Genomic DNA, 57,671 nt, shown 5'->3' on the forward strand with positions numbered 1-57,671 from the left:
GCTGACTGATACTAATCGGTCGAGGGCTTGACCAGAAGGTTTAGGGAAAACGGTTGTGGCTTGGTTGTTCAGTATGTGGTTTTGAAGGTATATGTGAAAAATTAAAAATTATGCTTGCAAAAACTGGAAAGATGTAGTATAATAATCCAGTCAGCGTAATTTGTATTCCTCGATAGCTCAGTCGGTAGAGCAAACGGCTGTTAACCGTTGGGTCGTAGGTTCGAGTCCTACTCGGGGAGCTTAGTGGAAGTCATGGCGACTACTACTGAATATGGCCCCATGGTCAAGCGGTTAAGACATCGCCCTTTCACGGCGGTAACACGAGTTCGAATCTCGTTGGGGTCATTTGAACATCATGTTCAAGATATGCCGATGTGGCTCAATTGGCAGAGCAGCTGATTTGTAATCAGCAGGTTATCGGTTCGAGTCCGATCATCGGCTTTACTGCTCAAGCAGTAGATAATTTAAAAGATATAGTTCCGGACCTTTAGCTCAGTTGGTTAGAGCAACCGGCTCATAACCGGTCGGTCCTGGGTTCAAGTCCCCGAAGGTCCATTCTTCCTAGCTAAAGTTGTAAGAACTATATTAAAACATATGGCCCGGTGGCTCAGCTGGTTAGAGCGCCGCCCTGTCACGGCGGAGGTCGACGGTTCGAACCCGTTCCGGGTCGTTTGCATCTGATAAGATGCATTACAATTTAATGCAATTTGGGGTCTTAGCTCAGCTGGGAGAGCATCTGCCTTACAAGCAGAGGGTCATAGGTTCGAGCCCTATAGGCCCCATTTGTGTTTTGCGGGTGTGGTGGAATAGGCAGACACAAGGGACTTAAAATCCCTCGGACTTAACATCCGTGCCGGTTCAAGTCCGGCCACCCGCATTTTTATTCGGTCACACAGGAGAAGGTATCTTGTGCGGCTGTTTTTATATCCGCGGGCATGGCGGAATTGGCAGACGCGCCAGATTTAGGTTCTGGTGTCCAAGACGTGCAGGTTCAAGTCCTGTTGCCCGCATTAAGAAACGTTGTATTGTCATGATTCATGGCGATGCAGCGTTTTTTTCATGCGCTGGATTTCCGATTGTTTTGACCGAATTTACCATCAGTTTTGTGAATATAGGTTTATACGGCACAACTGAAATGACTACTGTCTTGTCATATGACAAAAAGAGTGCTATAATGCCTGATGTTGTGTGGAATATTTCAGAGGAATGAGCATTATGGAGGAACTCATGTCAATAACAGAAGAAATCAAGCATTTAAAAAAGGAAAAGAATGCAGTAATCCTGGCCCATTATTATGTTGCAGATGAGGTGCAGGAGATTGCGGATTATATTGGAGATTCTTACTATCTGAGCAAGGCAGCTCAGAAGACTGCTGCAGATATCATTGTATTTTGCGGAGTGAAATTTATGGGAGAAAGTGCTGCGATTTTGAACCCGGAAAAGAAGGTTCTGATGCCGGATCTGACGGCAGACTGTGCCATGGCCCATATGGTACAGCTGGAAAAAATCCGCGAGATGAGAGAAACATATGAGGATCTGGCGGTGGTCTGTTATATCAATTCCACGGCAGAAATTAAGACATATTCGGATGTGTGTGTAACCTCGGCCAATGCGGTGAAAATTGTAAGGAATCTGCCGAATCAGAATATTTTCTTTATTCCGGATGGAAATCTGGGAAGGTATGTGGCAGAACAGGTTCCGGAGAAGCATATCATTTTCAATGATGGTTATTGTCCCATCCATGCGGCTATGTCTGCTGAGGCCGTAAAAAGGGAAAAGGAAAAACATCCGGAAGCCAAATTTCTGGTTCATCCTGAGTGTACCGGGGATTTGCTGAAGCTGGCAGATTACATAGGAAGCACATCGGGGATCATTGATTTTGCAGCAGAGGATGATGGAAAGGAATACATTATCGGTACAGAATCAGGGGTATTGTATGAACTGAAAAAACAGAATCCGGATAAAACGTTTTATACGCTTACAGAAAATCAGATCTGCACAGATATGAAGCTGATTACGCCTGAAAAGGTTCTACAGGTTTTAAAGGAAGAAATCAATGAGGTTAAGGTTCCGGAGAAAGTGAGGATTCAGGCAGGAGCACCGCTGGAAAAAATGCTGATGCTGGCCCGATAATGTGAAATGAAGACAGATATTTTAATCGTAGGAAGCGGCTGTTCAGGTCTTTACTGTGCACTGAACCTTCCGGAAAGCAGACAGATTACGGTGATCACAAAGGCAGGAGCAGAGGAAAATGATTCCTATCTGGCTCAGGGTGGAATGTGTATGCTGAAGGATGAATCCGATTATCAGGGATTTTTTGATGATACAATGAAGGCAGGACATTATGAGAATGATGAAGCCTCCGTAGAGATTATGATTCGTTCCTCCAGGTCTGTAGTGGAGGATCTGCTGCAGTTTGGGGCAGATTTCCAAAAGGATGAGAATGGGGAGCTGGTGTTTACCAGAGAGGGAGCCCATTCAGAGAAACGGATCATATTTCACAAGGATGTGACAGGAAAAGAGATTACCAGCACACTTTTAGCCCAGGCAAAGAGACGATCCAACATTATGCTGCTGGAGCATACGTCTATGATCGATATTATTGAGGAAAATAATATATGCTATGGGGCTGTGGTTCAGAGACAGGATGGAAGCCTGGAAACCATTGAGGCGGATTACACGGTTATGGCAACAGGAGGGATCGGCGGATTGTACCGACATTCTACCAATTTCCGCCATCTGACAGGAGACGCACTTGCAGTCGCAGTCCGCCACAAGATTGCGCTTAAGGATATTTCTTATGTACAGATTCACCCGACCACACTGTACGCGGATGAGGAGAGAAGCTTCCTGATCTCTGAGTCTGTGCGGGGAGAAGGAGCGGTGCTGCGGGATAAAAACGGAGAGCGCTTTGTCAATGAACTTCTTCCAAGGGATCTGCTGACAAAAGCCATTTTAGAACAGATGGAAAAAGATGGAACAGAGTTTGTCTGGGAGGATCTGCGCACCATACCCGAAAATGAGCTGAATCGCCATTTCCCCAATATTGTTGAACATTGCAGGAAAATAGGCTATGATGTAACAAAGGAATGTATACCAGTAGTTCCGGCTCAGCACTATTTTATGGGAGGAATTAAAGTCAGCCATGAAAGCCGAACGTCCATGGAACAGCTTTATGCGGTAGGCGAGACTGCCTGTAACGGTGTCCATGGAAAAAATCGTCTGGCCAGCAATTCTCTTTTGGAAAGTCTTGTATTTGCAAAGCGGGCGGCTCTCGATATGACGGAGCATTTGGGAGAGGTAAAAAGAAACAGCTATCTGTTTGAAAGGCTGGATATAAGCCAGTATGAGGATTTTTCCGGATTATATAAAACGTATCATAAACTGGTGAAAAATGCGATTAAAGGAGAAGAAAGATGTACGATCGGGTAACTTTAAAATTAAATGTGGATCCATTGATCTTAAGCGCACTGCGTGAGGACATTACAAGCGAGGATGTGTCGGCAAACAGCATTATGAAAAAGCCTCAGGCCGGAGAGGTGGATCTGATCTGCAAGCAGGATGGGATTATCTGCGGCCTGCAGGTGTTTGAACGTGTATTTGCCCTTTTAGATGACAGCACAAGAGTTGAATTTTTTGCAGAGGATGGAGAGGAAGTAAAGAACGGCCAGCTGCTTGCAAAGGTTTACGGCGATATCCGCGTACTTTTGTGTGGGGAGCGCACGGCTCTCAATTATCTTCAGAGAATGAGCGGCATTGCCACATATACCCATTCAGTAGCAGCGTTATTAAAGGGGACTAAGACGAAGCTTCTGGATACAAGAAAGACAACACCGAATAACCGCATTTTTGAGAAATATTCTGTTCGTGTAGGCGGTGGAAATAACCACAGATATAATCTTTCCGACGGCGTATTGCTGAAGGACAACCATATCGGAGCAGCAGGAGGCGTGGCAGAGGCTGTGAAAATGGCAAAGGAGTACGCTCCCTTTGTGCGGAAAATTGAGGTAGAGGTAGAGACTCTGGACATGGTAAAGGAGGCCGTTGAGGCAGGTGCAGATATTATTATGCTGGATAACATGAGCCATGAACAGATGAAGGAAGCCATGGAATATATTGACGGGCGAGCTGAGGTGGAGGTGTCCGGAAATGTGACAAAAGAGAACATTTCACGCCTGACCGATCTTGGTGTGGATTATATTTCCAGCGGAGCATTGACGCATTCTGCACCGATTCTGGATATTTCACTGAAAAATCTTCACGCAGTCTAAAGAAGAGAGGGACAGGAATGAACGGTACAGAAAGACGGGAACAGATTCTGAGTATACTGAAAAACAGCGAAAAACCGGTTCCGGGCGTGGAACTGGCCAGAATCCTTCATGTGAGCCGTCAGGTAATTGTGCAGGATATGGCGCTTCTGCGTGCCAATGGAGTGGAAATCCTCTCTACGAACCGCGGATATGTGACGGCAGAGGAGCACAGCTGCAGCCGCGTATTTAAGGTGATCCATACGGAGAAGCAGGTTGAAGAGGAACTGAATCTGTATGTGGACTTTGGCGGGAAGGTAGAGGATGTATTCGTATACCACAAGGTTTACGGTGTCATCCGGGCAGATATGAATATCAAATCCAGAATGGATGTAAAGCGGTATCTGCAGGATATTTCTGAGGGAAAATCCACTCAGCTGATGAAGCTCACATCGAATTACCATTATCACACCATTTCTGCCGAGCGTGAGGAGATTCTGGATATGATACAGGAGGAGCTGGAAAAACGGGGGTTTCTGGCAAAGCTTCAGGATTATGAACCGGTGGATTTCTGGGGAACATCAGAAGAAGCTTAGTGTGAAATGTAAAAACTCAAAGTACTTGGGACTAGCCCACGGGCCTGTGGTTTGGTATAATATTCCTATGAATGAAAACACGGAGGAGTTACAGATGAAGGTTTTTGTTAAAAATGGAACGATTGTATCAGAAACGGGGCAGTATCAGGGCGATCTCTGCATAGAAAACGGAGTTATTTCACAGATTGGCACCCATTTAGAGCCGGCGTCGGAAGAAGAAGCCCAGGTGATTGACGCGGCGGGAAAATATGTGCTTCCCGGAGGCGTAGATGTTCATACCCATATGGACCTTTTAGCCGGATCCAGCCGGGCTGTGGATGATTTTTACGATGGCACCGTAGCTGCAGCCTGCGGAGGCACCACCTCTATTGTGGATCATATGGCCTTTGGGCCGGCCGGCTGCCCTCTTCATCATCAGCTGAATGAATATCACGGGCTGGCAGATCATAAGGCAGTGATCGACTATGGGTTTCACGGTACCTGCCAGCATGTGAATGAAGAGATCCTGAACGAGTTAGAGGACATGATGAAGGACGGCGTTCCCAGCGTAAAGGTATATCTGACCTATGATTTTAAGATTGATGACGACGGAGTGCTTCAGGTATTAAAGAAAATGAAGCAGCTGGGGGGCGTGACTGCATTTCACTGTGAAAACCATGCGGTTGTGCAGTTCTTAAGAGGAAAGCTGGTATCAGAGGGCAATACGGCACCCATTTACCACGCCAAGAGCCGCCCCAATCTGGCAGAGGCAGAGGCAGTGCGCCGGGTGCTTTATCTGGCAAAGCTGGCTGGAGATGCGCCGGTGTATATTGTCCACTTATCCTGTAAGGAAAGTCTGGAGGCAGTAAAAGAGGCCAGAGCAGAGGGACAGAAAAACATTTTTGTGGAGACCTGTACACAGTACCTGGTTCTGACAGAGGAGCGGTATCTGGATGAGGATGGATTAAAATATATAATGTCACCGCCTCTGCGCACAAAGGAGGACTGTGAAGCACTGTGGAAGGGCATTGCAGAGGGTGAGATCCAAGCAGTGGCTACGGATCACTGTCCGTTTAATTACGGAAAGGAAAAGCAGCTTGGAAAGGATGACTTTACCAAATGCCCCAATGGAGCGCCGGGAGTGGAAGAACGCATGATCCTTCTGTTTTCCGAGGGTGTTATGACGGGAAAGATCAGTCTGGAAAAGCTGGTGGAAATTGCCTGTACACAGCCTTCAAGAATCTACGGCCTGTATCCGAAAAAAGGCTGCCTGCAGCCCGGAGCGGATGGTGACCTGCTGATTTTAGACCCTTCAAAGGAATGGGTGCTGACTCACAGCCATATGCACAGTGCAGTGGACTATACTGCCTATGAAGGAATGAAGATAAGAGGTTCCATTGAACTGGTAATGCAGAGGGGAAATATAATTGTAAAAGATAACCATTTTTTGGGAAAACAGGGAGACGGCCATTTTATTTTCAGAAAACCGCTTTCGCTGTGTGAATAAGGAAAAACCGGGCGCTGCCGCCATGAAAGGATGGTCTGGCAGCGCTTTTGGCAATTTATTAGGGAGAAAAACGGCTGTTGTCTGAATTTAATATTTTCCAATATTCCTCTTTCATTTCACATGATTTTGTAGTAGTATAGTACACGGCACTATATCTAGTGGTTTTTCCAGATGAGAAAGGAATAAACCGGGGGTGCTTATTATTATGAGATAAAATGACAGATATAAGCGAGGGATCGGGATGAGTGTTGACGTTAAGACAAATGTGATTAAGAGAAATGGGGAAGAGGTAGACTTTAATTCCCAGAAGATCATAAATGCGGTTCACAAAGCAAACGAAGAGGTAGACCGGCTTCATCAGATGAATGACTATCAGATTATCGCCATTGCAGATAATATTGCAAATAAGGTGAATGAATCCACTCATGCAGTGAATGTAGAGGATATTCAGGATATGGTGGAAACCGGGATCATGGCCATGAGAGGCTATGAGGTGGCACAGAAGTATGTACGCTACCGCTATAAGAGAGAGCTGACCCGTAAGTCCAACACCACAGATAACGGGATCCTGTCCCTGTTAGACAATATCAATGAAGAGGTCAATCAGGAGAACTCCAATAAGAATCCGGTTATCAATTCCACTCAGAGAGATTATATGGCAGGAGAGGTGAGCAAGGATTTATCCCGCCGTGTGCTGCTGCCGGAGGAGATCGTGAGGGCCCATGAGGAGGGCATTATCCATTTCCATGATACGGATTATTTTGCACAGAGGGAGCACAACTGTGACCTTATCAATCTGGAGGATATGCTTCAGAACGGCACGGTTATCAGTGAAACACTGATCGAAAAGCCTCACAGCTTTTTTACGGCCTGCAATGTAACCACACAGATCGTTGCCCAGGTTGCCAGCAACCAGTACGGCGGCCAGTCCTTTACGCTGGCCCATCTGGCTCCCTTTGTGGATATCAGCCGTCAGAAGATCCGTAAAAATGTGATTGAGGAGCGCAAAGAGTGCGGAGAATCCTTAGATGAGGCAATTATCTCAAAGGTAACGGAGCGCAGGCTGAGAGATGAGGTACGCAGCGGAATCCAGACCATTCAGTACCAGCTCATTACCCTGATGACCTGTAATGGACAGGCTCCCTTTGTAACCGTATTTATGTATCTGGATGAGGTGCCTGAGGGACAGACAAGGGATGACCTCGCCATGATCATCGAAGAGGTTCTGGTACAGAGGATGCAGGGTGTGAAAAATGAAAAGGGCGTCTGGATTACGCCTGCATTCCCTAAGCTGATCTATGTGCTGGATGAGGATAACATTTCAGAGGAATCCAAATACTGGGGACTCACAGAGCTGGCTGCAAAATGTACAGCCAAGCGGATGGTTCCGGACTATATTTCTGCAAAGATCATGAAGGAATTAAAACAGGGGGATGTATACCCCTGCATGGGCTGCCGCTCCTTTTTGACGGTTGAGGATTCCCAGAGAAATGCAGATGGAAGCCACAAATACTACGGCCGTTTCAATCAGGGCGTAGTGACCATTAATCTGGTGGATGTAGCCTGTTCCAGCGAGGGCGATATGGATGAATTCTGGAAGATTCTGGATGAACGTCTGGAGCTGTGCCACAGAGCCCTCAGATGCCGTCATGAGCGCCTGCTGGGCACGATTTCCGATGTGGCGCCGATTCTCTGGCAGAACGGCGCTCTGGCCCGCCTGAAAAAGGGAGAAAAGATTGACCGTCTGCTCTTTGACGGCTATTCTACCATTTCTCTGGGCTATGCGGGCCTGTATGAAATGTGTATGAGGATGCTGGGCAAGTCCCATACCGATCCGGAGGCCAGACCCTTTGCACTGAAGGTAATGAAGCGTCTCAATGACAAGTGCAGGGAGTGGAAGGAGGCAGAGCATATCAGCTATTCCGTATACGGTACGCCTATGGAATCCACGACCTATAAGTTTTCCAAGTGCCTCCAGAAGCGTTTCGGAATCATTCCGGGCGTAACGGATAAAAATTATATTACAAACAGCTATCATGTCCATGTATCGGAGCAGATTGATGCATTCAGCAAGCTGAAATTTGAGGCAGAGTTCCAGAAGCTGTCGCCGGGCGGTGCGGTAAGCTATGTGGAAGTCCCAAATATGCAGAACAACATTCCGGCTGTTTTATCTGTGATGAAGTTTATTTATAATAATATCATGTATGCGGAGCTGAATACGAAGAGCGATTACTGCGAATGCTGCGGCTATGACGGAGAAATGGCAATCAAGGAGGATGAGTCCGGAAAGCTTATCTGGGAGTGCCCCAACTGCGGAAATCAGGATCAGAACCATATGTTTGTAGCCCGCAGAACCTGCGGTTATATCGGAACCCAGTTCTGGAACCAGGGACGGACTCAGGAGATCAGAGACAGGGTGCTTCATCTGTAAGCGTTTTTGGGCCGGTCCGAAAGGAGAGCAGGATGAATTACGGAAATATTAAGGAATGTGATATTGCAAACGGTCCAGGGGTCCGGGTCAGCCTCTTTGTATCCGGCTGCAGGCATCACTGTAAAGGCTGCTTTAATGCAGAAACCTGGGATTTTGGATACGGAAAACCGTTTACAGAGGAAACCGGCAGAGAGATTCTCAGGCTGCTGGAACCGTCCTATATCCAGGGTTTCACCGTTTTGGGCGGAGAACCTTTTGAGCCGGAGAACCAGCCGGCTGTGGCAGAGCTTTTAAAGCAGATCCGAATGGTATATCCGCAGAAGGATATCTGGTGCTACAGCGGTTATCTTTATGATTCAGATATGCAGCCGGGAGGCAGGGTATACACAGAACATACGCAGGAGATTTTTAAATGTCTGGATGTGCTGGTGGACGGTGAATTTGTGGAAGCAGAGAAGGATCTGACCCTGGTATTTCGGGGGAGCAGCAATCAGAGGCTTCTGAAGCTGAAAGACGGAATTGCCTGCGGAAACTGGCCATAAGTATGAAATTTTTATGAAATAACAGGGGTGCAGCCAAGGCTTTCTTGCATAATTCATCAAATTGAATTATAATGAAAATCAACCTGGCAGCGCCCCTGTATTGTAATCGGTGCTGTCTTTCTGGAAAGGAGAAGCAGTATGAAGAGATGTTTTGGAGTAATGGCAATGGCCGTTGTATTGAGCGCAGCTTTGGCAGTTCCGGCTTATGCGGGTACATGGAAATATGTAAATGACCAGTGGAAGTATCAGCGGGGTGCGAATAAGTTTGCCTACAATGAATGGATTCAGGATAAGGGAAAGTATTATTATCTGGACAATGACGGTTATGTGACAACGGGCTGGCAGCAGATAGAGGGCCAGTGGTATCATATGGACAGCACAGGAGCCATGGAAACCGGCTGGTTTAAAGACAGTGACAGCGGAAAATGGTACTATCTGTATCCAAGCGGTGTAATGGCGGTTAATACAGTAATTGATGGAAGAACCATTGGAACAGACGGAGTGTGGGTACCGGAGGAAGGGGCGGTAGAGCCCTCTGACAGCGCTGATCTGTCTACCCAGCAGTTGGTTCAAAATATGGAAGGAATTTCCACAAAGGGATATTCGATCCTCACATCGGCCAGAACCGGAGGCGGGGAGCGCTGGGATAATGCGGTCCGGCTGAAGGGAAAAGGAAGCCATGTAATCTGCAATACCAACGGCGAATATCGGCTTTTATACGGTTCCTTCGGCCCATCGTCTTCTCAGTTTGACAGCGGCCTTATGGCCAGAGTGACTGTTTATGGGGATAACGATCAGGTACTTTATACCTCTTCGGATATTCATCACAATGAGAAGGTAACCTACTTTGGAGTAGATGTCTCCGGACAGAACCAGATCAGAGTAGAGGTTTCCTTGTCAAAAGATAACGGGTATGATGATCCTGTGATTCTGTTTAATGGGCTGGCTTTATACAAATAGAAACATAAGATAATAAACTGCCGCAGTCAGAAGGCGATTCTTCAGGCATATGTCCTGGATGCGCGTTCTGGCTGCGGCAGTTTTCAGTTTATAGATTTATTTTTCGGCCTTTTTAACAGAGATAACAGTTCCGGTAAACGCATCAACCTCACTTAATTCTCCGGTGTAGGTAACAGTAACCGTGTCACCGTTTTTTACATCAGAGAGCCCTTCAGGCGTTGCGTCAAAGGACAGGACAAAGGATGTGCCCTCGCTGTCGGTTATGTTAAACATAAAATCCTTGATTTCATCAATGGTGCCTGTAATGGATGAGGTCTTGACATCCGTATCAGCGGAGGAGGCTTCAGCAGAAGGGGTGTCTGCGGACTCGGAAACTTGTGTGGAAACGGTTTCTTCTGCGGAAGAAACCGGCTGAGAAGAGGGCTGGGCCCCGCATCCGGTTGCCAAAATAAGGGAAACGGCTGCTGCTGCGAATAAATTTCTTTTTTTCATAATAAACCTCCATAAGTATATGCAATATATTTTTCAGTACATATGCTTAGACGGGAGGCGGGGTGAGAAAGTTGCAGAGAGAAAGTTATTTTTTTATTGTGCATTTTAAACAAAAAAGTGAAAATGTAATGTGAGGGGGGAAGATGGAAAAAACCATATAAAATATAAATTATATGCTCGATTGGAAATTTTAGAACATTAAAAAAATTGTGATAATATACAAAAAATAATGAAATAATGAATGGATATTGACATGAATGATAATGGGTGTTACAATCGTAACAACTTAATAAATAAAACATTTAACGTTGATGAGCTCAAAAAGCCAGCCGTTTCGGTTGGCTTTTTTGTTTTTTGTGCACAAAGCGTTGAGTGTAGAATTTATCAGATTCAGAAAAGTGTCTGCCGGCAAATCACTTTTTTGAATAAAATGTTTTCGAAAACAAAGCGCAACCAGAAAAATGTAGATTCTGCAGATGCAGAGGAAAGAGGAAATGAACTTATGAAAAAAGAGCTTATTTACCAGCATATTGATCACACATTATTGAAGGCGGTTTCTTCCTGGGAAGATATTCATAAATTATGTGAAGAGGCAGTTGCGCATGGAATGGCATCTGTCTGTATTCCGCCATCCTATATCAAGAGAGTACATGAGGTATATGGTGATAAGCTGAATATCTGTACAGTAATTGGTTTCCCCCTGGGATACAATACCACAGAAGTGAAACGGTCAGAAGTGGAGCAGGCAATTGCAGAGGGAGCCAAAGAAGTAGACATGGTTGTAAATCTGGGAGATGTAAAAAATGGAGATTTTGACCGTGTAACAGAAGAAATTGCTACTCTGAAACGTGCAGCAGGAGACAAGATCTTAAAGGTAATTATTGAAACCTGTTATCTGACAGAAGAAGAAAAGATTCGTCTTTGCAGGTGTGTGGCAGACGGAGGAGCAGATTATATCAAGACATCTACCGGATTTGGTACTGCAGGAGCAAAGATTGAAGATATCCGTCTTTTTAAAGAGAATCTTCCAAAAGATAAGGATGTAAAGATGAAGGCAGCCGGAGGCGTGAGAACCAGAGAAGATCTGGAACTGTTTTTAGAAGAGGGATGCGAGCGGATTGGAACCAGTTCTGCAATTAAGATACTGGAAGACGGCGAAAATAATAACGGGGCTTACTAATTAGAGTTCAGATTGAGAAAGGAGAAGGATCATGAAAAAAACGATGAAAAAAATAGGTGCAGCATTATTAGCAGCGATGATGGTTATGTCAGTAACAGGATGTTCTCAGGGCGGTAATACAGCAGGTACTTCAGCTGCAGGAGAAGGTGCTTCCGGTGCGGGTGCTGAGATTGCGATGATCGCAGATGGCGGAAGCATTGATGACCAGGGATTTAACCAGGGAACATATGAAGGCGTAAAACAGTATGGTGAGGAAAAAGGAATTTCTTACAAATATTATAAACCGGTAGAAAAGACAACAGATGCATATTTGTCAGCCATGGAATTGGCAATCGAAGGCGGAGCAAAAATTATTGTAGCACCCGGCTTTCGGTTTACGGAGGCAATGTATGTAGCGCAGGATACATGGCCGGATCTTAAATTTGTTCTTCTGGATGGAGTTCCTTCCAGCAATGGAGATACAAAGATTGGTGAAAATACAGTAGGTATTCAGTATGCAGAGGAACAGGCCGGTTTTCTGGCCGGCTATGCAGCGGTTGTAGAAGGGTACAAAAAACTTGGCTTTATGGGAGGCGTTGCAACTCCGGCAGTTGTACGTTACGGATACGGTTTTATCCAGGGAGCTGAGGCTGCTGCAAAGGAAATGGGTGTAAGTGATGTACAGATGAATTACTATTATACAGGTACATTTGATGCTACTCCAGAAACTCAGACACTGGCAGCAACCTGGTATCAGAATGGAACAGAGATTATTTTTGCATGTGGATCCGGTGTTGGTCAGTCTGTTATGGCAGCAGCTGATGCTTCTGCATCCGGCAAGTCTATTGGCGTAGATATTGACTGGGCAGGAGAATCTGAGACAGTTGTTACTTCTGCTATGAAATCTTTAAGCGGTACAGTATATCAGATGCTGGAGAAGTTCTACAGCGACAGTTTCCCGGGCGGAGAGAACATTATGATGGACGCATCCAACAAGGGTGTGGAACTTCCGATGGAAACCTCCAGATTTGAAACGTTTGATCAGGCTAAGTATGATGAGGTTTATGGAAAACTGGCAGATGGCACATTTAAGCCGCTCCGCGATGTAAATGAAGAGGGAACTTCCTATACACTGGATCAGATTTCTGACGGAACAATCGAGGTAACCGAAGTAAAATAAAGAGTATTCAGCTAGTGGGATGCCGGGAGAATGAATATGGAATATGTAATTGAAATGTTGGGAATCCGAAAGGAATTCCCCGGAATTGTTGCAAATGATAATGTAACACTTCAGCTAAAACGTGGTGAAATTCATGCATTACTGGGAGAGAACGGTGCAGGAAAATCAACATTGATGAGCGTACTGTTTGGTATGTATCAGCCAGAAGCCGGTGAGATACGCAAGAATGGACAGGTTGTACATATAAAGAATCCCAACGACGCAAATAAGCTGGGAATTGGTATGGTTCATCAGCATTTTAAGCTGGTTCATAACTTTACGGTTCTGGAGAATGTAATTCTGGGTGTGGAAACCACCCAGAAGGGGCTTCTGAAAATGGATGAGGCCCGCAAAAAGGTAGTAAGCCTGTCGGAAAAATATGGGCTGAAGATTGATCCAGACGCATTGATTTCTGATATTACAGTAGGTATGCAGCAGAGAGTAGAGATTTTAAAGATGCTGTATCGTGATAATGAAATATTGATTTTTGATGAACCAACCGCTGTTCTGACTCCTCAGGAGATTGATGAACTGATCAAGGTTATGAAGAATCTGGCAGCAGAAGGCAAGTCGATCCTGTTTATTACCCATAAACTCAATGAGATAAAAGAGGCCGCTAACCGCTGTACAGTACTGCGAAAAGGAAGATATGTAGGTACGATTGACGTTGCTTCCACCACCAAAGAAGAAATGTCTGAAATGATGGTGGGAAGAAAAGTAAATTTACAGATTGATAAGGGAGACTATAATCCGGGTGAATGTGTGCTGGCTGTAGAAGACTTAAGCGTAAAGAATCATTTTACAGGAAAGCTGTCTGTCAATCATGTATCGTTTGATGTAAAGGCAGGAGAAATTGTCTGTATTGCAGGAATTGACGGAAACGGACAAAGTGAACTTGTATATGCTCTTACAGGACTGACACCGACTGAGAGCGGATCGATTCACTTGAAAGGTCAGGATTTTACTCACATGAGTATCAGAGAGCGCAATACTCATGGACTTGGACATATCCCGGAAGACCGTCATAAACACGGATTGGTTCTGGACTATGATCTGGCATATAATACGGTACTCCAGAGTTATTTTGAAAAAAAGTTCCAAAATCATGGTTTCTTAAAAGAGCGGGAGATTTACAGCTATGCAGACGGACTGATTCAGTCGTTTGATATCCGCTGCGGACAGGGAGGTAAGACCATCTCCAGAAGTATGTCCGGAGGCAATCAGCAGAAGATCATTATTGCAAGAGAGATTGACCGTAATCCGGATCTTTTAATCGCTGTGCAGCCTACAAGAGGTCTGGATGTAGGTGCGATCGAATACATCCATAAGCAGTTAGTCGCGCAGAAGAAGGCGGGAAAAGGGGTTCTTCTGGTATCCCTGGAACTGGATGAGGTTATGAGTATCAGTGACCGTATTCTGGTAATGTATGAAGGTGAGATCGTTGCCGATTTAAAACCGGAGGATGTAACGGTACAGGAACTGGGACTCTATATGGCAGGGTCCAAAAGGAGGGCATAGAACGTGAAAAGAAAATCTCTTCCATCCGGCGTTTCCAGTTTTCTGGCGTCTGTTATGGCAATTCTTCTGGGAATGCTTGTCGGATTGATTATTTTAGTAGCAAGTAATCCGGCACAGGCAGGTCAGGGCTTTACAGCAATTCTTCTGGGCGGTCTGTCAAACTTAAAGAACATGGGGCAGGTACTGTACTATGCAACACCTTTGATCATGACAGGTTTATCTGTGGGATTTGCCAGTAAGACCGGACTTTTCAATATCGGAGCATCCGGTCAGTTTATCGTCGGGGCATTCGCGGCAGTGTTTGTAGGTGTGCGTTTTACATTTTTACCGGGTGCTCTTCACTGGATCGTAGCTCTTTTAGCAGCGATTCTGGCTGGTGCTTTATGGGGAATGGTTCCTGGTATTTTAAAAGCAACAAGAAACGTAAATGTGGTAATTGGATGTATCATGATGAATTATATTGGAATGTATTCTGTGAATGCTCTGGTGAGTGCGTTCATTTATGATCCGCTGCAGAGTCAGTCTCTTCCGGTAGACGCAGATGCAATTCTTCCAAAGATGGGAATGGATATGATCTTCCGCTATAATAACCGTCCATCCAGTGCTAATGCGGGAATTCTGATTGCAATTCTGTCAGGTGTTGCAATTTGGGTCATCCTCCAAAAGACTGTGTTTGGTTATGAATTGAAAGCCTGCGGCTATAACAGTGAAGCAGGCCGTTATGCAGGTATGAATGAAAAGAAAAATGTGATTTCTTCTATGGCAATTGCAGGTGCTCTGGCTGGTCTGGGCGGCGGTTTGCTTTACCTTGCAGGTTCCGGAAACGGAATTCAGGTAGTAGATACGCTGGCAGCAGAAGGCTTTAACGGTATTCCGGTAGCGCTGCTTGCTATGAATAATCCAATCGGTATTATCTTCTCCGGTATTTTTATCGCATACTTAAAGGTGGGCGGAGATCAGATGCAGCTGTATAATTTCGTTCCTGAGGTTATCGATATTATTATTTCTGTAATTATCTATTTCAGTGCATTTGCGTTGGTATTCAGGGGTGTAGTCAGCAAGGTATTCTCGGGGAAAAAGACGGATACGGCAGATAAGACGGCGTGAAAGGAGAAGTGACATGAGTTTATTATATTTTTTGGTTCAACAAATGATGCTTTTTTCCATCCCGCTGCTGATCGTTGCACTGGGAGGAATGTTCTGTGAGCGAAGCGGTGTTATCAACATTGCTCTGGAGGGCATCATGGTGCTGGGCGGATTTGCCGGGATTCTGTTTATCAATCTGTTTCAAGGTGTACTTCCCGGACAGCCGATTTTGCTGATTGCACTGCTGATTTCTATGGTGACCGGAATGGTGGTATCTCTGGTTCATGCATATGCCTCTGTAAATATGAAGGCAAATCAGAGTATCAGCGGTACAGCAATCAATATGTTCGCTCCGGCATTTGCTATTTTTGTTGCCAGAGTAATCCGCAATGTGCAGCAGATTCCGTTTGAGAATCAGTTCCGAATTGAAAAAATACCGGTTTTGGGAGATATTCCGGTGATAGGAGGAATGTTTTTCCAGAATGCCTATATTACTACTTATCTGGGAATTCTGATTCTGGTGGTTTCCTGTGTAGTTCTGTATAAAACAAGATTTGGACTTCGTCTGCGTTCCTGTGGTGAACATCCGCAGGCAGCAGCATCTGTGGGAATCAGCGTTTATAAAATGCGTTATATGGGTGTACTGATTTCAGGCGCGTTAGCTGGTATTGGCGGACTGGTATACATCATTCCTACTTCTACCAGTTTCAATGCATCTGTATCAGGATATGGATTCCTGGCCCTGGCTGTTTTGATCTTCGGTCAGTGGAAACCTGGAAAGATCCTTTTAGCAGCTCTGTTTTTTGGTATCATGAAGACCATATCTTCTGCATACTCAGGAATTCCGATTCTTGCAGATTTTGGCATTCCAAGCAGTATTTATAAAATGATTCCATATTTGGCAACCCTGATTGTTCTGGCACTTAATACGAAGGGATCCCAGGCGCCAAAGGCATCCGGTGTTCCTTATGATAAAGGTGCGAGATAACACAGACTGTATTTATATGAACAGGAGGATAATAATATGCCGTTTTTAAATGAGGAAGGAAAACAGTATCATATAAATTGTAAGGAAGGGGATGTGGGTCGTTATGTGCTGCTTCCTGGAGATCCATTCCGTACGGATGTGATCGCATCTATGTTTGATGATGCAAAACTGGTGGCTCACAACAGGGAGTGTAAAACCTGGACTGGAACATTGAACGGAGAAAAGGTATCTGTTACTTCTACTGGTATGGGCAGCCCGTCTACAGCAATCGTAGTAGAAGAACTGATTCGTTGCGGTGCAGATACGTTTATTCGCGTGGGAACTTCCGGGCGTGTGTGTCCCGCCTCCCAGGATATGTCTTTAAATGGTGTGATCAACACTGCAGCAGTACGGGATGAAGGGACAACGATTTCTTACGTTCCTCTGGCTTATCCGGCAGTGGCTGACCGTCATGTAGTAGATGCACTGGCCAGAGCAGCTAAAAAGCTGGGTTATAATTTTGCAGAGGGTATTACCCATTCGAAAGATGCATTTTATGCGGAGATTGAGCCGGATAATATGCCCAACAGCGACTATGTAAAATCCCGCTGGCAGGCGTGGGAACGCTCGAATGTAATGTGTTCTGAGATGGAGGCTGCTGCGATTTTCATCGTTTCTTCCATCAGAAACTGCCGTGCATCTGCCGTTATGGCGTACAAGAAAGTAAACCTCCAGGCTGCGATGGAAACAGCAATTGAGGGTCTGCGGATTTTAATTGAAGAAGACAAGAAGCTGGGGAGGTAACGATGGAACGGTTGCTGATTAAAAATATTCGGTACCTTTATTGTATGGATGAAGAGGATACATTTCTGGAGAATGCAGACATTTATATAGAAGGAAATGTGATCAAAAAAATCGGGACGAAGCTGGATGTGCCTGCTGATGGGGTAAAAGTGATAGACGGAACTGGGAAGCTGGCACTTCCTGGATTTATCAATACCCATCATCATTTTTATCAGAATATTACCAGAAATATTCCGATCATGCAGAAGGGAAATCTTTTGGGCTGGCTTCTTTACTCATACGGAGCATGGGAAAATATGGAAGAAGAGGACGTAAAGGCGGCAGCACGTCTGGCTACAGCAGAGCTCCTGATGACAGGATGTACCACATCTATGGACTTTATGTATTTCTTCCCCCATGGAAAACATGATTTAATGGATGCAGAATTTGAGGCCGTAAAAGAGCTGGGACTGCGGTTTCACGGATTCCGTGGCTGTATGCCTGTAATGGAGGGAAACCTGCCTGCAGAAATGAAGGAACGGCTGGGGATTGATGCCGGGAGTCTGGTGGAGTCCTATGATGATATTCTGGATTCATGTGACAGAACATTTCAAAAATACCATGATGACAGCCGTTTTTCCATGAGCCGCGTAGGCGTAGGCCCTACTACTGTGGTATTTGAGAATCCGGAATTTATGAAAGAATTGAAGAAGATGGCAGATAATCGCGGCGGTTTGTGTCATACTCATCTTCATCCAAGACCAGATGAGATCAAAAAGTGTGGAGAGCTGTATAATTGCAGACCTCATCAGTGGTTGGAGAAAATCGGCTGGATCGATAAAAATGTATCTTTTGCCCATATCAGCCGTCATAATGCAGAAGAACTGGATATTGTAGCGAGAAACGGCGCGTCTGTGACCCAGTCGCCGTCCTGTCATATGAGACTGGGATACCCGATTGCTCCGGCACTGGAAGCGAGAGACCGGGGGATTCCCGTAAGTATCGGTGTAGACGGCGGAGCCAGCAACGACAGCGGAGATATGCTGGGAGAGCTGAGAACCATGCTTTATGTTCACCGGATTGACGGCGGACATCCAGGCTATGGACCGGAGCGGTGGATCAATGCAAAAGAAGTATTTGAGATGGCAACGGTAAACGGTGCAAAATGTCTGAACAGGGATGACATTGGTATGCTGAAAGAGGGAATGGCAGCCGATCTTGTACTGTTTTCCATGATACAGCCGGGGTATGCCGGAGCATTGACAGATCCAAGGGGAGCACTGCTGTACTGTGGAAATAATCATCTGGCAGACACAACCATCGTGAATGGAAATGTGTTAATCGAGAATGGCATATTCCTGGCAGGAGATTTAAATCAGATTGTAGAGGATGCCAATCGTTCAACAGCAAGGATATTAAAGCTTGTGAAGGATAAGACAGGCATTGACTATCGTATGGAGGCGTAGGCATCATGGAGACAGGCAGAAACAGAACAGAGACAGTGCGGTTTCCTAAGCGGATTGGTATGATCGTTCCTTCCTCTAATACTGTAGTAGAACCAATATGCAGCCGTATTTTTTTCGGTATGGAGGATGTAGTTACCGTTCATTATTCCAGACTGGAGGTCGTAAATGTTTCTCTGGATGATAACTCTACCAGACAATTTGCTGTGGATACGATGCTTCGGGCAGCCGATCAGCTTGCTCAGGCCAAGGTAGATGCGATTATCTGGAACGGAACGGCAGGAAGCTGGCTGGGAATTGAGCGTGACAGAGAGATGTGCCAGAAGATTGAAGAAAAAACCAAGATTCCCATGAGCACAGCGTCTTTGGGGCTGGTAGGAAGTTATCAGGATTTTGATATAAAGCGTCTGCATCTTGTGACACCTTATATTAAAGAAATGAATGACGCAATTATTCGGGAGTATGAGAAGCTGGGGCTTACAGCAGCAGGAGTGACCGGCCTTGGAATCACGGAAAATACAGAGATAGGCAGTGTCACGAAGGAACAGCTGGAGACCCTGTGCTGCAGCACAGGCGCAGGCCATGGCGAGGGGATTGCAGTTGTCTGTACGAACCTGGCTGCTGCCTGGAGAGCGGACTTGATCGAAAAACGGTCAGGAGCGGTTGTGTTTGATTCCGTAACCGCAGCTGTTCGGGAGGCATTGAAGTTGTGTGGGTTAGAAAAATTGTCCTTCCAGGGATGGGGAAAGCTGCTGGACGTATAAGCTAAGATGGAGGAAACAACTATGGCATTAAATATGGAAACAAATTATTGTGGATTCCGCTGTGAAAATCCATTCATTCTGGCTTCTTCTCCCGTTAGTGCGACAGGAGAGATGATCTGCAGAGCATTTGAAGAAGGATGGGCTGGAGCAGTTACAAAAAGCATCTCTTTTCTTCAGGATGAGTTGAATTTAAGCTTGTCTCCCAGAATGCTTCCTATTTCTGCTTCCGGAGCAAAAGGCGTTACCGGCATGGGGAATATCGACTTTGTTATGGACAAGTGTGTAGACGCAGCATTTGCAGACTTTGCGAAAGTGAAGGAACGGTATCCGGAAAAGATGCTGATTATCAGTGTAAAGGCTCAATATGTAGAAGCGGATTGGAAAACGCTGGCCAGAAAGGCCCAGAATGCCGGAGCAGATGCGTTGGAGCTTTGTCTGTCCTGTATTGACAGCGAAGCAGGCGTGATGATCTGCCAGGAGAAAGAGCTGATGCAGCAGGTAATTCGCTGGGTAAAAGAAGAAGTTCAGATCCCGGTGATAGCCAAACTGTCAATTCATGTCAATGATATTGGAAAAATGGCTCTGTATGCGGCTGAAGCCGGAGCAGATGCAGTGACCGGAATCAATTCTATTCATGGAATCGGTCCTCTGAATCCGGAACGTATGGTACATATTCCGGATATAATAGGACAAAGTGCACCCATGGGATTGTCTGGAGCGTTCATTAAACCTATGGCTCAGCATTGTATTTATAAAATGGCTCTTGCTGCAAAAGAAAAGCCGTTTGGTATTTCAGCAGTTGGAGGAATCACAGATGGAAAGGATGCATTAGAGTATCTGTGTCTGGGCGCTGACACACTGCAGAGCGCAACAGCAGTTATGTATAAAGGCTATGGCATAATCAGGCAGATGATTTCTTATCTGGAAAAATTTATGATGGAAAAAGGATATCAGTCTCTGGATGAGTTCCGTGGATATTCTTTGAATCACATGGCTTCTGCGGCAAGAAATCTGTCTTTAAAGCAGCAGCTGGCAGCTTTAGTGGATCCAGATAAATGTATTGGGTGCGGGAAATGTGCTGTCTCCTGCAGTGACGGCGGAAAGCAGGCAATTCAGCTGGAGACCAGTCCAAGAAAAGCTTTGGTCTGCACGGAGAAATGTACGGGATGCGGACTTTGCCAAATCGTGTGTCCTACAGGTGCGATTCAGATGGTACCCACAGAGCGATAAGTGAAGGAAAAAGGAGAAAAATGGAATGAGGAAATTCAAGCGAATATTCTTGATCGTTATGGATTCTTTTGGTGCGGGAAATGCTCATGACGCAAAAGCATATGGAGATGAAGGCGCCGATACGATGGGACATATTGCAGAATATGTGGGCCAGTGGAACATTCCAAACCTTCAGAAGCTGGGACTTGCTAATCTCCATCCGCTGAAAGGAGTAGAGCCGGCTGTAAAACCGTTAGGCTACTACGCCTTGCTGAATGAAAAAAGCCGTGGAAAGGACACCATGACCGGACATTGGGAGATGATGGGAATTCAGACTGCAAAACCGTTTGTCACATTTTCAGAGACAGGGTTTCCAGAGGAACTGGTTAAAGAATTAGAACAGCGTACCGGTCATAAAGTGATTGGAAATAAGAATTCCAGTGGAACAGAGATTCTGGATGAACTGGCAGAAGAAGAGATTGCTACCGGTCATATGATCGTATATACTTCAGCTGATTCTGTGCTTCAGATTTGCGGAAATGAAGAAACATTTGATCTGGAAGAACTTTACCGCTGCTGTGAAATTGCCAGAGAAATTACACTTAAAGATGAGTGGAAGGTGGGCCGTGTGATAGCCAGGCCTTATGTGGGAAAGAAACGCGGAGAATTTAAGCGTACCAGTAATCGAAAGGATTATGCTTTAAAGCCTTCCGGAAAAACAGCTTTGGACGCATTGAAGGAGAATGGTCTGTCAGTGATTGCTGTGGGAAAGATCCATGATATTTTTGATGGAGAAGGAATCACACAAACGTATCATTCAGACAGCTCTGTTCATGGAATGCAGCAGACAGCGGATATTATGGAACATAGTGAATTTGAAGGATTATGTTTTGTGAATCTGGTAGATTTTGATGCAGTATGGGGGCATCGCAGAAACCCGGAAGGATATGCAAAAGAAGTGGAGCAGTTTGATGAAAAGCTGGGAGAATTGCTGGAACTGATGGGAGATGAGGATCTGCTGATGATTACGGCAGATCATGGAAATGACCCGACTTATCAGGGAACTGATCATACCAGAGAACAGGTACCGCTGCTTCTTTATGCAAAAGATCTGAAGGGTGCAGGAACATTAAATGAGGCAGATTCTTTTGCGGCAATAGGGGCTACGATTGCAGAAAATTTCAATGTAAGGATGCCGGATGGAACCATTGGAGAATCAATGCTGGATCAGATTCAATAGATCTATTTTGAAAGGTTTAGGAGTGAGTATATAAATGGATATGCTCACTCCTTTTTGTTATGATTTTTCATACATTTGGGACTAGCCGTCACATCAGTGTACTGATACAATACATTTAAGACAAAGACAGTAAAAAGAATGAAACGATCAGGAGTTTTGAAAGATGCAGTCAAACCACGAAATTGTAGTGCCAAATGAAGATTTACCCTTTAAGATGTTTTTATTTGAAGGGGAGAAGGGAAATTATTTCCGGGATAAACACTGGCATCGCTCCATTGAAATTTTTATGGTGTTTGAGGGTCATTTAAAATTCTATTTGAATGATTTGGAACAGGAGCTGAATCCAGGTGAGTTTGTTCTGGTGAATTCAAATGAGATACATGCCATTGATTCACCGGAGCCAAACAAAACAGTAGTGATACAGATTCCATTAAAAACATTTTCTGATTACTTTACCGGGGAGCAGTACATTCGATTTACACATGAAGCAAAAAAGCAGGATGTCCAGGTCGTGGATCTGATCCGGGAAATGTTTGCTGCATACGGGAAAAAAGAGACGGGATATGATATGCGGGTAAAAAGCGGATATTATATGCTGTTATATCTGCTTGTTTCTGTTTACCGTGAATTGGACGTAAAAGATGAATTGCTGAAACAAAACAGAAAATTAAATAAACTTACTCCCATTACGAATTATATGAAAGAACATTATCAGGAGGAGCTGTCATTGGAAGCGCTGGCTGAGGTGTTTGGATATACTCCTGCATATATTTCAAGAATGTTTCAAAAATATGCAGGCATCAATTATAAGGATTATCTGCAGGGAGTACGTGTAGAATATGCGTTTACGGAACTGAGCCGGACGGAGCATACGGTCAGTGAAGTGGCCTTTCACCATGGATTTCCAAGCAGCAGGGCTTTTGCAAAGGCATTTCAAAAGAAATACGGGATGCTTCCAAGCGAGTATCTGCGGAGAAAAACAGAATCGTCCCATTCATCGGAACAGATATAAAAAAGACAAAAAAGTGCAGTTGTATGGATAAATAAAAGGTCGATAAGATAAAAGGAAGCTGTTATCATGGTCTTAACAGAAAACATTCTAATAAGAAAGGAGACAATGATGCAGATTCAGAATATAAATGAGGAATCATTTAAAAAATACGGTAAAATTCTGACGGGATATCATGTAGACGGAATCCTGGCAGAAATGGAGCATACGCCTTTAACAAGAGAAGTCGTATATGTTCCGTCTGTGGAAGAAATGGAGGCTCTGCCTGATGCAGAGGAGATGAAAAACCGCGGATTTGGCGGCCTTCCAATTCAAATCGGATATTGCAATGGTGATAACAGAAAGCTGAATGGGCTGGAATATCATCGTTCTTCTGAAATTAATATTGCAGTAAACAACCTTGTTCTGCTCCTTGGACGGGAGCAGGATATTGAAGCAGACGATACATATGACACTTCTCGCGTGGAGGCTTTTTTTGTACCTGCAGGTACGGTGATTGAGGTTTATGCAACAACACTTCACTATGCGCCATGTACGGCAGAGGGTGAAAATGGTTTCCGATGTGTGGTTGTGCTGCCGAAAGGAACGAATACGGAGCTGGATTTTGCAGCAGGGACAGAGGGAGAGGACAGACTGCTTGCTGCCAAAAACAAATGGCTGATCGCACATGAGGAAGCTGGGATTGTAGGTGCATTCTGCGGCTTAAAGGGTGAAAATGTAACAGTTTAAAATAATAAGAAGGTGGGTACATACAATGAAAAATATGCCAGAATTGAAAATCGGAGTAGTAGCAGTAAGCAGAGATTGTTTTCCGGAGAGTCTATCTGTCAGCAGAAGAGAGGCTTTGATAAAAGCATACAGGGAAAAATATGGGGATAGGGATATTTATGAATGTCCCATTTGTATTGTGGAAAGTGAGATTCATATGGTGCAGGCGCTGGAAGATATCAAGGCTGCCGGCTGCAATGCGCTGGTTGTATATCTTGGAAATTTTGGACCTGAAATTTCTGAAACACTGCTTGCAAAGCATTTCGACGGACCGAAGATGTTTGTGGCTGCGGCAGAGGAGCGTGGGGACAACCTGATTCAGGGCCGCGGCGATGCTTACTGCGGAATGCTCAATGCAAGCTATAACCTGAAGCTGAGAAATATCAAAGCCTATATTCCGGAGTATCCCATTGGAACAGCTGAAGAATGTGCAGATATGATCGCAGAGTTCCGTCCGGTTGCAAAAGCAGTGATCGCATTGAATGATTTGAAAATTATCAGCTTCGGGCCGCGTCCATTAAATTTCCTTGCATGCAATGCGCCCATTCAGCAGCTTTACAATTTAGGAGTTGAAATTGAAGAAAATTCAGAGCTGGATCTGTTTGAGGCATTTAACAAGCATGCTGGAGATGAGCGGATCCCGGCGGTTGTGAAGGAAATGGAAGAGGAGCTTGGCGCCGGAAATAAGAAGCCGGAGATCCTTGAAAAGCTGGCACAGTATGAGCTTACCTTAAAGGACTGGATTGAGGAGCACAGAGGGTACCGCAAATATGTGGCAATTGCAGGAAAGTGCTGGCCGGCGTTCCAGACACAGTTTGGATTTGTGCCCTGCTATGTAAACAGCCGTCTGACCGCTCAGGGGATTCCGGTATCATGTGAGGTAGATATCTACGGTGCTTTGAGTGAATTGATCGGAACCGTTGTCAGCGAAGATGCGGTAACCCTCCTTGATATCAATAATAATGTGCCGGCAGATATGTATAAAGAAGAAATAGAAGGCAAATTCCCATATACTCATAAAGACACCTTTATGGGATTCCACTGTGGAAATACGCCGTCTGAAAAACTGTCCTTCTGTGAAATGAAATATCAGCTGATCATGGCACGTTCTCTTCCGGAAGAGGTGACACAGGGAACCTTAGAGGGAGATATCGCACCGGGAAATATTACATTCTTCCGTCTGCAGAGCACGGCTGACTGTAAGCTCAGAGCCTATATTGCACAGGGAGAGGTTCTTCCTGTTGCAACACGTTCCTTCGGCTCCATTGGTGTATTTGCAATTCCTGAAATGGGAAGATTTTACCGCCATGTGCTGATTGAAAAGAATTTCCCACATCATGGTGCAGTTGCATTTGGAAACCATGGAAAGGCTTTGTTTGAGGTATTTAAGTATATTGGGGTTCCTGTTGAGGAAATCGGTTATAACCAGCCTGCGGGAGTAAGATATCCTACAGAGAATCCGTGGAAATAAAGGGAGAGAAACATGTTATATATAGGCATTGACCTTGGTACATCAGCAGTGAAACTGCTGCTGATGGATCAGGGCGGAACCATTCATAAAATTGTATCAAAGGAATATCCCCTGTATTTTCCTCATCCCGGCTGGTCCGAGCAGAATCCTCAGGACTGGTTTGAAAAAACTATGGAGGGAATGAAAGAGCTGACAGCAGAGTGTGACAGAACACAGATTGCAGGAATCGGATTTGGCGGCCAGATGCACGGACTGGTGGTTCTGGACGAGATGGATCAGGTGATCCGCCCTGCGATTCTCTGGAATGACGGAAGAACAGCGAAGGAAACAGAGCATCTCAATGAAGTAATCGGAAAAGAAGCATTATCTAAATATACAGCAAATATCGCATTTGCAGGCTTTACCGCACCGAAGCTTCTCTGGATGAAAGCAAATGAGCCGGAAAATTTTTCCCGTATCAGCAAAATTATGCTGCCCAAGGATTATCTGGCATATATGCTTACGGGAATCCATTGTACGGATTATTCTGACGCTTCAGGGATGCTGCTTTTGGATGTGGAGCATAAATGCTGGTCCAGAGAAATGATGGATATTTGCGGAGTGAAAGAAGAACAGCTTCCGCAATTGTTTGAAAGCTATGAAGTGGTTGGTTTATTGAAGAAAGAAATTGCAGACAGGCTGGGGCTTACGGAAGCGGTGAGGGTCGTAGCAGGAGCCGGAGACAATGCAGCGGCTGCTGTGGGGACTGGAACCGTCGGAGAGGGAAAATGCAATATTTCACTTGGAACTTCCGGAACTATTTTCATTTCCAGTAAAAAATTCGGAGTGGATGAACACAATGCACTGCATTCCTTTGCTCATGCAGATGGAAGCTTCCATCTGATGGGATGTATGCTCAGCGCTGCTTCCTGCAATAAGTGGTGGATGGATGAAATTTTAAAGACAACAGAGTATGAAAGAGAGCAGGACAGTATTACAAAACTGGGTGAAAATCATGTTTACTATCTGCCCTATTTGATGGGAGAACGTTCGCCTCACAATGATCCCAAAGCAAGAGCCGCTTTTATCGGAATGACCATGGATACAGCAAGAGAGGACATGACGCAGGCTGTTTTGGAAGGTGTGGCATTTGGACTCAGAGATTCTCTGGAAGTGGCCAGAAGTCTGGGGATTCAGATTGAGCGTACCAAAATCTGCGGCGGCGGGGCAAAGAGTCTGCTGTGGAAGAAAATTATCGCGAATGTAATGAATCTGAAGGTCGATGTGATTGAAAGCGAAGAAGGCCCCGGATATGGGGGCGCTATGCTGGCAGCAGTCGGCTGCGGGGAATTTGAAACGGTGGAAGAAGCGGCAGAGAAGCTGGTGAAGATTGTTGATACCGTTGAGCCGGAGACTGGGTTGGTGGAAAAATACGAAAAGCGGTATCAGGTATTTAAGCAGATTTATCCTGCAATGAAGGGATTGTTTCAGTTGGGGATGTAAAAAGGCCCGCGTTCCGTAAAGAGGGCGTGGAATATCAGGGAGTGAGCATAGGAAGGGGGATGCTCACTCCTTTTTATACTAAGAAGCTATATGAATTCAGGTTAGAAAAACTGCAGTTTTAAATTGGTATTCGGAAAGATATGCAAGTCCCCATTCCTTTTTTACTGTTGATTTTTAAATGTGCTTCCGGGCCGTATTTCATAACCAGACGGCTGTTTACATTAGTAAGACCAATGTTGTCGCTGTCGGGATTGTCTATTCTTTTATAGAGTGCTGTGATTGCCTGGCGGTCCATTCCCACACCTGTGTCAATGACGGAAACGATCAGATGATTTTTTCGTCTTACAATACGAAGCTTGATAAAACCTGAATCATCTAAGGGCTTGATGCCGTGGTACAGGCTGTTTTCAATCAGGGGCTGTAAAATCAGCCGCATTATGGGAAGATTTTCAAGGGTTTCTTCGTATTCATAGTACAAAATATATTTGTCTTCATAGCGGCAGCGTTGAATACTGTCATATTTTTTCAGATAGTCAATCTCATCTTTTAAAGTCACCATAGAATGTGGATTCTGGAGGGAATATTTGAGAATATCTGACAGGGCTTGGATCATCTGATTCATGGCTGTGGGTTGCCCGGTATATTCTAACGCCTTGAAATCCAGAGTTTGCAGGGTGTTAAAGAGAAAATGGGGATTGATCTGCAGCTGAAGTGCCTTCATCTCCGCCAATTTCTGTTTCTGATCCTTTAGGGCCAGCTGATTTTTTAGGAAGGTCTGGTTTAAGAACAGCTGGACAATGTTGTTGAGTACCAGATCATACTCATCTCTGAGAAAGTCAGGTTTTTCCTGGCGGAATACACCGCGCTCTGCATCAGAGAATAGATTTACAAAGTAGTCGATTTGCTGAAAATTTTTTCGTGTGATGGTAAAGGCAATCCATAGGGATACAAAAACCATTGCAGCCAGCACCATGAGCAACTGCAGCAGGAGCGGATAAAAATCGCGATAATAATTGGAGTAGCTGATACAGGCGGCAATATAGGTATCACAGTCTGCTGGTATCATTCGAGTATAGCAGGAACCATTGCTGAAAGGAAACCAGCCTTCAAAGGGGGACAGAGAAACAGAGGAGAGCTTATTTGCAAGAAGGCCGCGATCTTCATGGGTAAACTGTTTTGTTTTCCCTGCTTCTAGGAGAAAATTTCCATTCTGATCCAGGATAAAGAAAGAATCTAACTGGGAACTGGTGGTTATCAGTTGTTTGAGCTGTTCCTCATAAATATTGACCATTACTACGCCGCGAAACATATTTAATTTCTTGAAGTAGGTAAGTACAGGAATCGGTTCTGCATAGGAGTATTGGTGCATCTGTCTGCGTTCCAGCCATTGGTCTTTATCCGAAGAGTCATAGGAATCCTTCCAGCTTAAGTCGGAAAACCGGGATAATTTTACAATTCCTCCTGTGTCTGAGGTAAGAATAGAATCATAATCGTCCAGATAATAATATACGGAGGCAATATAAGGGGCATTGTTGGTGAGCGAGGTAAAATTGGAAAGGATGCTGTTGGTAAGAACTACATCCAGATAATTCGCTTTCTCATGAGAAAGGAAATTTCTCAGGGAAATAGAGAGCCTTGGATTGCGCGCCAGAATATCATACTGGGTAGCGGCAGTATCCATAACCAGAGAATAATTGTCCTTGGCCGCCTGAGCGGAGCGCTTTGCATTGGATTGAATCTCCTGTTTCTTTTCCTGAATGACAAAAAATAAAAAGAAAAGAAAAACCATTAAAAGAGGGAGCGTAATAATGGCAAAATAGTAAAAAAAACAGTTAATAAAATTGCGTTTTCTCATGGGAATCAATGTCCTTTATTTTTCGTTGCGTTTTTCTGTAACTCCGCTGCAGTTACGATATTGTGTAGGAGTCATTTTGAAATACTGGTGGAAGGCTCTGGAGAAATTCTTTGGATTATCATATCCTACTCTGTAAGCAATTTCATACTGCTTGAAATGGATGTCCTTTAACATATTGGCAGCATGTTCCATACGGCTTTTGAGAAGATAATCGGAGAAGCTAAGAGCCGAGTGATCTTTCATCAGCCGAGAAAGATAATTGGGGCTTAGAGATACCAGACGGGCCGCCTGCTCTAAGCTGGCAGTTTGGTATTCCTGATCCAGATAGCTGGTAACAGTGTTGATAATTTTTTCGTAGTAACTTAAATTTTCCTCTTCAGGTTGTGCCAGTCCTTTTTCCATGTCCAGAGTTTCCCGAATTCTGGTGAGGCAGTCAGAGAGATCCTCATATTTCACAGGCTTTAAAAGATAATCGGAAACCCCGTTTTTCATGGCTTGACGGGCATAGTTAAAATCCTGATAACCGCTGAAAAATACCATTTTTACGGGCTTTTTTGGCAGAAGCAACCGGGACAGCTCCAGACCATCCATAATGGGCATCCGTATATCGGAGAGAACCAGATCTACTGGATTTTCCATGGCGAAATCCAAGGCCTCTTTTCCATTAGAACAAACTGCAGCGATTTCAAATCCCAGCTGATTCCATGGGAAGAGATTGGCCAGTCCGCTTCGTATTTTCGCTTCGTCGTCTGCAATGATTACTTGGTACATAGATCGTGTCCTTTCTTAAACAAAATGTGTGTTTTGAAAACAAGCTTTTGAAGGAGCTGTATAGCCGAGGCATTGTGTAATTATATTATATAAAATCTTCACAGAAAAATCATCTGTAAAACATTTTTTGAACCATAGATCGTGGTTCAGGAAGAAAAATCATAGAAAATGATACCGATTAGGATGTTTGGTTAAACAGAGATACCTTTTGTTAAGCTTAGTTTCTTAACAGAAGTGTTTTTTTTATGTACAATAAAGGCAGTCAAATGAGGAAGAGACAAAATGTAAACAAAGCGTGAAAGCAAATATGGGAGGTATGGCAACATGAAACATGGAAAAAAGCTTACAGGTCTTGTGATGGCGGGGATAATGACGGCTGGTGTTCTTACAGGTTGTACCAATGAACCGTCGGCAAACACTGCTTCTGATACCAAAACGGAAGATCAGAGTGCGAAGAGTGAGACTGCTTCTCAAGAGCAGATTACACTGCGTTTTATGTGGTGGGGCGGCGATGAGAGAAATGAGGCAACGCTGGCAGTAATTGACCAGTACCAGAAGCTTCATCCCGAGATCAAAATTGAGGCTGAGATGAACTCAGATCAGGGTTACATTGATAAGGTTTCTACCATGCTGGCAAACGGTACTGCACCGGATATTATGCAGCAGAATGTGGATTCTTTGCCGGATTTTGTGTCAAGAGGTGATTTCTTTGTGGATTTTTATGAGTACAAGGATATTTTTGATACATCCGGTTTTGATAAAAACTTTATTGATCAGTTTGGTACATTTGATGGAAAGCTGTTAGCACTTCCAACCGGTATGTCTTGTCTGGCAACTGTGGCTAACACAGAGGCTGCGGATGTCTGTGGTGTGGATCTGTCAAAACAGATCACATGGGAGAGTATGTTAGAGGACGGCAAGAAGCTTCATGCAGAAAATCCAGAGTACTACTATATGAACGTAGATACCCATATTTTATGTGAGTATGTACTGCGGCCTTATCTTCGTCAGAAAACTGGAAATTCCTTTATTATCGACAGTGAAAAGAAGCTTGGATTTACAAGGGATGAACTCGTAGAGGCTCTTACATACATTAAGGATTGCTATGATTGGGGTGTATTTGAGCCTGCTGAGGACAGTGCTACATTTAAAGGACAGATTCATACGAATCCAAAATGGATGAATGGAAAGTTTGTATTCGGTTATGGTGCATCCTCTAACATTAATTTGCTGATGGATGCTATTTCTGAAGCGGAGTGTACGGTTGTGCAGATGCCAATGGCAGATGACCGCATTAATGATGGTTTCTTTGCAGATACGCCACAGTATATGACCGTAAATAAGAATTCGCCCCATGCAAAAGAGGCCGTGGAATTCTTAAACTACTTCTATAATAATGAAACTGCCCAGGAGACATTAAAGGATGTAAGAAGTATTCCGCCAACTACAACTGGCAGAAGCTTATGTGCAGGTAAGGGGCTGTTAGATGAGACTGTGGTAAAGGCTGTTGATTTGTCTGCAGGATTAAATGGAAAGAGTGACAAGGGGTATACCACAAGTGCCGAGGTTTACGCGATTCAGGAGGAAATAGTAGAAAGCATTGCTTACGGACAGAGCACTCCTGAAGAGGCAGCTGATAATGCCATTGAACTCTTAAATGATTATCTGAGTGCTTTGGATTAACAGTAAAAAGCAGCAACGGAAATATGAGATAAAAAGGATCTGCAGGCGGCTCGGGTATCATTCCCGGGCCGTTTCAGGGATAAGGAGGACAAGATGGCAAAAAAAGGCGCAAAGTCAGGATCCATGCACGGAGGCTGGACCAAACGGAATAAGATTGGATTCATGTATGTGAGTATCTGGATATTCGGATTTCTGTTATTCCAGCTGTATCCATTTATTTGCTCCCTGGTGTATTCATTTACAGATTATGATATTTTCAGCAAGCCGGAATTTGTGGGATTTGCTAATTATATAAAGCTTTTTACGAAAGATAAGGAATTTTGGAATTCACTAATTGTTACTTTGAAATATACGTTCATTACAGTACCTGGAAAGGTTGTACTTGCTCTGATCATTGCAGTAATCTTAAATAAAAATTTAAAGGGGATTAATTTTATTCGTACAGTATATTATATTCCGTCCCTGCTCAGCGGTTCCGTAGCTGTGGCAATTTTGTGGAAGGTGCTGTTTATGAACGATGGTTTTGTAAATAGTCTTCTGGGCTGTTTTAATATTGAACCAGTGAAATGGCTGGGGACACCAGATATGGCGTTAGTTACCATATGTATGCTGGAGATCTGGCAGTTCGGTTCCTCCATGGTATTGTTTCTTTCAGCCTTAAAACAGGTTCCGCAGTCACTTTACGAGGCTGCCAGAATTGATGGGGCATCCAAACCGAGAATGTTTTTCAAGATCACCCTCCCTATGATTACCTCCATCGCATTTTTCAATATTATTATGCAGCTGATTACTGCCCTGCAGAATTTCACCTCTGCTTTTGTAGTTACGAACGGAGGACCAAACAAAGGTACCTACGTTCTGGGTATGAAGTTGTATACAGATGCTTTTAAATATTTCAAGATGGGATATGCATGTGCCACTTCCTGGATTCTGTTCATTGTGATCCTGATCATGACGGCAGTGCTGTTTGCTACTTCAAAGAAGTGGGTTTATTATGATAATTAGGAGGAAGCCATGAGAGAGAAAAGAATAAAAAATGGGTTTACCTACACCTTTCTGGCTATCGGCGGTGTAGCTATGCTCTTTCCGGTTATATGGATGTTTTTTGCCTGTTTTAAGACAAACAATGAAATTTTTGGAAGTCTGCGCCTTCTGCCAGAGAGCTGGGTGATTGAAGCATTTGTGAAAGGATGGAAGACAACGGGAACTTATACCTATGCTCAGTATTTTATCAATACGTTTGCTTTGGTGGTTCCTACAACCTTTTTGACTTTGGTATCCTGTTCTATTGTGGCTTATGGTTTTGCACGTTTCGATTTTCCAGGAAACAAGGCGCTGTTTATGGTGCTGATAGCAACTCTGATGCTGCCAAATGCTGTTATTATCATTCCGCGCTATGCCTTGTTTAACAAGCTGGGCTGGCTGGATTCCTATATGACCTTTTATGCTCCCGCAGCAGTAGCATGCTATCCGTTTTTTGTGTTTATGATGGTGCAGTTTTTAAGAGGACTTCCCAGAGATCTGGATGAATCTGCTTATATTGACGGCTGTGGTCCTTTCCAGTGTTTTATGAAGATTCTTCTTCCATTGTTAAAGCCGGCCCTGTTTTCAGCAGGACTGTTCCAGTTCCTTTGGACATGGAATGATTTCTTCAATACCAATATTTATATTAATACTGTATCCAAGTTTCCACTGTCTCTGGCTCTTAGAGTCAGCATTGACGTAACATCCAATATTCAGTGGAACCAGGTTATGGCCATGGCGCTGGTATCTGTAATTCCGTTGATCATTCTGTTTTTTGCAGCCCAGAAGTATTTTGTAGAGGGAATTGCTACTTCTGGTCTGAAAGGGTAAAGGAGGAAATTGAATATGCAGCAATATCAGAATCCAATTTTATATGCTGATTATTCTGATCCGGATGTAATTCGGGTCGGAGAAGACTATTATATGGTGTCATCTTCATTTACCTACCTTCCAGGAGTGCCTTTGCTGCATTCAAAGGATCTGGTACATTGGGAGCTGATTAACCATTGTGTTTCCTCACTTCCTTTTGAAAAATATGATTTTCCTTCTCATGGATCAGGTACATGGGCATCTTCGATCCGGTACCATGAGGGAACTTTCTTCGTATTCATTCCTTTAGTAGATGAGGGCATTCTGGTAGCCCGTTCCAGAGATCCCTATGGGGAATTTGAACTGAATCTTCTGTGTAAGTCTAAGGGATGGATCGATCCATGTCCGTTCTGGGATGAAGATGGGAAGGCATATATGGTTTTTGCCTATGCTAAAAGCCGTTGTGGAATGAAACACCGCCTCTCTATGGTGGAAATAGATCCCAACTGCCGTGGTTTGCTTTCTGAACCAAAACTGATTTTCGACGGAGAACAGATAGCTCCTACCACAGAGGGGCCGAAGATGTATAAAAAAAATGGATATTATTATATTCTTATGCCTTCCGGCGGAGTGGAAGATGGATGGCAGTCTTGCCTTCGTTCTCGTTCCGTTTATGGACCGTATGAGTACAAAATTGTAATGCATCAGGGAAATTCAGCAGTTAATGGCCCTCATCAGGGCGGATGGGTTACTTCCTCAGATGGACGAGACTGGTTTATTCATTTTCAGGATGTGATCGAACTGGGACGCATCGTTCATCTTCAGCCTATGTGTTTTGCAGATGGATGGCCGTTCATTGGTCAGGATCAAAATGGGGATGGAATTGGGGAACCAGTGGAAAGCTGGTATATGCCAGAAGAGGATATGCCGTCATATGCCATTGCCCAGTCGGATGATTTTGAGGAAAAACATCTGGGACTTCAATGGCAGTGGCAGGCTAATCCAAACAGTGCTTACTATTCACTGACGGACCGACCAGGTTATTTAAGGCTTTTTTGCTGGAAAAATCCGGAGCGGGAGAATTATTTGTGGTACGCGCCCAATGTGTTGACTCAGATCCCACAGAAAAAAGAGCTGACCATGACAGTTAAGATGGAGCTTACAGGGAAAGAAGCGGGAGACTTCGGTGGGATAGGAGTGGAAGGACATATCTATGGATATGCCGGACTCTACAGCACAGGAGAGAAGATGGAGATTCGCTGTTATAGGGGAATTGTTACAGAAAAAATGTTCCATGGAGAGGCAGAAGAGAGGCTTGTGTTCTCCAGTAAACTGGAAGGAAATGTATTATGGCTTTCCATGAGTTTATCAGACGATAAAACCTACAAATTTTCGTATTCCACGGATGGTGTGCATTTTACACAGATTCAAGAGAAATTTCCGCTGAGCCGGGCTACCTGGACGGGGGCAAAGCTTTGCCTGTGGTCCTGTTCCAAAGAAAATAAGAACTCAGAGGGATATTGTGATTATGAGTATGTGACGATTGTCTGATATATGAATTTCAAAAACTGGAAACTGAAAGTTTGCTGTGTTTTGCGGCGGTTTTCATTGATTGGTTTTATTTGAGCAGCTTCGGTTATAATGTTACCTTATCAGGAACAACGTTATAACCGAAGCTGCAGTTTTTTAGTATTTTGTAGTACTCATGTTTTTTTGCAGCATTTTCTTTGATGCAGAGTCTGGCTGAGAAATGGTAAGCGTTGTATTTATGAAAACAGGGATTTAAACCAATATGAAAAACCAGAATATTGAAATATTGCAATCTTTTATAGGGAATGGTAAGATATATTTAAAATAGATGCAGGCAAATGAAAATTAGCGAAAGGGTAATCAAAAAAATAAGAGCTTTCGATGACAAAAATCATCGAAAACCCTTGATTTTAAAGGAAAAATCGGAGTAACAGGATTTGAACCTGCGACCTCTCGGCCCCCAGCCGAGCGCGCTACCAAGCTACGCCATACTCCGTGTCGAACGAACTATTGTAGTATAGCATATATTTTTCATTTTGAAAAGTATTTTTACGAAAAAATATGTTTTTTATGAAATACATTGCTGGATAAAACTGGCTTAGGACAGGAAAGGACAGAGAAAATGGACAGAATGAGAAAACGGATCGTTAGTTTTGATCTGGATATGACCCTTTTGGATCATAAGACATGGAAAATTACAGAAAGCGCTCTTAAGGCGCTGGAAATTTTGAGAAAAGATAATGTGATCGTGATTGCCAGCGGACGAAATATGGATCTGCCCCTGAGTGTTGGGTACAGGGATCAGCTCCAGCCGGATGCGGTAATCCATATGAACGGCACCCGTGTAGTTGCGGAAGGGAAGACATTGTATGAGCATACTATGGACAAGAAGCTTTTGAAACGTCTGCTGGCATTTGGGAAGGAGCGAGGGATTGCTCTTGGCGTAACGATGGAGAATGGGGATTATTATACTGCGCCCGAGGAGGTAGAGCGGATTGATGTGCTGCGCTGGGGAGAAACCAGCCGCCATTTTGAGGATCCTATGAAGCTTTTGGAGCTTCCGGTGCGGACATTGGCCTATATAGGAGGCCCGGATCGCGTGAGAGAGCTTGAGGAGCATTTTCCGGAATGTAAGTTTTTCATGTTTGCAGGAAAAACCGGGGCAGATGTAGTGGAAAATGAGGCGTCCAAGGCAGAGGGGTTAAAGCGCCTCTGTGAGTATTACGGAATGGATCTGTCACAAACAGTGGCTTTTGGGGATAGTATGAATGATTTTGAGATTGTTTCCAGGGCGGGAATCGGGATTGCCATGGGTAATTCCGTGGAGGAACTGAAGGCGGCTGCCGATTATGTGACAGATCCCATTGACCGGGACGGGGTATGGAATGCCTGCCGGCATTTTGGATGGATATGAGGAGGAATGAGATGGCAAAACAGTTTGACGTAATAGTAATCGGCGCCGGGCCGGGAGGCTATACAGGCGCCCTTAAGGCAGCGGAGTTTGGACTTAAGGTGGCTGTGATTGAGACGAAGAAAATAGGCGGTACCTGTGTAAACAGGGGATGTATTCCAACCAAAGCGCTTTTGTATGCTTCCGGTATGTTCCGGATGATGCAGAACTGTGATGAATTTGGCGTGTCTACCGATTTTATTTCCTTTGATTTTCAAAAAATGCAGTCTTACAAAAAGAAGGCAGTGGACCGGTACAGAGGAAGTGTAGAGGGACTGTTTGAGAAGAATCATGTGGAGGTAATATACGGAAAAGGCACACTGCGCCGGGGACGTACGGTGGAGGTAGAGCTGGCAGAGGGAGGCCGGGAATTTTTTGAGGGTAAGACGGTGATCCTGGCAGCGGGAGCGGTTCCGATGATGAATGAGATTCCTGGAGCAGATCTTCCTGGAGTGTGGAACAGCGACCGGCTTCTGGCGGCTAAAAGCTGGAATTTCGATCGGCTGACCATCATGGGAGGCGGAGTGATCGCTGTGGAATTTGCCACCCTGTTTAACAATCTCTGTTCCAATGTAACCATTGTGGAGAAGAAAAAGCATCTCATGGCCCCTATGGATGATGTGATGTCAACGGCTCTTGAGCGTGTGTTGCGCAGGAAAGGAATCCAGGTTTACTGCGATTCTACTGTTACGGAGCTGTCACAGGGGGAAAATGGCTTAAACTGCGTCATTACCCCCAACAAAGGAGGTGAACCCATCCGGACCAGAGCAGGTCAGGTTTTGATGGCCATTGGCCGTAAACCGAATGTACAGGGGCTTTGCGGACCGGATGTGAGCCTTGAGATGAAAAATGGGAAAATTGCGGTTTCACCGGGGTTTGAGACAAGTGAACCCGGTGTTTATGCCATCGGAGATGTGTGTGCAGATATTCAGCTGGCCCATGTAGCGGCAGCCCAGGGTACATATGTGGTGGAAAAAATTGCCGGCCGTCCTCATACTATACGGCTTCAGTCAGTACCCAGCGGTATGTATGTTTCCCTTCCCATTGTGCCTAACTGTATTTATACGGATCCGGAGATTGCTACCGTTGGCCTTACGGAGGAGGAAGCGGGCCTGCGGGGGCTTAAGGTGCGATGTGGTCATTTTTCCATGGAGGAAAATGGACGTTCCATTATCTCAGGGGAACAGGACGGCTTTATCCGGCTGGTGTTTGAAGCCTACAGCAATACCATTGTAGGAGCACAGATGATGTGCCCCAGGGCAACGGATATGATTGGGGAAATTGCCACTGCAATCGCAAATGGACTGACAGCAGAGCAGATGTCATTTGCAATGCGGGCCCAACCGACGTATAATGAAGGCATAGGTGCAGCCATTGAGGATGCGCTGAGAAAGGCTTAAGGAAAGAGACAGGAGGAAAAAGGATGCATATAACAGATGAAAGAATCCAGAGCTTAAGAGAGAAAATGAAGGAATACCGGATGGATGCCTATCTGGTGCCTACGGCTGATTTCCATGAATCCGAGTATGTGGGAGAATATTTCAAATGCAGAAAATATCTTACCGGATTTACCGGATCAGCAGGTACAGCGGTAATTACCATGAACGAGGCATGTCTGTGGGTGGACGGAAGATACTTTGTTCAGGCTGCCGCAGAATTAAAAGGCAGCTGTGTAAAAATGATGAAAATGGGGCAGGAGGGCGTTCCGTCTGTACAGGAATATCTGGAGGAAAATGTACCGGAGGGCGGCTGTCTGGGCTTTGACGGAAGGGTAGTAAATTCACTTACCGGTTTAAGCCTGGAGAAAAATTTAAGGGAAAAGAGTGCCCGTATTGCCTGCACAGAGGATTTGGTGGGAATGATCTGGCAGGAGCGCCCGGAGCTTTCAAGTGAACCGGCCTGGATTCTGGAGGAAAAGTATGCTGGAAAGCCTGCGGCAGATAAGATTGCAGATGTAAGAGCCGCTATGAAAAAGGTTCATGCCACAGTTCATGTACTTACGGCTCTGGATGATATTGCCTGGCTGTTAAATATCAGGGGAAATGATATTTCCTACAATCCGGTGGTTCTTTCCTATGTGATGATTACTATGGATGAGGTGCGTCTTTTCATCAATGAGGCTGTTCTTAATGATGAGATTTGTGGATACTTGGAGTCTATGGGTGTTGTGATTCTTCCATATAATGATATCTATAAGGAAGCAGGAACGCTTCAGGGAGAAAAGGTGCTGTTTGAGCGGGAGAAGGGAAATTATGCCCTGTATCAGGCTATGGCAGCGCAGAATGAGATCATTGACCGGATGAACCCTACGTCAGAGGCAAAGGCCAAAAAGAATCCGGTGGAAGTGGAGAATGAGAAGAAGGCCCATATTAAGGACGGCATTGCAGTAACCAGGTTTATGTACTGGCTAAAGCATCAGATTGGAAAAGAAACCATTACAGAGATGAGTGCGTCTGAAAAGCTGGAGGGCTTCAGAAAGGAGCAGGAGGGATATATTGAGCCCAGCTTCAATACCATTTCTGCCTACGGCCCCAATGCGGCCATGTGCCATTATTCCGCTACAGAGGAAAGCAATGCAGTTTTAGATGCAAAAAGCTTTTATCTGGTGGATTCCGGCGGCCAGTACTATGAGGGAACCACAGACATCACAAGAACCATTGCACTGGGAGAACTGACAGCAGAAGAAAAGGAGCATTTTACCCTGGTTCTCATCAGTATGCTCCGCCTTCAGGCAGTACGGTTTTTATACGGCTGCAGAGGCTTAAGCCTGGATTATGTGGCAAGAGAGCCATTCTGGAGCAGGGGACTGAATTTTGACCACGGAACCGGACATGGTGTGGGATATCTTTCAAGTGTCCATGAGCGCCCCAACGGAATCCGTTTCAAAATGGTTCCGGAGCGCTGTGACAACGGAATATTGGAGGAGGGAATGATTACCTCGGACGAGCCGGGACTGTATATCGAAGGAAAGCATGGAATCCGTACGGAAAATCTGATTCTCTGCAAAAAGGATGAGAAGAATGAATACGGTCAGTTTATGAAATTTGAATTCCTGACCTTTGTCCCTATTGATGTGGACGCAGTGGACAAGAACCTGATGACAGAGCGGGATGTGGAGCTGTTTAATGCATATCATAAAGAGGTTTATGAGAAGATCAGTCCGTATCTGGAAGGGGACGAGAAGGAGTGGCTTAAGAAGGTAACGGCTGCGATTTAATACAGGAGGAATAGAGATTTGGAAGCATCTTCCATATTTTCGGAGCATTTTGTAATGTAACTGTGTAAATAGAAAGAGACGTCGTTTCACGCTGTTTAGGCGAGGAATGCGTCTCTTTTTTATGGATAACAGACTTATTTTACATCCGGAAGGTCTACCAGAGTATAGTCGTGATGGATGGCAGGCAGAATTTTTGTAATCAGATCTTGTGTTTTTAGTTTAAGGCTGGAGGTGTTAATACAGGGGTGACAGCCGATAAAAGCATGATTTTCTATTACGTCCCGGTCAATGAGAAGGCGGATCTTATTTTCGGCATCATTCATAAGCCCCAGAACCGTAACCGAACCGGGAGTCAGATCCATCAGCTGTTCCATAAATTCCGGTTCTCCAAAGGACAGGCGGGCGCTTCCAATCTGCTTGGACAGGGCGGCTGTCTTAAACTTTTTCTCACCGGGAAGGAGAAGAAGATAAAAGGCAGTTTTCTGGGCATTGCGCAGAAACAGGTTTTTGCACATGGGGGTTCCCAGAATTTCATCCACCTGTCTGCAGGCTTCAATGGTGGGAAGGGCGTCGTGATCTACACGCTCGTAGGAAATATGCAGGGAATCCAGAAGGTCATAGGTTCTCAGTTCCTTGGGAAGGCGTCCGGAGGAATCGGCGGGGCGTCCGGCATAGATGGTGGGATCAATATGGTAAGATAACGGTGGTTGTAATTGGTTTGTCATAGGAATACCTCGTATTTTTGCAGTGTCTGTGCGGCAGAATTAAATGCAGTGAAGGAATAACCGTGCGGTTGGGGCAGCTGTCGGATATACAGCGGTTTTGTTACACATTATAAGGAATCTGTGATAAAATGTCGATAGCAGATAAGAAAGAATATAATAGATTTATGAAAAAGGAGAGTTTGTAAATATATGGAAAAGAGAGAGGCGAATGAACGAATTAAGAGAACAGATGCAGGAAAGAATAAAAAAGATGTAAGGCCAGATGGAAAAAAGAAGGATGCAGGAAGAGCCGGCGTACCGGAAAGAAAACAGAAAAGTCTCTGTCCTGTAAGCAAAAAATGTGGTGGCTGTCAGCTGCTTGATATGCCCTACAGCCAGCAGCTGACATTAAAGAAAAAGCAGCTGGAAGAGACATTAAAGGGAATCTGCAAGGTTCAGACTGTGATTGGAATGGAACAGCCATTTCATTACAGAAATAAGGTTCATGCGGTGTTTGACCGCGACCGCAGAGGAAATATTATTTCCGGGATTTATCAGGAAAATACCCATATCGTAGTGCCTGTGGAAAAATGCCTGATCGAGGATGAAAAGGCGGATGAAATTATCGGGACTATCCGGGGAATGCTTAAATCCTTTAAGATCCGGATCTATGATGAGGATACGGGATACGGCCTTCTGCGCCATGTGCTGATCCGGAAAGGATTTCAGTCAGGGGAGATCATGGTGGTACTGGTTACTGCATCACCGGTATTTCCTTCAAAGAACAATTTTATAAAGGCACTTCGGGAAAGGCATCCGGAGATCACAACCATTGTACAGAATATCAATGGCCGGGGAACCAGTATGGTATTGGGAGACCGGGAGCAGGTTCTTTATGGAAAGGGATATATCACGGACCAGCTCTGTGGCTGTACCTTCCGTATTTCTTCAAAATCCTTTTATCAGGTGAATCCGGTACAGACAGAGAAGCTCTATAATCTGGCCATTGAGTTGGCTGGGCTTACAGGAAAGGAAACAGTGCTGGATGCCTACTGCGGGATCGGAACCATTGGCATCATAGCCAGCCGCAAAGCCGGTCAGGTGATCGGAGTGGAGTTAAATCAGGATGCAGTCCGGGATGCTGTAAATAACGCAAAGCTGAATCAGATTTCCAATATCCGTTTTTACTGCAATGATGCCGGCCGGTTTATGGTAAATATGGCGGAGCGGGGAGACCGGGCCGATGTAGTCATCATGGATCCGCCCAGAAGCGGAAGCACAGAGGAATTTATGGACTCCATTAAGAAAATGGGGGCGGATAAGCTGGTGTATATTTCATGTAATCCTGAGACATTGGCAAGGGATTTGAGGTATATGAAGAAGCTTGGGTATCGCGTGGATGGAAATGCGGTTGGGGTGGATATGTTTGCGGAGACTTATCATGTGGAATGTGTCGTGAAGCTGGAGAGAAAAAGGTAAATAACTTTGAATTCGTACAATAGACTGCACTATAATTAGAGTATGTGTGGCATGGCAGGGGGATTGCGTTGAATATAGAAGCGTATGATGTGGAATCTTTAAGAAAACTGGTAAGACTTCTTGAATATGAGAATAAACGATTGAAAGAAAGGTTGAAAAAAGAAAATATCTTATATGATGATGTCAAACCTTTTGAGGAAACTGTAGATCATATGGAAACCTATGACCCGGATCAGGGAGGACGTATTACTGCTCCGGCTTTTATTACGGAGGAAATGGCAAAATGTTTTTTTCTATGTTTTGGGGACGAGAAGATGTTTATGCGAAACGCAGCAAATATGGCGGTTATTTCCCACAATGTGAGAATAGATGGAATGAGAAGCTTTGTCTGAAACAGTGTGGTGAGAAGATTCTTTGTGATGAGTGTGAAAATACCAAGTGGATTAAATTGGATGTAAAAAAGATCATTGCATTACTATGACAGAATGTATCCCTCTCAGGATGTGGCAGGCAGCATTGGCAATTTGATTGCATTGCCATTACAGGGACAGGCACTTAAAAATGGGAACAGTGCGTTTGTAGGTGAAAACTGGAATGCGCACCCCAACCAATGGGAGATTTTGCTTCATCAAACAGAAAAATTAGGGATAGAAGATGTTGAGGGCTATACGAAAAAGTGGAAGAGAGAGTTAGCCGAAGCCTCGGGAATACTTGTTGGCAGTGAGAGAGATCACAGATCCAAGGCTTTGATTTTCCAAGACTTGATATGTTGATATTGGCGGCACCGGTGGTGAGACATCACAGCAAGCTCTTGTTAGAGAAATAAAAGAAGAATTAGAAACAGAAATTATGGTTGGTGATTTGATTGATACGATTGAATATGACTATCCAACCTTTCACCTTTCAATGGATTGTTTCTGGTGCGAAGCACTTGAAGGTGCACTGAAGCTTTTGGAGGCTGAATCAGCACGTTGGCTTACAAAAGACACATTATATGATGTTCAGTGGTTGCCAGCAGATATTATGTTAGTAGATGAGATTGAAAAACAGATGGAATAAGCAGTTGGGTTTGTAACTAAGAGGTGAAATTAAAGGTCATGTTTGTATAATTAGAAGAGATTTATATTTGAAAAGCAGGTCCGGTAAAATAAAGGGGAAAATAAAAAATGAAATATCTGGCGCACAGAGATCAGGAATCCGAAAGGGAACAAAGTTTAATTGATCATTTAGAGAAAACGGCAGAACTCGCCGGGCAATATGCAGAAGCGTTCGGTGCATATCAGTGGGGATACTGCGCAGGCTTACTTCATGATATAGGAAAATATTCCCAGGAATTTCAGAGACGAATTCGTGGAAGTGAGGAACAGGTAGACCACGCAACGGCAGGTGCACAGCTTTGTCATGAAAAGAAGGGGTATTATTCCCTGTTAAGTTATTGTATAGCTGGCCATCATGCCGGTTTGGCAGATACCGGAACAAGAAATGATAGAAGTAATATGCCTACATTGTACGGGCGCCTAAAGAAACAGATTCCTGATTATAATGCATACAAGGGAGAGATTCAGATCCCGCAGTTAATGGAGCTGCCTTTTGTGATACAAAACAGGAAAGAAGCAGGGTTTGCCAGTGCTATGTTCATTCGCATGTTGTATTCCTGTCTGGTGGATGCGGATTTTTTGAATACAGAAACTTTTATGAATAAGGGAATGACGGAGCGTGACTGTGGTGATTCCATTTCCGTCCTGTATGAAAAATGTATGTCTGGAATTTCCGGCTGGCTGAAAAACGAAGATAGAAATACGATCAATGGGAGAAGAACAGAGATTCTGAAGCATTGTCTGGAAATGGCTTCCAAAGAGCGCGGGATGTTTCGCCTGACAGTGCCTACAGGCGGCGGAAAAACTATGGCATCCCTGGCTTTTGCTTTGAAGCATGCGGCAGAACACGGCATGAATCGGGTCATTTATGTGATTCCGTATACAAGCATTATTGAGCAGACCGCAGGCATTTTTGCTGAAAAACTAGGACAGAAGAATGTTTTGGAACATCATTCCAATGTGGATTATACCGTATCGGACGAATTGAAATCTATGCAGCTGGCAGCAGAGAACTGGGACAAGCCGGTAGTTGTAACAACCAATGTTCAGTTCTTTGAATCTATGTTTTCTAACCGATCTTCAAAATGCAGGAAACTGCACAATGTGGCTGACAGTGTCATTGTTTTTGACGAGGCACAGATGCTTCCGACAGACTATTTAAAGCCGTGTATCGCAGTTATGGAACAATTGATTCGTCATTATCGGAGTTCCGTGGTGCTTTGTACGGCCACACAGCCTGCGCTGCAGAACCTGTTCTCAGAAGATATTGGATTCAGGGAATTATGCCCTGGAGTTGATGATCAATTTGCGTTTTTTAAACGATCCAAAATCCGGGATTTAGGAAGAATATCAGGTGATAGTTTAGTGGAACGCCTCAAAAATGAGTACAGTGCACTGTGCATTTTTAATACAAAGAAAACAGCACAGAATATGTATCAGGAACTTCGGGGAGAGGGCGTATATCATTTGTCGACGGCTATGTATCCGGTTCACAGAAAACGGGTTCTTGCGGAAATCAGAAAGCGGTTGGATGATAAAAAACGGTGCATTGTTCTTTCGACCAGCTTGGTTGAGGCAGGCGTGGATCTGGATTTTCAGACAGTTTATCGTCAGTTGGCAGGTGTGGATTCGGTAATCCAGGCAGCGGGACGATGCAACCGGGAGGGAAAGCGAAGCCTGGATGAAAGCAATACCTATATTTTTCAGCTGCAGGAAAGAGAGTTTATGCCGGGGCAGCGTCAGCAGATGCAGGTAACAGAAGGACTGCTTATAGATGAAAAGGCTTTGGATGACCTGGAAACCATTCAGAAGTATTTTGAGGAATTGTTCTATCTGCGTCGGGAATCTCTGGATAAAAAGAAGATATTAGAAATGTTTCAGTTTCAGTTTGAATTTGCTCACGCAGCAAAAGAGTTTAAGCTGATTGAAAATAATACAGTAACTATTTTGATTCCTATAGAAGAGCGGGGAAGAGAAATTGCAGAGCAGCTTCGGTTGGGGATGGTAAATCAGGCTCTTATGAGAGAGGCCGGCCAGTATTGCGTCAATGTTTATGCTAAGAAGGCGGAAGACCTGTGCGGAGCAGGGATTATCTCTCCTATTTCAGCAGAACTGGAGGATTTCTATGTTCTGACATCCGAAGAGCAGTACGGGGAAGATACGGGACTGAATCTGAATATTGAGGCGGGGCAGGCGGTTTTGTGGTAGGGACACGAAGGCGGAGAATGATATGTGCATTCTCCGCCTTTGTCGTTTTAAAAAGAAACTAAATATTTCAATCCACAGTTGAAAATTTCAACAGACAAATTTTAATGTAACACAAAAAAATATAAAAGTAAAATTTTTTTTAAAATAGATAGCGGTCTTGACAGATTTATCCAGAAGTGATACATTTTAAATATAAAATAAATGAAATAGAAAAAGAAAGGGGAAAACATGTCCATAGGAATTAAGGTAAAGGTGTGGGGAGACTATGCTTTATTCTGCAGACCAGAAATGAAGACAGAACGCTGTTCATATGACGTTATGACACCGTCGGCGGCCAGAGGGATTTTAGATGCAATTTTCTGGCACCCTGGGTTAAAATGGAAGATCGATCAGATCTATGTGAATCACCCGATTCAATTTACCAGTATACGTCGGAATGAAGTAAAAAGCAAGGCTTCTGCCAGCAATGCATTGCAGGTTTATAACGGATCTCAAAAGCCGCTTTACATCAGCAGCAAGGAAGACATTGTGCAGAGGGCATCGCTGGTGCTGCGGGATGTGGAGTATGTTATAGCAGCTCATTTTGAAATGACGGATCAGGCCAATGCATCCGATAATCCGGGGAAATTTAAGGATATTATGATGCGGAGGCTGAAACGGGGCCAGTGTTATCATACCCCCTATTTTGGAACCCGGGAATTTCCGGTGCGTTTTTGCCTCTGTGAAGAGGAAGAGATTCATACAGCGTATGAAGAGCAGGAGGAAAAAGATCTTGGATATATGATTTGGGATATGGATTACTCAGATCCTGAAAATATCCAGCCTATGTTTTTTCGGGCTGTTTTAAAACGAGGAGTCCTTGACCTTCGGGATTGTGAGGTGGTTCGATGATTCTGCAGGCATTGGCAGATTACTATGAAGAACTGCTTAAAGATGGGAAAACAGTCCCCAATGGCTGGTGCAGGGCTAAGGCTTCTTTTGCTTTGAATCTGGCAGAGGACGGGAGTTTAAAAAATGTTATATCATTAAAAGAAGAACGAGAAATGGGAAAGAAAACAATGTGGGTTCCTTCTGAACGGACAGTTCCACAGATGGTGTCTCGTTCCTCTGGAGTATCTGCCAATTTTTTGTGTGATAATTCCAAATACATGTTGGGAGTAGATACACAAGGAAGCGGCGGCCGTGTTCAGGAATGCTTCGAGGCGGCAAAACAGCGTCATCTGGAAATACTGAAGGATGTACACAGCGCTGCAGCAGAGGCTGTGAAAGTCTTTTTTCAAATCTGGAAGCCGGATGAAGCCAAAGAAAATCCGAAACTGCAGGAAGTATGGGATGAGATTACAGATGGCAGTAATTTGATATTTTTTGCAGATGGAAAAGAATGTCAGGATGATGAAGCGGTTAAAAATGCATGGGAACGGCAGCTTCTGGATGGGGAATCAGAGAAGAAGGGCCTTTGTCTGGTAACCGGTAAGAGAACAGAGATAGCCAGGATCCATACAGTAATAAAAGGCGTACAGGGGGCTCAGTCCAGCGGAGCTGCATTGGTATCCTTTAATGCACCGGCTTTTGAATCTTATGGTAAAACGCAGAACTACAATGCACCGGTGGGAAAGTACGCGGCATTTGCTTATACCACGGCTCTCAATTATCTTCTTTCTCAGAAAGATTATGTTCTGCAATTGGGAGATACCACAGTGGTCTTTTGGGCAGAAGGAGGAGAAGAACTCTATCAGGACGCCTTTGGCTGGATCATGGAAATGCCGGTGGACAATCAAAAGGAGGTACAGGGAATTTTAAAGGCAGCAGCGAAAGGTGAGCCGATTTCTGTTCATGATCTGGAGTTGGATCCGGAGCGGAAATTTTATATTCTTGGATTGGCTCCGAATGCAGCCAGGTTATCGGTACGTTTCTTTTATCAGAATCATTTTGGCAGGCTTCTGGAACATATCAATGCTCATTATGAGCGCTTGCAGATGGTAAGGCCGGCTTGGGAAAAACGAGAGTATCTGGGCATTTGGGCCTTGCTGCAGGAGACAGTAAATCAAAATGCAAAAGAGAAAAAGCCGGTTTCCAATATGGCAGCTGCGTTAATTCGGGCAATTCTTGGAGGGGATCGTTATCCGGAAAGTCTGTATACAGATCTTATGATTCGGATCCGGGCAGAACAGGGGAGAATGACCTGGGGACGGGCTTCTATTATCAAGGCACATTTAATTCGGAATTATAATTGGAAGGAAGGGGTTGAATTTGTGAAAATAAATGAAGAAACAAGAAACAGAGCTTATGTTCTGGGGCGGATTTTTTCTGTATTAGAAGCAATTCAGGAAGATGCGAATCCGGGAATCAATACGACGATTCGGGACCGATATTTTAACTCTGCCTGCACTACACCGGCATCAGTATTTCCGGTTCTTTTACGGTTGAAAAACAGCCATATCCGTAAACTGGATAATATCGGTTTAAAGGTTAAATATGAAAAAATATTAACAGAATTGATGGGAAAACTGAATGAATATCCGGCTCGTTTGACTCTGGAAGAACAGGGAATGTTTATGCTTGGTTATTATCATGAGGTGCAGAAACGATATACTAAAAAGGAGGATAAATAAATGGTAGAGGCGATCAAAAACAGGTATGAGTTTGTAGTTTTGTTTGACGTGGAAAATGGAAATCCCAATGGTGATCCGGACGCAGGAAATATGCCGAGAATCGATCCAGAAACAGGTTATGGCCTTGTGACAGACGTGTGTTTAAAACGGAAAATCCGGAATTATGTGGAGATCGTGAAAGAAGAGGAACCGGGATATGAGATTTATATTCGGGAAGATGTGCCATTAAATCGCAGTGACAGCAAGGCTTTTGAGCACTTGGGAGTTACAGGAAAAGAAGATAAAGCACTCAAAGAATTAAAGAAAAAAGATCCGGATGCAGATTTGAAAATTCGGGATTTTATGTGCCAGAAGTTCTATGATATCAGAACATTTGGGGCCGTTATGACTACATTTGTAAAGGCAGCATTAAATTGCGGCCAGGTGAGAGGACCGGTTCAGCTTGGATTTGCCAGAAGCATTGATCCCATCATCCCACAGGAGGTTACGATTACCCGTGTGGCGATTACAACGGAAGAGGATGCGGCAAAAAAGAGTACGGAGATGGGTCGAAAGAGTATTGTGCCGTACGCATTGTACCGTACCGAGGGATACATATCGGCAAATCTGGCAAGAAAAGTGACTGGATTTTCAGAAGAAGATCTGGAACTTTTGTGGGATGCGATCATCAATATGTTTGAGCATGATCATTCTGCAGCAAGAGGGAAAATGGCAGTCCGTAAGCTGATTATTTTTAAACATAGTAAGGAATTAGGGGATTGTCCGGCTTATAAATTGTTTGACGCAGTGGAAGTGAAAAAGCAGGATGAAGCTGCATATCCAAGAAAATATCAGGATTATGAAATCACTATTCATAGAGATCAGATTCCGGAGAGTGTGGAAGTGATTGAAAAATGTTAAGGAGGGCAAAGAGAATCAATGGAGTATCAGGAAGACGATTATTTGATGATCTCCGGGATTCAGCATTTTCAGTTTTGCCGGAGACAGTGGGCTCTTATTCATATTGAACAACAATGGGAAGAAAATGTTCATACGGCAATTGGCGATTTGATGCATAAAAAGGTTCATGATCCGTATTTAACAGAAAAGAGGAAGGGAGTGCTCGTTGTACGGGCGCTTCCTGTTTCTTCAAAGAGCCTGGGTTTTAGTGGTGAATGTGATGTGGTGGAGTTTCATCAGGCAGATGATGGGGTAAAACTTCATGGGCACAGAGGTTTTTACCAGATTTACCCTATTGAATATAAAAAAGGGAAGCCCAAAAGCACGGAGGAAGATATTCTCCAGGTCACAGCACAGACCATGTGTCTGGAAGAAATGTTTTCTGCAAAAATTGAGAAAGCAGCTCTTTTTTATGGTGAAACAAGGCGAAGGGAAGATGTTATTATTACAGGGGAACTTCGTCAGCAGGTGAAAAATATGGCAGAAGAGATGCACAGGTATTATGAACGGCGTTATACTCCAAGGGTACGGACTGGAAAGAGGTGCAATTCCTGTTCACTGAAAGAAATTTGTATGCCGAAATTGGAGAAGGTTTCTTCTGTGAAAGCGTATTTGAACGAGGCGTTGGGGGAATCAGAATGAAAAAACTGCTGAATACACTGTATGTTACAAGGGAAAACGGTTACTTAGGTTTGGATGGGGAAAATATAGTAATTTACGATGATAATAAAGAGATTGGACGGCTTCCTCTCCACAATTTGGAAAGTATCGTTTCTTTTGGTTATCGGGGAACCAGTCCGGCGCTGATGGGCGCCTGCGTGGAGAAAAATATTCCTTTATGTTACCTGAGCCCGCAGGGGAAGTTTCTGGCTCAGGTAACAGGAAGTGTACGCGGCAATGTGATATTAAGAGAGAAACAATTTGAAAGCAGCAGGGATGGTAAAGTGAGTTTGGATATTGCCAAAAGCTGCATTATAGGTAAAATTTATAATGCAAGATGGGTGTTAGAGCGTACAATTCGGGATCATGGAATGCAGATAGATACAGAACGGGTGAAGCAGGCATCGGAATTTTTGAAAGGATCTCTGCAGGAAATTCGGCAGTGTGAAACTAAGGACCAATTAAGAGGATATGAAGGCGAAGCAGCAAAACTGTATTTTAGAGTTTTTGATGAGATGATTCTTCAGCAAAAGAAAGATTTTTTCTTTGAAAAGAGAAGTAAGAGACCACCGATGGATCGAGTCAATGCACTGCTTTCCTTCACATACACGCTGCTGACACACATGGTACGTTCTGCATTGGAGACAGTGGGGTTAGATCCTTATGTAGGATATCTGCATACAGAGCGGCCTGGTCGGGTATCCTTGGCACTTGACTTGATGGAGGAGTTACGTCCGGTTTTGGCTGATCGTTTTGTATTATCTTTGATTAATCGAAAAATGCTGAATGGGAAAGATTTCAAAATTAAAGAGAATGGAGCTGTCTTGATGACAGAGGATGCAAGAAAAATGATTTTGACAGAATGGCAGAATAGGAAAAAAGAACAGATTACGCATCCTTATTTGAAAGAAAAAGTGGAGTGGGGGCTGGTACCATATGTTCAGGCTATGCTTCTGGCACGATACCTAAGAGGTGATTTAGACGGATATCCGCCATTTTTGTGGAAGTAAAAAGAGGGAATTTAATGCTTGTTCTGATTACATATGATGTTAATACAGAAACTGCAGCAGGGAGATCACGGCTGCGTAAGGTTGCAAAACAATGTGTGAATTATGGCCGCCGCGTTCAAAACTCCGTATTTGAATGTATTTTGGATAATGCCCAGTGTGTGGTATTAAAAGCAGAATTGTCGGAACTGATTGATGAAACTGTAGATAGCTTGAGATTCTATTATTTAGGAAATAATTATAAAACCAAGGTAGAGCATATTGGAGTGGATCGCGGAATTGCAGCTGATGATGTTTTGATTCTTTAGGAGATCCGGTGCGAAGGAGAAGTAAACAGAAAATGTCTAAGAGGTTCGCACTTAAAAAACAAGAAAAAAGGAAAAATAAGGGGGAGGGTAAAACAGTTTTGAGAGTAAAAAGAATAATAATATGGTAAAATGTACTAGTTATTATGTTTGAAACAGGACAGATATTGGCCTGTTTTGCTGTCTGGCTCCGCGAGGAGCTAGTGGATTGAAATTCTGTGCCTACCGCTCTCTCATCTTCCTTACAGGTCTGGCTCTGCAAGGAGCTAATATAAAATAAATTTCTGCTATATATTTTTTGACGATTTCTGGTAAAATAGTGTTATCTAAGAAAGGATGAACGCTATGAGAAAAACATATCTTCCTCTGTCAGATGAAGACAGGAATTACCTTAAATCATTATCAAAAAAGAGAACCATTCAGGCACAAGTCGTGGATCGTGCCAGGATTCTTTTATATAAAGCTGATGGAATGACATTCCGGGAAATTGCTGATAAACTCGCGATCAGCACTGCCACGGTACGTCTTTGTGTTTCGAAGTTTCATAAAGGCGGTTTGGATGCCGCACTGTTTGATGTCCAGCGTTCTGGACGTCCATCCGAAATCTCCGACGATGCGAAGGCATGGATGATCAGCATTGCGTGTCAGAGACCGGCAGAACTCGGTTATGCGCAGGAACTGTGGACATTGGCTTCCCTCCATAAATACATTCAGAAACATGCAGAGGAGGCGGGATATCCAAGACTTTCAACCGTTACGAAACCATATATCCAGAAATTCCTCAGGGAACAGGATATGAACCCCTTTAAAATCAAATATTACTGCGAAAAGCGGGATCCTGATTTTGAAACAAAAATGCATGAAGTCCTGCTGGTCTACAAACAGATTGAAATGCAGTTTGATGAGAATGGTGATCTCATTGTTCCAGACAATTATAAATTGACGATCACGGTGTCCTATGATGAGAAACCGGGGATTCAGGCAATCTCCAATACTGCACCAGATTTACGCCCGACACCAGAACACGGAGAGGTATATCGTGATGCAGAATACAAACGTCTTGGAACGCTCTCTTTGCTGGCAGGCATTGATCTGCTTACAGGAGAAGCCATCCCGTTAGTAAGCGAGACTCACAAGAGTTCTGATTTCATTGAGTTTTTAAAGATATTGGACAAAAAATATCTATCACAGGATACAATCCGGATCATCCTGGATAATCACTCCGCACATACTTCCCAAGAAACACGGCGCTTTCTGGATACGATGCCAAAGGGACGTTTTAAATTTGTGTTTACTCCGAAACATGGCTCATGGTTAGATATGATTGAAAGTTTTTTCAGTAAGGTGACCCGGCAGATGCTTCGAGGAATCCGTGTCAATACCAAAGAGGAATTGGAAGAACGAATTTACAGGTATTTTGATGAAGTAAATCGTGAGCCAGTGATTAATCACTGGAAATATAAAATGGATGAAATCAGTGAAGAGAAAACTGCATCCGTTTGATATAGCAATTATTTAATATTCGTTATACTATTATGAAACATTATAACCAGCTCAAATTTCTATGTATTAGACAGGAAATCGGCAGCTGGTTATAATATAACACACAAAACCTATTAAAACAATATGAAATAAAGGAGATAAATATTTATGAGCATAAACGAAAATAGTAACAGATGCTTTTCATGTACTGACTGCGGTGTGAAAAACTGTTCGACCAGAAAGGGATCTTATCCGGAATTTTGTCCAACGGTGGCATTAACAGATGAGGAAATTGAGAAAGTCACAGATCTTTATGTAAAGAATAAAAAGAACAGAAAAGTTGCAGTGGCAGCAGCGGAGGTTGAAGGTGGATTTTATGGAAAGTATACCCGTGTTGAAGAAATCATCGAGTTTGCACACCGGATCGGTGCAAAGAAAATAGGGATTGCTACCTGCGTTGGTCTTTTGGAGGAAAGCAGGATCTTTGCTCAGATTTTACGGATTAATGGATTTGAAGTGTATGGGATAAGCTGTAAGGTTGCATCGCAGAATAAGACCAGCATTGGCATTCCTGAGGAATATACCTGTCAGACCGGACAGGTGATGTGCAATCCGATCATGCAGGCCAAGCTCCTTAACAAACAAAACGTTGATTTGAACGTTGTGGTTGGCCTTTGTGTAGGCCATGACAGCCTTTTTTATAAATATGCCAATGGATTAACCACCACGCTTGTTACAAAAGATCGCGTACTTGCTCACAATCCTGCGGCTGCTTTATATCAGGCCAGAGCATATTATAAGAAACTGCTGCTTGCTCCCGCAGGCGGGGAAGTTCAGTCGGGAAAGAAATAAAGGATATATGGATACGAATTCATATCAAAAATCTGCATAGGAGAAAATAGTAATGAGAAAATTCAATAACAAAAAAACGTTTGCTTTTTTATCAACCGGTTTGCTCCTGGTTTCCTTAAGCGGCTGTGCTAAGAGCGATACATTGCCAGAAGTTCAGAATGAGCCGACAGCAGAAAATCCCAGAGAAATTCTGATATCCACAAACAGTGATTCTAATCCGGACAGCTTTATTGATGAAAACGGAGCCTATACCGGCTTTGAACCGGAAATGCTGAAGGCGATTGACGAATTACTTCCCGAATATATATTCAAATATACTTCAATTTCCAGTACAGACGCGCTCCTCGCCCTGGAAAACGGGAAGATCGACGCTTCTCTTCAGCGTTGGGAAGATAACCAATCCCGGAGAGAAAAATACCTCTTCACAAATGAGTATTACCTTACATATCCCCAGAATATTACTGTATGGTGAGACAGAAACGATATCAATTCTCTGGAGGATCTTGAAGGTAAAAAAGTACTTGTAAAGGCTGCTGGCGGCAGCGATGACTATTTCAGGCAGAATTATATTGCTGAAAGCGGAGCCGATATTGAGCTTGTTTATCTAAACGGTGCGGGCATAGCTGCCATGATCCAGATGTTCCAGGATGGAGAGGTGGACGCAATGACCTATGTGGAAAGAAATAGGGAAAAGGTAAATGCAGGTTACGATGCTCAGTTCAAAACAGTTGGTGATACGATCATGGCTTCTGATACCTATATTCTTTTGGATAAAAAGGAAGAAAAACTGCGTGACAGGATAGATGAGGCTTTAGTCCGGCTTCGTGCAGAGGGTTTCTTAACAGAGCTTTCGATTAAGTGGTACGGTGAAGATTTCAGTATTGATCCATATAAAGAGTGATTGGAGTATAAACGGTTATGAATTTCTTTGATTTTTCACTCTGTATCGAATACTTCCCGCGATTGTTATCTTATTTTCCCGTAACACTGAAAATCATAGGCTTTTCCATCGTATTCGGCTTCGTGTTCGGGGCAGTTATGGGGATTGTCCGTATCTACAGAGTTCCCGTATTAAGCCAGTTCTTTGCGGTCATTGTTTCTGCTCTTCGTTCCGCTCCTCCGAATGTGCTTCTGCTTTCCTTTTATTTCGCATTGCCAATGCTTTTCGGAGATATGGCGCTAACGTTATTTCAGGTTGACATGAACCGGATTGACAGCATCTGGTATGTAGTGCTTGCCTATTCCTTTATTAATGGCGCTTTTTTCTCTGAACTGATCCGTGCCTCGTTATCTGGTGTAGATCATAATCAGATGGAGGCTGGCTTGGCTATGGGTATGACGGGATTTCAAACGTTCCGGCGTATTGTTGTCCCTCAGGCGATGGTGATTGCGATTCCGGAATTGGGAAATATTCTGATCAATATCGTAAAGAACACCTCGTTAGCCTATATCATCGGCGTCATAGATATTATGGGGGCAGTCAGCATTGTTTCTGTAGAAACCTTTCACAATCTGGAAGCTTACGTAGATGTTGCGGCTATATATCTTGCTGTTTCATTCGTCATAGAGTGTATGTTCAGCCAGTTGAAAAAATGTGTCTACAAGTAAAGGAGTGGGGAATAACGGTGAATTTTAGATTTGACTGGGCTTTTGCATGGAAGGTTTTTTGGATCTGCCTTCAATATGTTCCTTTGTGTATATTTGTTGCTGCTGTTTCTGTTTGTATAGGATTAGTTTTGGGTATTTTGCTAGCAGCTGCAAGACGCAGCCGCTACCGTGTTATAAATGTTATGACAGATATTTATGTTCATCTGATACGCGGTACCCCGCAGATTCTGCTGCTGCTGATTATTTATCTGGTAATTAAAACAAATTTTAACAATCTGGCAAAGTATTATAACTGGGGCGTCAATGCCAGTGTGATATCCCCTGTTCTGATTGCCGTTATAGCGCTCAGCCTTTCTGCCAGCGCATATTTAAGCGGAACTGTATCCACAGCGCTCAATTCAGTAGATGATGGACAGCGGGATGCCGCATTGGCCTGTGGCATGGATCGCGTTACTTCCTTTTACCGCATTATCCTGCCTCAGGCAATTCCGGTGGCTATGCCTCTGATTGGCAGCCAGTTTATCATCATGATCCGTGCCACTTCATTAATCGGTTATATCGGTGTAGTGGATATTGTTGCAGCCGGTAAAATTGCTTCTACGATCAGTTCTAATATCCTTGAGGCATATGCGGCCGAAACACTGATCTATTGGGGGCTTACATTCTTGCTGGAAACCGTATTTTCATTCTTTACAAATAAAATTTGCTGGTCTTATAAAGGAGAAATGGCTTCATGATACAACTAAGCGGTATAAAAAAATCCTTCCATGATCTGGAGATACTCAAATCAGTCGACCTTACCATTGAAAAAGGCGAGGTGGTGGTGATTCTGGGGCCAAGCGGATCTGGAAAAACCACGCTGCTGCGAAGCATCAACTGCCTTAACAGGGCAGATGACGGAACGGTAGCAATAGGTGATCTGAGGGTAGATTTGAAAAGACCCAAAAAACACGAGATACTGGCACTGCGCCGAAAGACGGCTATGGTGTTTCAGCACTATAATCTGTTTCATAACAAAACAGCACTTCAAAACATCAGTGAGGCTTTGATCATGGTAAAAAAACTGCCAAAGAAAGAAGCGGAGGCAATTGCGGCAGAATACCTGAGACAGGTAGGTCTTGCGGATAAGGCAGACCGATATCCGCGCCAGCTGTCCGGCGGACAGCAGCAGCGTATAGGAATCGCACGTGCGCTGGCCATCGATCCTGAACTGCTACTGTTTGATGAACCGACAAGTGCATTGGATCCAGAGCTGGTAGGCGAGGTGCTTGATGTAATGAAAGCGATTGCAGGGCAGGGACGCACGATGCTGATTGTTACACATGAAATCAGCTTTGCAAAAGAAATAGCGTCCTGTATCGTGTTTATGGATGGAGGCGTAGTGGTGGAGGAGGGTCCGCCAGAAGAGATTTTGAACAGGCCGCAGAATCCTCGTACGATTTCATTCCTGCGCCGGCTGCTACCGGAAGACTACAGCTATACCATATAGAGGAGATACGTAATGTTTGATTTTGATAAGGAGATAAAGCGAAAAGGAACGAACTGTTCAAAATGGGGTCATCAGGGCGGTGATTTTATCCCTATGTGGGTCGCTGATATGGATTTCCCGTTAGCTCCGCCAATCATGGATGCGATTCAAAGGCGTCTCAGTCATCCTGTATTTGGGTATGGAGGGTATCCTGAAGAGGCTGCAGAAGCGGTAATACGGCATTATCAGGAGGCGTATGGTGCGGCGGTATCCCGGGATTGGCTTGTCTGGGTTCCAAGTGTTATGCCGGGGGCAAATCTTGCGTGCCGCGCAGGAGGCGGAGATATGGTTTACAATACGCCAATGTACACACATATTCGCAGACTGCCGAAGGAAGCAGGAGTGAATGCTGTCGAAGTTCCCATGAGGGAGGAAGGCTTACATTATACACTTGATTTTGAAGCCATGGAACAGGCAATTACCCCGGATGTGAAGGTGTTTGTTAACTGCAATCCCCATAATCCTGTTGGAAGAGTTATGACAAGATCAGAACTGGAAGAAATTGATGGTTTTGCCCACAGACATTCCCTTCTGGTTGTATCGGACGAAATTCATTGTGAACTGATTTTAGAGGGACGTCACATACCCTATTTTACATTGAATGAGCGCGCAGAGCAAACCAGTATCACACTTTCCAGTGCAGGTAAAATAGCAAATATTCCGGGCCTTCCTCTGGCATTTGCAATCATTCCCAATAAAGAGCTTAGCAAAAGCTTTCAGGAAGAGGCTTGCGGACTTTTTTCGCATCCAAATGAACTTGCTGTTGCAGCAATATCAGCCGCCTATGATGGATCCTGCAAGGAATGGAAAGACCGGCTGATTGATTATCTGCGTCAGAACAGAAATTATCTGGAGGAACGCATTCGTAAGATCCCGAGACTTCATGCCGTACATAATGAAGCTACGTATCTCTGCTGGATTGATGCACGTGAGTCCGGAATCCATGATCCATATACTTTTTTCAGGGACAAGGCTGGCGTGCGTCTGAATGATGGACGGGATTATGGTAAGGAAGGGTTTGTGCGGTTGAATTTTGGCTGCCCAAGAAAACAGCTGACAGAAGCTCTCGACAGAATGGAGGAAGCTGTCAGAAAGAACTGTTAAACATTCAATAAGGAGTGCATGGATATTTTTAAATGGTATAGGTGAATTCAGAAACCTGACGGTTGATAATATCTTCTAAGGTAATACTGTCGAAATATTTTGTGACAACATCGTACAGGCCTTCATAAATTGGTAAAGTAATACAGTCTTCACATTTTTTACACAGGTTTGGGGTGTTGTCCATACAGCTTACAGGAACAAGACTCCCCTCAGCGCTTTCTAAGATTTCACGGACTGTGATTTCGGAAGGCGCTTTTGCCAGCCTGTAACCGCCCATATGTCCCTTTGTTGCGCTAAGTAAATTACCTCTGTTCAGGAACGGGATAATCTGCTCCAGATATTTCTTTGAAATATCCTGTCTTTTTGAAATGTCTTTTAATGCGATAAATCCCTGATCATAATGCTGCGCCAGATCTATCATCATGCGCAGGGCATAGCGTCCTCTGGTTGATATTTTCATAGGATCACCTCCTCGCTGCCTATTATACTACAGAAAAGATAGGCTTTCAACGCTTAAAAATAGATTGACAAATGGAATCTGTGGCACTATACTTACATAAACATATATAACCTATATAAATAATAGGTAATAAAAGAATGGAGGAAAAAATCATGGCAGATATCAGGAAAAGCTCATTAGAATTAATTGGAGGAACACCGCTTCTGGAGGCGGGAAGATACAGTAAAAAAGCAGGGGTAAATAAGGCGGTTATTTTGGCAAAGCTGGAGTATTTGAACCCGGCAGGATCTGTCAAAGACAGAATTGCGCTTGCTATGATCGAAGATGCAGAGAAACGCGGCATTTTAAAGCCTGGAGCGACGATTATTGAACCGACCAGCGGGAATACTGGAATC

52 protein-coding genes, 9 tRNA genes and 2 pseudogenes (1 of these 63 running past the window's edge) are annotated in these 57,671 nt (G+C 44.1%); 57 read left to right on the forward strand and 6 right to left on the reverse strand.

The window, feature by feature from the left end; all coding sequences use genetic code 11:
- Positions 1-166 precede the first annotated feature (166 nt).
- The 16 genes from ACZM6M_RS13400 (at position 167) to ACZM6M_RS13475 (ending at position 10,262) form a co-directional block, all read left to right on the forward strand.
- Positions 167-239, forward strand: a tRNA-Asn gene (locus ACZM6M_RS13400).
- A gap of 34 nt (positions 240-273) precedes the next feature.
- Positions 274-345 (forward strand) — tRNA-Glu (locus ACZM6M_RS13405).
- Between the two features lie 23 nt (positions 346-368).
- A tRNA-Thr gene (locus ACZM6M_RS13410) sits at positions 369-441 on the forward strand.
- A gap of 40 nt (positions 442-481) precedes the next feature.
- A tRNA-Ile gene (locus ACZM6M_RS13415) sits at positions 482-555 on the forward strand.
- A 41-nt stretch (positions 556-596) separates the two neighbouring features.
- Positions 597-670 (forward strand) — tRNA-Asp (locus ACZM6M_RS13420).
- 39 nt (positions 671-709) lie between these two features.
- A tRNA-Val gene (locus tag ACZM6M_RS13425) sits at positions 710-782 on the forward strand.
- Positions 783-792: 10 nt separating this feature from the next.
- A tRNA-Leu gene (locus tag ACZM6M_RS13430) sits at positions 793-877 on the forward strand.
- 52 nt (positions 878-929) lie between these two features.
- Positions 930-1,010 (forward strand) — tRNA-Leu (locus tag ACZM6M_RS13435).
- A 217-nt stretch (positions 1,011-1,227) separates the two neighbouring features.
- Entirely contained in the window at positions 1,228-2,133 is a 906-nt protein-coding gene (gene nadA, locus ACZM6M_RS13440) for a quinolinate synthase NadA (protein ID WP_178274953.1), read from the forward strand.
- Between the two features lie 6 nt (positions 2,134-2,139).
- On the forward strand, positions 2,140-3,432 hold the full coding sequence (locus tag ACZM6M_RS13445) for an L-aspartate oxidase (protein WP_178274952.1): 1,293 nt from the start codon (positions 2,140-2,142) through the stop codon (positions 3,430-3,432).
- Positions 3,417-4,271, forward strand: coding sequence for a carboxylating nicotinate-nucleotide diphosphorylase (nadC, locus tag ACZM6M_RS13450; RefSeq protein WP_178274951.1), 855 nt, complete (start codon positions 3,417-3,419; stop codon positions 4,269-4,271). Before ACZM6M_RS13445 ends, nadC begins: the two co-directional genes overlap by 16 nt.
- Before the next feature lie 17 nt (positions 4,272-4,288).
- A complete protein-coding gene (locus ACZM6M_RS13455; RefSeq protein WP_178274950.1) occupies positions 4,289-4,843 on the forward strand; it encodes a transcription repressor NadR in 555 nt (184 codons plus the stop codon).
- Positions 4,844-4,937: 94 nt separating this feature from the next.
- Positions 4,938-6,329 (forward strand): dihydropyrimidinase, encoded by a 1,392-nt coding sequence (gene hydA, locus ACZM6M_RS13460; protein ID WP_178274949.1) that lies wholly within the window; start codon positions 4,938-4,940, stop codon positions 6,327-6,329.
- A gap of 241 nt (positions 6,330-6,570) precedes the next feature.
- Complete coding sequence (nrdD, locus tag ACZM6M_RS13465; RefSeq protein ID WP_066545337.1) at positions 6,571-8,760, forward strand: anaerobic ribonucleoside-triphosphate reductase; 2,190 nt, start codon at positions 6,571-6,573, stop codon at positions 8,758-8,760.
- A gap of 32 nt (positions 8,761-8,792) precedes the next feature.
- Complete coding sequence (gene nrdG / locus ACZM6M_RS13470; protein WP_178274948.1) at positions 8,793-9,302, forward strand: anaerobic ribonucleoside-triphosphate reductase activating protein; 510 nt, start codon at positions 8,793-8,795, stop codon at positions 9,300-9,302.
- A gap of 138 nt (positions 9,303-9,440) precedes the next feature.
- Positions 9,441-10,262 (forward strand): NPCBM/NEW2 domain-containing protein, encoded by an 822-nt coding sequence (locus ACZM6M_RS13475; RefSeq protein ID WP_178274947.1) that lies wholly within the window; start codon positions 9,441-9,443, stop codon positions 10,260-10,262.
- Positions 10,263-10,358: 96 nt separating this feature from the next.
- Here ACZM6M_RS13475 and ACZM6M_RS13480 read toward each other — a convergent pair whose 3' ends face one another.
- Positions 10,359-10,754, reverse strand: a complete 396-nt coding sequence (locus ACZM6M_RS13480; protein ID WP_066545344.1) for a hypothetical protein — start codon at positions 10,752-10,754, stop codon at positions 10,359-10,361.
- Positions 10,755-11,256: 502 nt separating this feature from the next.
- Between ACZM6M_RS13480 and deoC the strand changes: the two genes are divergently transcribed.
- The 14 genes from deoC to xylB all read left to right on the forward strand — a co-directional run bounded on the left by deoC (position 11,257) and on the right by xylB (position 26,892).
- A complete protein-coding gene (gene deoC / locus ACZM6M_RS13485; protein WP_178274946.1) occupies positions 11,257-11,934 on the forward strand; it encodes a deoxyribose-phosphate aldolase in 678 nt (225 codons plus the stop codon).
- A gap of 31 nt (positions 11,935-11,965) precedes the next feature.
- The gene (locus ACZM6M_RS13490; RefSeq protein ID WP_242962954.1) at positions 11,966-13,093 is read left to right on the forward strand and encodes a BMP family lipoprotein; all 1,128 of its coding nucleotides are present in this window, start codon (positions 11,966-11,968) and stop codon (positions 13,091-13,093) included.
- A 36-nt stretch (positions 13,094-13,129) separates the two neighbouring features.
- Positions 13,130-14,650: an ABC transporter ATP-binding protein gene (locus tag ACZM6M_RS13495; RefSeq protein WP_066545346.1), complete on the forward strand. Its 1,521-nt coding sequence runs from the start codon at positions 13,130-13,132 to the stop codon at positions 14,648-14,650.
- Positions 14,651-14,704: 54 nt separating this feature from the next.
- Positions 14,705-15,757, forward strand: a complete 1,053-nt coding sequence (locus tag ACZM6M_RS13500; RefSeq protein WP_081422894.1) for an ABC transporter permease — start codon at positions 14,705-14,707, stop codon at positions 15,755-15,757.
- Positions 15,758-15,770: 13 nt separating this feature from the next.
- Positions 15,771-16,724 carry an ABC transporter permease gene (locus tag ACZM6M_RS13505; protein ID WP_337434143.1) on the forward strand — a complete coding sequence of 318 codons (954 nt, stop codon included), beginning with the start codon at positions 15,771-15,773 and terminating at the stop codon, positions 16,722-16,724.
- A 36-nt stretch (positions 16,725-16,760) separates the two neighbouring features.
- Positions 16,761-17,507 carry a nucleoside phosphorylase gene (locus ACZM6M_RS13510; protein ID WP_066545351.1) on the forward strand — a complete coding sequence of 249 codons (747 nt, stop codon included), beginning with the start codon at positions 16,761-16,763 and terminating at the stop codon, positions 17,505-17,507.
- A 2-nt stretch (positions 17,508-17,509) separates the two neighbouring features.
- Positions 17,510-18,952, forward strand: a complete 1,443-nt coding sequence (locus ACZM6M_RS13515) for an amidohydrolase family protein (RefSeq protein WP_066545357.1) — start codon at positions 17,510-17,512, stop codon at positions 18,950-18,952.
- A 5-nt stretch (positions 18,953-18,957) separates the two neighbouring features.
- Entirely contained in the window at positions 18,958-19,713 is a 756-nt protein-coding gene (locus tag ACZM6M_RS13520; RefSeq protein ID WP_066545359.1) for a maleate cis-trans isomerase family protein, read from the forward strand.
- A gap of 21 nt (positions 19,714-19,734) precedes the next feature.
- The gene (gene preA / locus ACZM6M_RS13525) at positions 19,735-20,943 is read left to right on the forward strand and encodes an NAD-dependent dihydropyrimidine dehydrogenase subunit PreA (RefSeq protein ID WP_178274530.1); all 1,209 of its coding nucleotides are present in this window, start codon (positions 19,735-19,737) and stop codon (positions 20,941-20,943) included.
- Positions 20,944-20,968: 25 nt separating this feature from the next.
- Entirely contained in the window at positions 20,969-22,162 is a 1,194-nt protein-coding gene (locus tag ACZM6M_RS13530; RefSeq protein WP_337434141.1) for a phosphopentomutase, read from the forward strand.
- Positions 22,163-22,325: 163 nt separating this feature from the next.
- On the forward strand, positions 22,326-23,174 hold the full coding sequence (locus tag ACZM6M_RS13535; RefSeq protein WP_418926859.1) for an AraC family transcriptional regulator: 849 nt from the start codon (positions 22,326-22,328) through the stop codon (positions 23,172-23,174).
- Positions 23,175-23,282: 108 nt separating this feature from the next.
- A complete protein-coding gene (locus tag ACZM6M_RS13540) occupies positions 23,283-23,900 on the forward strand; it encodes a DUF4867 family protein (RefSeq protein ID WP_418926862.1) in 618 nt (205 codons plus the stop codon).
- Between the two features lie 25 nt (positions 23,901-23,925).
- Positions 23,926-25,410: an L-fucose/L-arabinose isomerase family protein gene (locus ACZM6M_RS13545; RefSeq protein ID WP_337434139.1), complete on the forward strand. Its 1,485-nt coding sequence runs from the start codon at positions 23,926-23,928 to the stop codon at positions 25,408-25,410.
- Positions 25,411-25,422: 12 nt separating this feature from the next.
- A complete protein-coding gene (gene xylB, locus ACZM6M_RS13550) occupies positions 25,423-26,892 on the forward strand; it encodes a xylulokinase (RefSeq protein ID WP_178274527.1) in 1,470 nt (489 codons plus the stop codon).
- Positions 26,893-27,010: 118 nt separating this feature from the next.
- Here xylB and ACZM6M_RS13555 read toward each other — a convergent pair whose 3' ends face one another.
- A complete protein-coding gene (locus ACZM6M_RS13555) occupies positions 27,011-28,747 on the reverse strand; it encodes a sensor histidine kinase (protein WP_066545369.1) in 1,737 nt (578 codons plus the stop codon).
- Between the two features lie 15 nt (positions 28,748-28,762).
- Positions 28,763-29,518 (reverse strand): response regulator, encoded by a 756-nt coding sequence (locus ACZM6M_RS13560; protein ID WP_178274525.1) that lies wholly within the window; start codon positions 29,516-29,518, stop codon positions 28,763-28,765.
- A gap of 324 nt (positions 29,519-29,842) precedes the next feature.
- On the opposite strand from ACZM6M_RS13560, the gene ACZM6M_RS13565 reads away from it, so the two are divergent.
- The 4 genes from ACZM6M_RS13565 (at position 29,843) to ACZM6M_RS13580 (ending at position 34,585) form a co-directional block, all read left to right on the forward strand.
- Positions 29,843-31,201: an ABC transporter substrate-binding protein gene (locus tag ACZM6M_RS13565; RefSeq protein WP_418926861.1), complete on the forward strand. Its 1,359-nt coding sequence runs from the start codon at positions 29,843-29,845 to the stop codon at positions 31,199-31,201.
- 93 nt (positions 31,202-31,294) lie between these two features.
- Positions 31,295-32,206, forward strand: a complete 912-nt coding sequence (locus ACZM6M_RS13570; RefSeq protein WP_066545375.1) for a carbohydrate ABC transporter permease — start codon at positions 31,295-31,297, stop codon at positions 32,204-32,206.
- A 9-nt stretch (positions 32,207-32,215) separates the two neighbouring features.
- Complete coding sequence (locus ACZM6M_RS13575; protein ID WP_337434137.1) at positions 32,216-33,055, forward strand: carbohydrate ABC transporter permease; 840 nt, start codon at positions 32,216-32,218, stop codon at positions 33,053-33,055.
- Between the two features lie 15 nt (positions 33,056-33,070).
- Positions 33,071-34,585, forward strand: coding sequence for a glycoside hydrolase family 43 protein (locus tag ACZM6M_RS13580; protein WP_066545377.1), 1,515 nt, complete (start codon positions 33,071-33,073; stop codon positions 34,583-34,585).
- Positions 34,586-34,986: 401 nt separating this feature from the next.
- On the opposite strand, the gene ACZM6M_RS13585 is transcribed toward ACZM6M_RS13580, so the two are convergent.
- Positions 34,987-35,060, reverse strand: a tRNA-Pro gene (locus ACZM6M_RS13585).
- Between the two features lie 126 nt (positions 35,061-35,186).
- On the opposite strand from ACZM6M_RS13585, the gene ACZM6M_RS13590 reads away from it, so the two are divergent.
- From ACZM6M_RS13590 to ACZM6M_RS13600, 3 genes are read left to right on the forward strand one after another with little or no spacing between them, the layout of a single operon-like run.
- Positions 35,187-35,978 (forward strand): Cof-type HAD-IIB family hydrolase, encoded by a 792-nt coding sequence (locus ACZM6M_RS13590; protein ID WP_320966726.1) that lies wholly within the window; start codon positions 35,187-35,189, stop codon positions 35,976-35,978.
- An 11-nt stretch (positions 35,979-35,989) separates the two neighbouring features.
- Entirely contained in the window at positions 35,990-37,414 is a 1,425-nt protein-coding gene (gene lpdA / locus ACZM6M_RS13595) for a dihydrolipoyl dehydrogenase (RefSeq protein ID WP_418762198.1), read from the forward strand.
- A 23-nt stretch (positions 37,415-37,437) separates the two neighbouring features.
- Positions 37,438-39,231 carry an aminopeptidase P family protein gene (locus tag ACZM6M_RS13600; RefSeq protein WP_489490488.1) on the forward strand — a complete coding sequence of 598 codons (1,794 nt, stop codon included), beginning with the start codon at positions 37,438-37,440 and terminating at the stop codon, positions 39,229-39,231.
- 134 nt (positions 39,232-39,365) lie between these two features.
- Here ACZM6M_RS13600 and ACZM6M_RS13605 read toward each other — a convergent pair whose 3' ends face one another.
- Positions 39,366-39,956 carry a prolyl-tRNA synthetase associated domain-containing protein gene (locus tag ACZM6M_RS13605; RefSeq protein WP_066545383.1) on the reverse strand — a complete coding sequence of 197 codons (591 nt, stop codon included), beginning with the start codon at positions 39,954-39,956 and terminating at the stop codon, positions 39,366-39,368.
- Positions 39,957-40,268: 312 nt separating this feature from the next.
- On the opposite strand from ACZM6M_RS13605, the pseudogene rlmD reads away from it, so the two are divergent.
- From rlmD to ACZM6M_RS13700, 19 genes and pseudogenes are all read left to right on the forward strand, one after another.
- A pseudogene (rlmD, locus tag ACZM6M_RS13610) lies at positions 40,269-41,414 on the forward strand (23S rRNA (uracil(1939)-C(5))-methyltransferase RlmD); the annotation flags it as partial.
- A 295-nt stretch (positions 41,415-41,709) separates the two neighbouring features.
- Positions 41,710-41,895, forward strand: coding sequence for a TOTE conflict system archaeo-eukaryotic primase domain-containing protein (locus tag ACZM6M_RS13615; RefSeq protein WP_489490496.1), 186 nt, complete (start codon positions 41,710-41,712; stop codon positions 41,893-41,895).
- On the forward strand, positions 41,882-42,187 hold the full coding sequence (locus ACZM6M_RS13620) for a TOTE conflict system archaeo-eukaryotic primase domain-containing protein (RefSeq protein WP_178274450.1): 306 nt from the start codon (positions 41,882-41,884) through the stop codon (positions 42,185-42,187). Before ACZM6M_RS13615 ends, ACZM6M_RS13620 begins: the two co-directional genes overlap by 14 nt.
- Before the next feature lie 16 nt (positions 42,188-42,203).
- A pseudogene (locus tag ACZM6M_RS13625) lies at positions 42,204-42,473 on the forward strand (NUDIX domain-containing protein); the annotation flags it as partial.
- A gap of 107 nt (positions 42,474-42,580) precedes the next feature.
- Positions 42,581-44,719, forward strand: a complete 2,139-nt coding sequence (gene cas3 / locus ACZM6M_RS13630) for a CRISPR-associated helicase Cas3' (protein WP_178274451.1) — start codon at positions 42,581-42,583, stop codon at positions 44,717-44,719.
- 228 nt (positions 44,720-44,947) lie between these two features.
- Positions 44,948-45,610: a type I-C CRISPR-associated protein Cas5c gene (cas5c, locus tag ACZM6M_RS13635; protein WP_489490489.1), complete on the forward strand. Its 663-nt coding sequence runs from the start codon at positions 44,948-44,950 to the stop codon at positions 45,608-45,610.
- Entirely contained in the window at positions 45,607-47,331 is a 1,725-nt protein-coding gene (gene cas8c / locus ACZM6M_RS13640) for a type I-C CRISPR-associated protein Cas8c/Csd1 (protein WP_489490490.1), read from the forward strand. Before cas5c ends, cas8c begins: the two co-directional genes overlap by 4 nt.
- Complete coding sequence (gene cas7c / locus ACZM6M_RS13645; RefSeq protein ID WP_178274454.1) at positions 47,332-48,231, forward strand: type I-C CRISPR-associated protein Cas7/Csd2; 900 nt, start codon at positions 47,332-47,334, stop codon at positions 48,229-48,231.
- Positions 48,232-48,249: 18 nt separating this feature from the next.
- Positions 48,250-48,912 (forward strand): CRISPR-associated protein Cas4, encoded by a 663-nt coding sequence (cas4, locus tag ACZM6M_RS13650; RefSeq protein ID WP_178274455.1) that lies wholly within the window; start codon positions 48,250-48,252, stop codon positions 48,910-48,912.
- The gene (gene cas1c, locus ACZM6M_RS13655) at positions 48,909-49,940 is read left to right on the forward strand and encodes a type I-C CRISPR-associated endonuclease Cas1c (RefSeq protein ID WP_178274456.1); all 1,032 of its coding nucleotides are present in this window, start codon (positions 48,909-48,911) and stop codon (positions 49,938-49,940) included. Before cas4 ends, cas1c begins: the two co-directional genes overlap by 4 nt.
- Before the next feature lie 14 nt (positions 49,941-49,954).
- Positions 49,955-50,245: a CRISPR-associated endonuclease Cas2 gene (gene cas2 / locus ACZM6M_RS13660; RefSeq protein WP_483200989.1), complete on the forward strand. Its 291-nt coding sequence runs from the start codon at positions 49,955-49,957 to the stop codon at positions 50,243-50,245.
- 342 nt (positions 50,246-50,587) lie between these two features.
- Positions 50,588-51,745 carry an IS630 family transposase gene (locus tag ACZM6M_RS13665; RefSeq protein WP_489490491.1) on the forward strand — a complete coding sequence of 386 codons (1,158 nt, stop codon included), beginning with the start codon at positions 50,588-50,590 and terminating at the stop codon, positions 51,743-51,745.
- A gap of 147 nt (positions 51,746-51,892) precedes the next feature.
- Positions 51,893-52,576: a DUF1847 domain-containing protein gene (locus tag ACZM6M_RS13670; protein ID WP_418926278.1), complete on the forward strand. Its 684-nt coding sequence runs from the start codon at positions 51,893-51,895 to the stop codon at positions 52,574-52,576.
- Between the two features lie 52 nt (positions 52,577-52,628).
- Complete coding sequence (locus tag ACZM6M_RS13675; protein WP_418926277.1) at positions 52,629-53,048, forward strand: transporter substrate-binding domain-containing protein; 420 nt, start codon at positions 52,629-52,631, stop codon at positions 53,046-53,048.
- A gap of 12 nt (positions 53,049-53,060) precedes the next feature.
- Positions 53,061-53,477 carry a substrate-binding periplasmic protein gene (locus ACZM6M_RS13680; RefSeq protein WP_418926280.1) on the forward strand — a complete coding sequence of 139 codons (417 nt, stop codon included), beginning with the start codon at positions 53,061-53,063 and terminating at the stop codon, positions 53,475-53,477.
- A gap of 17 nt (positions 53,478-53,494) precedes the next feature.
- Positions 53,495-54,184, forward strand: coding sequence for an amino acid ABC transporter permease (locus tag ACZM6M_RS13685; protein WP_418926276.1), 690 nt, complete (start codon positions 53,495-53,497; stop codon positions 54,182-54,184).
- 128 nt (positions 54,185-54,312) lie between these two features.
- Entirely contained in the window at positions 54,313-54,921 is a 609-nt protein-coding gene (locus tag ACZM6M_RS13690; RefSeq protein WP_489490492.1) for an ABC transporter permease subunit, read from the forward strand.
- The gene (locus tag ACZM6M_RS13695) at positions 54,918-55,673 is read left to right on the forward strand and encodes an amino acid ABC transporter ATP-binding protein (RefSeq protein ID WP_418926274.1); all 756 of its coding nucleotides are present in this window, start codon (positions 54,918-54,920) and stop codon (positions 55,671-55,673) included. Before ACZM6M_RS13690 ends, ACZM6M_RS13695 begins: the two co-directional genes overlap by 4 nt.
- Positions 55,674-55,685: 12 nt before the next feature.
- Entirely contained in the window at positions 55,686-56,816 is a 1,131-nt protein-coding gene (locus tag ACZM6M_RS13700) for a MalY/PatB family protein (protein ID WP_418926273.1), read from the forward strand.
- Positions 56,817-56,844: 28 nt separating this feature from the next.
- Here the strand turns inward: ACZM6M_RS13700 and ACZM6M_RS13705 are convergent, their stop codons facing one another.
- A complete protein-coding gene (locus tag ACZM6M_RS13705; protein WP_317439106.1) occupies positions 56,845-57,276 on the reverse strand; it encodes an RrF2 family transcriptional regulator in 432 nt (143 codons plus the stop codon).
- A 152-nt stretch (positions 57,277-57,428) separates the two neighbouring features.
- Here ACZM6M_RS13705 and cysK point away from each other — a divergent pair, with 152 nt between their 5' ends.
- Positions 57,429-57,671 carry the start of a cysteine synthase A gene (cysK, locus tag ACZM6M_RS13710; RefSeq protein WP_337433354.1) on the forward strand. 696 nt of this gene lie beyond the right edge of the window, so the window shows 243 of its 939 coding nt (coding positions 1-243); its start codon is at positions 57,429-57,431; the stop codon falls past the right edge of the window.

The organism is Enterocloster sp. (assembly GCF_057861365.1).

Excerpts from the sequence above, each read along its gene's own strand:
- nadA (WP_178274953.1), top strand. The coding sequence starts at position 1,228 with ATGTCAATAACAGAAGAAATCAAGCATTTAAAAAAGGAAAAGAATGCA.
- ACZM6M_RS13445 (WP_178274952.1), top strand. The coding sequence starts at position 2,140 with ATGAAGACAGATATTTTAATCGTAGGAAGCGGCTGTTCAGGTCTTTAC.
- nadC (WP_178274951.1), top strand. The coding sequence starts at position 3,417 with ATGTACGATCGGGTAACTTTAAAATTAAATGTGGATCCATTGATCTTA.
- ACZM6M_RS13455 (WP_178274950.1), top strand. The coding sequence starts at position 4,289 with ATGAACGGTACAGAAAGACGGGAACAGATTCTGAGTATACTGAAAAAC.
- hydA (WP_178274949.1), top strand. The coding sequence starts at position 4,938 with ATGAAGGTTTTTGTTAAAAATGGAACGATTGTATCAGAAACGGGGCAG.
- nrdD (WP_066545337.1), top strand. The coding sequence starts at position 6,571 with ATGAGTGTTGACGTTAAGACAAATGTGATTAAGAGAAATGGGGAAGAG.
- nrdG (WP_178274948.1), top strand. The coding sequence starts at position 8,793 with ATGAATTACGGAAATATTAAGGAATGTGATATTGCAAACGGTCCAGGG.
- ACZM6M_RS13475 (WP_178274947.1), top strand. The coding sequence starts at position 9,441 with ATGAAGAGATGTTTTGGAGTAATGGCAATGGCCGTTGTATTGAGCGCA.
- ACZM6M_RS13480 (WP_066545344.1), bottom strand. The coding sequence starts at position 10,754 with ATGAAAAAAAGAAATTTATTCGCAGCAGCAGCCGTTTCCCTTATTTTG.
- deoC (WP_178274946.1), top strand. The coding sequence starts at position 11,257 with ATGAAAAAAGAGCTTATTTACCAGCATATTGATCACACATTATTGAAG.
- ACZM6M_RS13490 (WP_242962954.1), top strand. The coding sequence starts at position 11,966 with ATGAAAAAAACGATGAAAAAAATAGGTGCAGCATTATTAGCAGCGATG.
- ACZM6M_RS13495 (WP_066545346.1), top strand. The coding sequence starts at position 13,130 with ATGGAATATGTAATTGAAATGTTGGGAATCCGAAAGGAATTCCCCGGA.
- ACZM6M_RS13500 (WP_081422894.1), top strand. The coding sequence starts at position 14,705 with ATGGCAATTCTTCTGGGAATGCTTGTCGGATTGATTATTTTAGTAGCA.
- ACZM6M_RS13505 (WP_337434143.1), top strand. The coding sequence starts at position 15,771 with ATGAGTTTATTATATTTTTTGGTTCAACAAATGATGCTTTTTTCCATC.
- ACZM6M_RS13510 (WP_066545351.1), top strand. The coding sequence starts at position 16,761 with ATGCCGTTTTTAAATGAGGAAGGAAAACAGTATCATATAAATTGTAAG.
- ACZM6M_RS13515 (WP_066545357.1), top strand. The coding sequence starts at position 17,510 with ATGGAACGGTTGCTGATTAAAAATATTCGGTACCTTTATTGTATGGAT.
- ACZM6M_RS13520 (WP_066545359.1), top strand. The coding sequence starts at position 18,958 with ATGGAGACAGGCAGAAACAGAACAGAGACAGTGCGGTTTCCTAAGCGG.
- preA (WP_178274530.1), top strand. The coding sequence starts at position 19,735 with ATGGCATTAAATATGGAAACAAATTATTGTGGATTCCGCTGTGAAAAT.
- ACZM6M_RS13530 (WP_337434141.1), top strand. The coding sequence starts at position 20,969 with ATGAGGAAATTCAAGCGAATATTCTTGATCGTTATGGATTCTTTTGGT.
- ACZM6M_RS13535 (WP_418926859.1), top strand. The coding sequence starts at position 22,326 with ATGCAGTCAAACCACGAAATTGTAGTGCCAAATGAAGATTTACCCTTT.
- ACZM6M_RS13540 (WP_418926862.1), top strand. The coding sequence starts at position 23,283 with ATGCAGATTCAGAATATAAATGAGGAATCATTTAAAAAATACGGTAAA.
- ACZM6M_RS13545 (WP_337434139.1), top strand. The coding sequence starts at position 23,926 with ATGAAAAATATGCCAGAATTGAAAATCGGAGTAGTAGCAGTAAGCAGA.
- xylB (WP_178274527.1), top strand. The coding sequence starts at position 25,423 with ATGTTATATATAGGCATTGACCTTGGTACATCAGCAGTGAAACTGCTG.
- ACZM6M_RS13555 (WP_066545369.1), bottom strand. The coding sequence starts at position 28,747 with ATGAGAAAACGCAATTTTATTAACTGTTTTTTTTACTATTTTGCCATT.
- ACZM6M_RS13560 (WP_178274525.1), bottom strand. The coding sequence starts at position 29,518 with ATGTACCAAGTAATCATTGCAGACGACGAAGCGAAAATACGAAGCGGA.
- ACZM6M_RS13565 (WP_418926861.1), top strand. The coding sequence starts at position 29,843 with ATGAAACATGGAAAAAAGCTTACAGGTCTTGTGATGGCGGGGATAATG.
- ACZM6M_RS13570 (WP_066545375.1), top strand. The coding sequence starts at position 31,295 with ATGGCAAAAAAAGGCGCAAAGTCAGGATCCATGCACGGAGGCTGGACC.
- ACZM6M_RS13575 (WP_337434137.1), top strand. The coding sequence starts at position 32,216 with ATGAGAGAGAAAAGAATAAAAAATGGGTTTACCTACACCTTTCTGGCT.
- ACZM6M_RS13580 (WP_066545377.1), top strand. The coding sequence starts at position 33,071 with ATGCAGCAATATCAGAATCCAATTTTATATGCTGATTATTCTGATCCG.
- ACZM6M_RS13590 (WP_320966726.1), top strand. The coding sequence starts at position 35,187 with ATGGACAGAATGAGAAAACGGATCGTTAGTTTTGATCTGGATATGACC.
- lpdA (WP_418762198.1), top strand. The coding sequence starts at position 35,990 with ATGGCAAAACAGTTTGACGTAATAGTAATCGGCGCCGGGCCGGGAGGC.
- ACZM6M_RS13600 (WP_489490488.1), top strand. The coding sequence starts at position 37,438 with ATGCATATAACAGATGAAAGAATCCAGAGCTTAAGAGAGAAAATGAAG.
- ACZM6M_RS13605 (WP_066545383.1), bottom strand. The coding sequence starts at position 39,956 with ATGACAAACCAATTACAACCACCGTTATCTTACCATATTGATCCCACC.
- ACZM6M_RS13615 (WP_489490496.1), top strand. The coding sequence starts at position 41,710 with ATGTTTTGGGGACGAGAAGATGTTTATGCGAAACGCAGCAAATATGGC.
- cas3 (WP_178274451.1), top strand. The coding sequence starts at position 42,581 with ATGAAATATCTGGCGCACAGAGATCAGGAATCCGAAAGGGAACAAAGT.
- cas5c (WP_489490489.1), top strand. The coding sequence starts at position 44,948 with ATGTCCATAGGAATTAAGGTAAAGGTGTGGGGAGACTATGCTTTATTC.
- cas8c (WP_489490490.1), top strand. The coding sequence starts at position 45,607 with ATGATTCTGCAGGCATTGGCAGATTACTATGAAGAACTGCTTAAAGAT.
- cas7c (WP_178274454.1), top strand. The coding sequence starts at position 47,332 with ATGGTAGAGGCGATCAAAAACAGGTATGAGTTTGTAGTTTTGTTTGAC.
- cas4 (WP_178274455.1), top strand. The coding sequence starts at position 48,250 with ATGGAGTATCAGGAAGACGATTATTTGATGATCTCCGGGATTCAGCAT.
- cas1c (WP_178274456.1), top strand. The coding sequence starts at position 48,909 with ATGAAAAAACTGCTGAATACACTGTATGTTACAAGGGAAAACGGTTAC.
- cas2 (WP_483200989.1), top strand. The coding sequence starts at position 49,955 with ATGCTTGTTCTGATTACATATGATGTTAATACAGAAACTGCAGCAGGG.
- ACZM6M_RS13665 (WP_489490491.1), top strand. The coding sequence starts at position 50,588 with ATGAGAAAAACATATCTTCCTCTGTCAGATGAAGACAGGAATTACCTT.
- ACZM6M_RS13670 (WP_418926278.1), top strand. The coding sequence starts at position 51,893 with ATGAGCATAAACGAAAATAGTAACAGATGCTTTTCATGTACTGACTGC.
- ACZM6M_RS13675 (WP_418926277.1), top strand. The coding sequence starts at position 52,629 with ATGAGAAAATTCAATAACAAAAAAACGTTTGCTTTTTTATCAACCGGT.
- ACZM6M_RS13685 (WP_418926276.1), top strand. The coding sequence starts at position 53,495 with ATGAATTTCTTTGATTTTTCACTCTGTATCGAATACTTCCCGCGATTG.
- ACZM6M_RS13695 (WP_418926274.1), top strand. The coding sequence starts at position 54,918 with ATGATACAACTAAGCGGTATAAAAAAATCCTTCCATGATCTGGAGATA.
- ACZM6M_RS13700 (WP_418926273.1), top strand. The coding sequence starts at position 55,686 with ATGTTTGATTTTGATAAGGAGATAAAGCGAAAAGGAACGAACTGTTCA.
- ACZM6M_RS13705 (WP_317439106.1), bottom strand. The coding sequence starts at position 57,276 with ATGAAAATATCAACCAGAGGACGCTATGCCCTGCGCATGATGATAGAT.